The sequence below is a fragment of the Castellaniella denitrificans genome, assembly GCF_042653765.1.
Taxonomy (GTDB): domain Bacteria; phylum Pseudomonadota; class Gammaproteobacteria; order Burkholderiales; family Burkholderiaceae_B; genus Castellaniella; species Castellaniella denitrificans.
Map to the genome: position 1 here is coordinate 256,553 of NZ_JBHSEZ010000004.1, position 56,251 is coordinate 312,803.

The 56,251-nt window shown below is 68.1% G+C and carries 51 protein-coding genes and 1 tRNA gene (2 of these 52 cut by a window edge); 12 read left to right on the plus strand and 40 right to left on the minus strand.

All coding sequences use genetic code 11. The features are described 5' to 3' along the window. Window positions 1–526: the 5' end (the start) of a mechanosensitive ion channel family protein gene (locus tag ACFO27_RS07340; protein WP_376816750.1), read on the minus strand. It extends 647 nt beyond the left edge of the window; only the first 526 of its 1,173 coding nucleotides appear in the window; the start codon lies at window positions 524–526; its stop codon lies beyond the left edge, outside the window. A 187-nt stretch (window positions 527–713) separates the two neighbouring features. Here ACFO27_RS07340 and ACFO27_RS07345 point away from each other — a divergent pair, with 187 nt between their 5' ends. Next, on the plus strand, window positions 714–2,735 hold the full coding sequence (locus ACFO27_RS07345) for a methyl-accepting chemotaxis protein (RefSeq protein ID WP_376816751.1): 2,022 nt from the start codon (window positions 714–716) through the stop codon (window positions 2,733–2,735). Here ACFO27_RS07345 and ACFO27_RS07350 read toward each other — a convergent pair. Next, complete coding sequence (locus ACFO27_RS07350; RefSeq protein ID WP_462936697.1) at window positions 2,732–3,367, minus strand: LysE/ArgO family amino acid transporter; 636 nt, start codon at window positions 3,365–3,367, stop codon at window positions 2,732–2,734. The genes ACFO27_RS07345 and ACFO27_RS07350 overlap by 4 nt on opposite strands. Before the next feature lie 232 nt (window positions 3,368–3,599). Here ACFO27_RS07350 and ACFO27_RS07355 point away from each other — a divergent pair, with 232 nt between their 5' ends. Beyond that, window positions 3,600–4,547 carry a LysR family transcriptional regulator ArgP gene (locus ACFO27_RS07355; protein WP_376816752.1) on the plus strand — a complete coding sequence of 316 codons (948 nt, stop codon included), beginning with the start codon at window positions 3,600–3,602 and terminating at the stop codon, window positions 4,545–4,547. Here the strand turns inward: ACFO27_RS07355 and ACFO27_RS07360 are convergent. The 4 genes from ACFO27_RS07360 to ACFO27_RS07375 are packed head-to-tail and all read right to left on the minus strand — an operon-like array spanning window position 4,504 to window position 9,046. Continuing rightward, a complete protein-coding gene (locus ACFO27_RS07360; RefSeq protein ID WP_376816888.1) occupies window positions 4,504–6,189 on the minus strand; it encodes a thiamine pyrophosphate-binding protein in 1,686 nt (561 codons plus the stop codon). The two genes, ACFO27_RS07355 and ACFO27_RS07360, sit on opposite strands and share 44 nt — an antisense overlap. Window positions 6,190–6,248: 59 nt before the next feature. Then, the gene (locus ACFO27_RS07365) at window positions 6,249–7,172 is read right to left on the minus strand and encodes a delta(1)-pyrroline-2-carboxylate reductase family protein (RefSeq protein ID WP_376816753.1); all 924 of its coding nucleotides are present in this window, start codon (window positions 7,170–7,172) and stop codon (window positions 6,249–6,251) included. Then, a complete protein-coding gene (locus ACFO27_RS07370; RefSeq protein WP_376816754.1) occupies window positions 7,165–7,818 on the minus strand; it encodes a helix-turn-helix domain-containing protein in 654 nt (217 codons plus the stop codon). Before ACFO27_RS07370 ends, ACFO27_RS07365 begins: the two co-directional genes overlap by 8 nt. 46 nt (window positions 7,819–7,864) lie before the next feature. Beyond that, window positions 7,865–9,046 carry an NAD(P)/FAD-dependent oxidoreductase gene (locus ACFO27_RS07375; RefSeq protein WP_376816755.1) on the minus strand — a complete coding sequence of 394 codons (1,182 nt, stop codon included), beginning with the start codon at window positions 9,044–9,046 and terminating at the stop codon, window positions 7,865–7,867. Window positions 9,047–9,235: 189 nt separating this feature from the next. On the opposite strand from ACFO27_RS07375, the gene amaB reads away from it, so the two are divergent. Beyond that, entirely contained in the window at window positions 9,236–10,732 is a 1,497-nt protein-coding gene (amaB, locus tag ACFO27_RS07380; RefSeq protein ID WP_376816889.1) for an L-piperidine-6-carboxylate dehydrogenase, read from the plus strand. 170 nt (window positions 10,733–10,902) lie between these two features. Here amaB and ACFO27_RS07385 read toward each other — a convergent pair whose 3' ends face one another. Next, a complete protein-coding gene (locus tag ACFO27_RS07385; RefSeq protein ID WP_376816756.1) occupies window positions 10,903–11,493 on the minus strand; it encodes a response regulator transcription factor in 591 nt (196 codons plus the stop codon). A 191-nt stretch (window positions 11,494–11,684) separates the two neighbouring features. After that, window positions 11,685–13,691, minus strand: coding sequence for a sensor histidine kinase (locus tag ACFO27_RS07390; RefSeq protein WP_376816757.1), 2,007 nt, complete (start codon window positions 13,689–13,691; stop codon window positions 11,685–11,687). A 216-nt stretch (window positions 13,692–13,907) separates the two neighbouring features. Between ACFO27_RS07390 and ACFO27_RS07395 the strand changes: the two genes are divergently transcribed. The 4 genes from ACFO27_RS07395 (at window position 13,908) to ACFO27_RS07410 (ending at window position 18,102) form a co-directional block, all read left to right on the plus strand. Continuing rightward, window positions 13,908–14,897: a TRAP transporter substrate-binding protein gene (locus ACFO27_RS07395; protein ID WP_376816758.1), complete on the plus strand. Its 990-nt coding sequence runs from the start codon at window positions 13,908–13,910 to the stop codon at window positions 14,895–14,897. A 143-nt stretch (window positions 14,898–15,040) separates the two neighbouring features. Next, a complete protein-coding gene (locus ACFO27_RS07400) occupies window positions 15,041–16,015 on the plus strand; it encodes a tripartite tricarboxylate transporter substrate binding protein BugD (protein ID WP_376816759.1) in 975 nt (324 codons plus the stop codon). Window positions 16,016–16,127: 112 nt separating this feature from the next. Further along, complete coding sequence (locus ACFO27_RS07405; RefSeq protein ID WP_376816760.1) at window positions 16,128–16,589, plus strand: tripartite tricarboxylate transporter TctB family protein; 462 nt, start codon at window positions 16,128–16,130, stop codon at window positions 16,587–16,589. Between the two features lie 13 nt (window positions 16,590–16,602). After that, window positions 16,603–18,102, plus strand: a complete 1,500-nt coding sequence (locus ACFO27_RS07410; protein WP_376816761.1) for a tripartite tricarboxylate transporter permease — start codon at window positions 16,603–16,605, stop codon at window positions 18,100–18,102. A 40-nt stretch (window positions 18,103–18,142) separates the two neighbouring features. On the opposite strand, the gene mgtA is transcribed toward ACFO27_RS07410, so the two are convergent. Next, window positions 18,143–20,908 carry a magnesium-translocating P-type ATPase gene (mgtA, locus tag ACFO27_RS07415; RefSeq protein WP_376816762.1) on the minus strand — a complete coding sequence of 922 codons (2,766 nt, stop codon included), beginning with the start codon at window positions 20,906–20,908 and terminating at the stop codon, window positions 18,143–18,145. Window positions 20,909–21,448: 540 nt separating this feature from the next. On the opposite strand from mgtA, the gene ACFO27_RS07420 reads away from it, so the two are divergent. After that, the gene (locus ACFO27_RS07420) at window positions 21,449–22,075 is read left to right on the plus strand and encodes a trimeric intracellular cation channel family protein (protein WP_323023424.1); all 627 of its coding nucleotides are present in this window, start codon (window positions 21,449–21,451) and stop codon (window positions 22,073–22,075) included. Window positions 22,076–22,223: 148 nt separating this feature from the next. Then, the gene (locus ACFO27_RS07425; protein WP_043684506.1) at window positions 22,224–22,835 is read left to right on the plus strand and encodes a LysE family translocator; all 612 of its coding nucleotides are present in this window, start codon (window positions 22,224–22,226) and stop codon (window positions 22,833–22,835) included. A gap of 38 nt (window positions 22,836–22,873) precedes the next feature. Here the strand turns inward: ACFO27_RS07425 and ACFO27_RS07430 are convergent, their stop codons facing one another. Then, on the minus strand, window positions 22,874–23,503 hold the full coding sequence (locus tag ACFO27_RS07430) for a MiaE family protein (protein ID WP_376816763.1): 630 nt from the start codon (window positions 23,501–23,503) through the stop codon (window positions 22,874–22,876). Window positions 23,504–23,542: 39 nt separating this feature from the next. Beyond that, entirely contained in the window at window positions 23,543–24,772 is a 1,230-nt protein-coding gene (locus ACFO27_RS07435) for an MFS transporter (protein ID WP_376816764.1), read from the minus strand. A 170-nt stretch (window positions 24,773–24,942) separates the two neighbouring features. On the opposite strand from ACFO27_RS07435, the gene ACFO27_RS07440 reads away from it, so the two are divergent. Further along, window positions 24,943–25,566: a glutathione S-transferase family protein gene (locus ACFO27_RS07440; protein WP_376816765.1), complete on the plus strand. Its 624-nt coding sequence runs from the start codon at window positions 24,943–24,945 to the stop codon at window positions 25,564–25,566. A gap of 49 nt (window positions 25,567–25,615) precedes the next feature. Here the strand turns inward: ACFO27_RS07440 and ACFO27_RS07445 are convergent, their stop codons facing one another. From ACFO27_RS07445 to ACFO27_RS07500, 12 genes are all read right to left on the minus strand, one after another. Next, complete coding sequence (locus tag ACFO27_RS07445) at window positions 25,616–27,817, minus strand: DNA/RNA helicase domain-containing protein (RefSeq protein ID WP_376816766.1); 2,202 nt, start codon at window positions 27,815–27,817, stop codon at window positions 25,616–25,618. Further along, window positions 27,814–28,134 (minus strand): nucleotide pyrophosphohydrolase, encoded by a 321-nt coding sequence (locus ACFO27_RS07450; protein ID WP_376816767.1) that lies wholly within the window; start codon window positions 28,132–28,134, stop codon window positions 27,814–27,816. The genes ACFO27_RS07445 and ACFO27_RS07450 overlap by 4 nt, the downstream gene beginning before the upstream one ends. Before the next feature lie 200 nt (window positions 28,135–28,334). Then, window positions 28,335–29,426, minus strand: coding sequence for a redox-regulated ATPase YchF (gene ychF, locus ACFO27_RS07455; RefSeq protein ID WP_376816768.1), 1,092 nt, complete (start codon window positions 29,424–29,426; stop codon window positions 28,335–28,337). 149 nt (window positions 29,427–29,575) lie between these two features. After that, on the minus strand, window positions 29,576–30,112 hold the full coding sequence (locus ACFO27_RS07460; RefSeq protein WP_376816769.1) for a cysteine hydrolase family protein: 537 nt from the start codon (window positions 30,110–30,112) through the stop codon (window positions 29,576–29,578). A 25-nt stretch (window positions 30,113–30,137) separates the two neighbouring features. Next, the gene (locus ACFO27_RS07465; RefSeq protein WP_376816770.1) at window positions 30,138–30,926 is read right to left on the minus strand and encodes a CPBP family glutamic-type intramembrane protease; all 789 of its coding nucleotides are present in this window, start codon (window positions 30,924–30,926) and stop codon (window positions 30,138–30,140) included. Window positions 30,927–30,936: 10 nt separating this feature from the next. Then, window positions 30,937–31,536, minus strand: coding sequence for an aminoacyl-tRNA hydrolase (gene pth / locus ACFO27_RS07470; protein ID WP_376816771.1), 600 nt, complete (start codon window positions 31,534–31,536; stop codon window positions 30,937–30,939). A 97-nt stretch (window positions 31,537–31,633) separates the two neighbouring features. Further along, window positions 31,634–32,239 carry a 50S ribosomal protein L25/general stress protein Ctc gene (locus ACFO27_RS07475; protein ID WP_376816772.1) on the minus strand — a complete coding sequence of 202 codons (606 nt, stop codon included), beginning with the start codon at window positions 32,237–32,239 and terminating at the stop codon, window positions 31,634–31,636. A 112-nt stretch (window positions 32,240–32,351) separates the two neighbouring features. Then, window positions 32,352–33,302, minus strand: a complete 951-nt coding sequence (locus ACFO27_RS07480) for a ribose-phosphate pyrophosphokinase (RefSeq protein WP_323023351.1) — start codon at window positions 33,300–33,302, stop codon at window positions 32,352–32,354. A 102-nt stretch (window positions 33,303–33,404) separates the two neighbouring features. Further along, window positions 33,405–33,481, minus strand: a tRNA-Gln gene (locus ACFO27_RS07485). 5 nt (window positions 33,482–33,486) lie between these two features. After that, window positions 33,487–34,389 carry a 4-(cytidine 5'-diphospho)-2-C-methyl-D-erythritol kinase gene (ispE, locus tag ACFO27_RS07490; RefSeq protein ID WP_376816773.1) on the minus strand — a complete coding sequence of 301 codons (903 nt, stop codon included), beginning with the start codon at window positions 34,387–34,389 and terminating at the stop codon, window positions 33,487–33,489. A 13-nt stretch (window positions 34,390–34,402) separates the two neighbouring features. Further along, a complete protein-coding gene (locus ACFO27_RS07495) occupies window positions 34,403–35,014 on the minus strand; it encodes an outer membrane lipoprotein LolB (RefSeq protein ID WP_376816774.1) in 612 nt (203 codons plus the stop codon). Beyond that, window positions 35,011–36,786 (minus strand): tetratricopeptide repeat protein, encoded by a 1,776-nt coding sequence (locus ACFO27_RS07500; protein ID WP_376816775.1) that lies wholly within the window; start codon window positions 36,784–36,786, stop codon window positions 35,011–35,013. Before ACFO27_RS07500 ends, ACFO27_RS07495 begins: the two co-directional genes overlap by 4 nt. Window positions 36,787–36,871: 85 nt before the next feature. Here ACFO27_RS07500 and mutM point away from each other — a divergent pair, with 85 nt between their 5' ends. Further along, complete coding sequence (gene mutM, locus ACFO27_RS07505; protein ID WP_376816776.1) at window positions 36,872–37,699, plus strand: bifunctional DNA-formamidopyrimidine glycosylase/DNA-(apurinic or apyrimidinic site) lyase; 828 nt, start codon at window positions 36,872–36,874, stop codon at window positions 37,697–37,699. Window positions 37,700–37,812: 113 nt separating this feature from the next. On the opposite strand, the gene ACFO27_RS07510 is transcribed toward mutM, so the two are convergent. Together ACFO27_RS07510 and ACFO27_RS07515 are read right to left on the minus strand one after the other, a co-directional pair. Then, complete coding sequence (locus ACFO27_RS07510; RefSeq protein WP_323023356.1) at window positions 37,813–38,163, minus strand: RidA family protein; 351 nt, start codon at window positions 38,161–38,163, stop codon at window positions 37,813–37,815. 106 nt (window positions 38,164–38,269) lie between these two features. Further along, window positions 38,270–39,688, minus strand: coding sequence for an FAD-binding oxidoreductase (locus ACFO27_RS07515; RefSeq protein ID WP_376816777.1), 1,419 nt, complete (start codon window positions 39,686–39,688; stop codon window positions 38,270–38,272). Between the two features lie 110 nt (window positions 39,689–39,798). Between ACFO27_RS07515 and ACFO27_RS07520 the strand changes: the two genes are divergently transcribed. After that, window positions 39,799–41,184: a phosphomannomutase/phosphoglucomutase gene (locus ACFO27_RS07520; RefSeq protein ID WP_376816778.1), complete on the plus strand. Its 1,386-nt coding sequence runs from the start codon at window positions 39,799–39,801 to the stop codon at window positions 41,182–41,184. A gap of 10 nt (window positions 41,185–41,194) precedes the next feature. Here the strand turns inward: ACFO27_RS07520 and ACFO27_RS07525 are convergent, their stop codons facing one another. The 15 genes from ACFO27_RS07525 to hpaH form a co-directional block, all read right to left on the minus strand. Further along, a complete protein-coding gene (locus ACFO27_RS07525) occupies window positions 41,195–42,055 on the minus strand; it encodes an isocitrate lyase/PEP mutase family protein (RefSeq protein WP_376816779.1) in 861 nt (286 codons plus the stop codon). 9 nt (window positions 42,056–42,064) lie between these two features. Continuing rightward, window positions 42,065–43,474 carry an FAD-dependent oxidoreductase gene (locus ACFO27_RS07530; protein WP_376816780.1) on the minus strand — a complete coding sequence of 470 codons (1,410 nt, stop codon included), beginning with the start codon at window positions 43,472–43,474 and terminating at the stop codon, window positions 42,065–42,067. Beyond that, window positions 43,471–44,079, minus strand: a complete 609-nt coding sequence (locus ACFO27_RS07535; RefSeq protein WP_376816781.1) for a cysteine hydrolase family protein — start codon at window positions 44,077–44,079, stop codon at window positions 43,471–43,473. Before ACFO27_RS07535 ends, ACFO27_RS07530 begins: the two co-directional genes overlap by 4 nt. 10 nt (window positions 44,080–44,089) lie before the next feature. Further along, on the minus strand, window positions 44,090–46,138 hold the full coding sequence (locus tag ACFO27_RS07540; protein WP_376816782.1) for a hydantoinase/oxoprolinase family protein: 2,049 nt from the start codon (window positions 46,136–46,138) through the stop codon (window positions 44,090–44,092). After that, the gene (locus ACFO27_RS07545; RefSeq protein WP_376816783.1) at window positions 46,135–47,805 is read right to left on the minus strand and encodes a hydantoinase B/oxoprolinase family protein; all 1,671 of its coding nucleotides are present in this window, start codon (window positions 47,803–47,805) and stop codon (window positions 46,135–46,137) included. Before ACFO27_RS07545 ends, ACFO27_RS07540 begins: the two co-directional genes overlap by 4 nt. Window positions 47,806–47,814: 9 nt before the next feature. After that, the gene (locus tag ACFO27_RS07550) at window positions 47,815–48,321 is read right to left on the minus strand and encodes a LeuD/DmdB family oxidoreductase small subunit (protein ID WP_376816784.1); all 507 of its coding nucleotides are present in this window, start codon (window positions 48,319–48,321) and stop codon (window positions 47,815–47,817) included. Continuing rightward, entirely contained in the window at window positions 48,318–49,586 is a 1,269-nt protein-coding gene (locus tag ACFO27_RS07555) for a 3-isopropylmalate dehydratase large subunit (RefSeq protein ID WP_376816785.1), read from the minus strand. Before ACFO27_RS07555 ends, ACFO27_RS07550 begins: the two co-directional genes overlap by 4 nt. A gap of 2 nt (window positions 49,587–49,588) precedes the next feature. Then, complete coding sequence (locus ACFO27_RS07560) at window positions 49,589–50,299, minus strand: ABC transporter ATP-binding protein (protein WP_376816786.1); 711 nt, start codon at window positions 50,297–50,299, stop codon at window positions 49,589–49,591. Beyond that, window positions 50,296–51,051, minus strand: coding sequence for an ABC transporter ATP-binding protein (locus tag ACFO27_RS07565; protein ID WP_376816787.1), 756 nt, complete (start codon window positions 51,049–51,051; stop codon window positions 50,296–50,298). Before ACFO27_RS07565 ends, ACFO27_RS07560 begins: the two co-directional genes overlap by 4 nt. Beyond that, entirely contained in the window at window positions 51,044–52,015 is a 972-nt protein-coding gene (locus tag ACFO27_RS07570) for a branched-chain amino acid ABC transporter permease (protein ID WP_376816788.1), read from the minus strand. The genes ACFO27_RS07565 and ACFO27_RS07570 overlap by 8 nt, the downstream gene beginning before the upstream one ends. A gap of 2 nt (window positions 52,016–52,017) precedes the next feature. After that, the gene (locus ACFO27_RS07575; protein WP_376816789.1) at window positions 52,018–52,890 is read right to left on the minus strand and encodes a branched-chain amino acid ABC transporter permease; all 873 of its coding nucleotides are present in this window, start codon (window positions 52,888–52,890) and stop codon (window positions 52,018–52,020) included. Between the two features lie 8 nt (window positions 52,891–52,898). Continuing rightward, on the minus strand, window positions 52,899–54,104 hold the full coding sequence (locus ACFO27_RS07580; RefSeq protein WP_376816790.1) for an ABC transporter substrate-binding protein: 1,206 nt from the start codon (window positions 54,102–54,104) through the stop codon (window positions 52,899–52,901). A gap of 18 nt (window positions 54,105–54,122) precedes the next feature. After that, on the minus strand, window positions 54,123–54,920 hold the full coding sequence (locus tag ACFO27_RS07585) for a GntR family transcriptional regulator (RefSeq protein WP_376816791.1): 798 nt from the start codon (window positions 54,918–54,920) through the stop codon (window positions 54,123–54,125). 152 nt (window positions 54,921–55,072) lie between these two features. Then, window positions 55,073–55,876, minus strand: coding sequence for an HpcH/HpaI aldolase family protein (locus ACFO27_RS07590; protein ID WP_376816792.1), 804 nt, complete (start codon window positions 55,874–55,876; stop codon window positions 55,073–55,075). 32 nt (window positions 55,877–55,908) lie between these two features. Next, window positions 55,909–56,251 carry the 3' end of a 2-oxo-hept-4-ene-1,7-dioate hydratase gene (hpaH, locus tag ACFO27_RS07595; RefSeq protein ID WP_376816793.1) on the minus strand. It continues 515 nt past the right edge of the window, so the window shows 343 of its 858 coding nt (coding positions 516–858); its start codon lies off the right edge, out of view; the stop codon is at window positions 55,909–55,911.

Genomic DNA, 56,251 nt, shown 5'->3' on the forward strand with positions numbered 1-56,251 from the left:
AGGCCAGCAGGCCGGCGATGGAAAAGCCCAGCGCCTGCATCATCATCAGGATGGCCGTGATGACGATGGACGCCTTGGTCAGCTTGCCGATGGCGTCGGCCGCCGTGGGATCGAGTTCACGGCCGCGCTCGCGCGCTCGCAGCAGCAGGTTGTCCTGGATGCGGTTGACCGCGCGCAGCAACAGCCACATCACCACCAGGATCACCCCGACGTCGCGGATCGGCGCCAGGCCGTGCGCCAGCAGCGAATCCCTGGCGAACGCCCGGTCGGACTCGCTCAGCAGGATCTGGCCGGCCAGGGCGATGCCCAGCACCCAGACCAGCATCTGCGCCGGCACGGACGCGCCCGCCAGCAGCCCGTGCCCCCAGGCATGCCGCACGGGATGCAGGCGGCGGGCGAGGCGTTCCAGCACGAACCGCAGGAGGCCGCCGGCCAGGAGGGACCCCAGGACGGCGGCAAATACCAGGATGATGGTCCGCCATTCATGGTAGACCGCCGACGATTGTTCGAGAAAAGAGGAAATCAAGCCACAAAGCTCCATGCCGCAATGATCGATGGTTCCAGTGTATCGGCCCGCCCGACGGTCCTTCAAACCATGTCGGCCATGAATAGTCCTCATTTGTTTCCGGATATCTCCGGATAGGGCGCGATCCGCTAAGGTTATCCTGCAGGAAAACGCCCCCCATCCCGCATCACTCCGCAGGAGACACACCATGTCCGGACGACGCACGGGCCCCGGCGCGGGCCGCTTGGCGCGCGCCACACTCGGCACCCAGCTGTTCATCGCCGCAACCCTGATCACCATTCTGGTGATGGCGGTCCTGGCCTCCATCATCACCTGGCAGAACCGGCAGACGGCCATCGACAACGTCAGCGCCGCCAACCGCTCCGGACTGCAGGGCTACGACCGCACCCTGCAGCTGATCTACGACATCGCCCGCAAGCGCAGCGAATCCCTGTACCCGGTGCTGATCCGCTACATGAACGGCGAGCCCAAGCCCACCGGCCAGGTCGAGAACGGCCTGCCGGTCTTCAAGTCCTCGGGCATGCCCATCAACGGCGACCAGGACCTGATGCGCAGCGTCACCGGCATGTCGGCCGAGCTCTACGCCCGCACCGACAAGGGCTGGACGCGCATCGCCAGCGCCTACCAGGACCGTCCGGACCATGCCCTGGGACAGGTCCTGGACCCCTCCGACCCCATCGCCCAGGCCCTGGACCGGGGCGAAGTCACGCACACGCCCGGCCTGATCGGCGACAAGTGGCACCTGGTCACGGTCAATCCGCTCAAGGACGGCGGCAAGGTCTACGGCGGGATCGTCGACCACCTGGACATCAGCGCCCAGATCGACCCGGTGCTGAAGGACCTGACCGAGACCAAGCTGGCCGAATACGGCCAGCTGTTCGTGCTGCGGCCGACCGCCGACCGCAAGGACTGGATTCGCGTCGCGGGCATGTTCGGCAAGCCCGGCGACCGGTTCAGCGCGGGCAACCCGCCGGACGACTTCGCGGCCATGAACGGCGCCTTCCAGTCGGCTTCGGCCGGGGTGAAGCGCGTCACGGTCAGGGGCCAGGAGATCTTCCTCGCTTGGCGGACGGTACCCAACTGGGGCTGGCTGATGTACGGCTTCGGCGACGTCGACGACTACCTGGCCGAAAGCACCCGCGAGATGTGGATCCAGCTGGGCGTGATGCTGCTGGGCACGCTGATGATTTCCCTGCTGATCCGCTGGCTGGCCCGCCGCACCCTGAGGCCGGTGCGCGACGTGGTGACCGGCATGCAGCGGCTGGGCGCGGGCGACCTGACCCATGAAATCCCGGACAGCCCGGCCGGCAGCCGCAACGAAGTCCATCAGTTGCTGGACAGCCTGCGCGGCACCCAGGACGCCCTGCGGCACATGATCCGCCAAGTGCGCCACAGCGTCGGCGAGATCCACACCGGCGCGCGCGAGATCGCCGTCGGCAACACGGACCTGTCCAGCCGCACGGAGGAACAGGCCGCCTCCCTGCAGGAGACGGCCGCCAGCATGGAAGAGCTGGCCTCGACCGTGCGCCAGAACGCCGACAACGCCCGCCAGGCCGACCAGCTGGCCGCGGGGGCTTCGCAGACCGCCCACCAGGGCGAGCAGGCCGTCCACGGCATGGTGGACACCATGAAACGCATCGCCGACAGCTCGTCCCGCATCACCGACATCATCGGCGTGATCGACAGCATCGCCTTCCAGACCAACATCCTGGCCCTGAACGCCGCGGTCGAGGCCGCGCGCGCCGGCGAGGAAGGCCGCGGCTTCGCCGTGGTGGCCGGCGAGGTCCGCGCCCTGGCCCAGCGGTCCGCCGAGGCCGCGCGCGAGATCAAGGCGCTGATCGAGACGGCGTCCAGGGAAGTCGAGTCCGGCACCCGCCAGGCGGGCGACGCGGGCGCCACCATGCAGGAAGTCCTGGCGGCGGTCGACCGGGTGACGCACATCATGGGGGAAATCGCCTCGGCCTCCAACGAGCAGTCCACCGGCATCGACCAGGTGAACCTGGCGGTCACGCAGATGGACCAGGTGACGCAGCAGAACGCCGCGCTGGTCGAGCAGGCGGCGGCCGCCGCCGATTCCCTGCGGGAGCAGGCCGACCGGCTGGCGGACACCGTGGCGGTGTTCCGCACCGGGGAAACCGAAGCGGCGGACCCGTCCGCGGCGCGGCCCCCCGCCCTCGGCCGCGCGGACGTGCCGCGCCTGCCTGGCTAGAGGGGCAAAAGCCGCCAGGCCAGCAGGAACATGACGGCGGCGATGCCGCCGTCCAGCCAGCGCCAGGCCCTGGGATCCCGGAACAGGGGCGCGCATAGCCGCGACCCCAGGCCCAGCGCCGCCAGCCACAGCACGCTGGCGGTCAGGGCGCCGGCGGCGAAGCCGAAGCGGGCGTCGGCGAAGCCGTGGGCGATCGAGCCCAGCACCATCATGTCCAGCCAGAAATGCGGGTTGAGCAGGGTGAAGCCCACCGCTCCCAGCAGGGCGGCGCGGCGGGAAGACACCGCGGCCTGGTCGGCCCGTGGACCGGCGGCCGGGCGCCAGGCCCGGCGTGCCGACTGGACGCCGTACCATGACAGGAACGCGACCCCGCACCATTGCACGGCGCCCGCCAGCCCGGGCAGCCAGGCCGTCAGCGCCTGCAGGCCCGACACGCTACCGAAGATGAAGCAGGCGTCGATCAGGGCGCACACCAGCAGGATGGCGCTCAGGTGCGCCCGGGCGATGCCCTGGCGCAGGATGAAAGCGCTTTGCGCCCCCACCACGGCGAACATGCCCAGACCCGTCAGCGTCCCGCTGGTCCAGGCGGCGACCAGGGGGGAAACAGTGGGAATGGCGGCGGCGAACATCATGGACTCCTGCGGCGGAAAACAAGGGACGGAGCGGCGCGCGGTCCGGGCCGCCCGCCAGTCCCCGCGCGGCGGCGGGCCGGAACGGACGCCGCGCGGGGGCCAGGACCGCATTGTGCGCAAGACCAGATATAAAATACAGCTAATTTATTTAAATATGGTTTAGAAAAACTTAATATACGGTTCCGATGCCGCCCGGCGCCGGACCTGCCGCCGGACACCGGGACACACGCCCATGCAACTGGATCACGACAACCTGCGCGCCCTCGCGGCCGTGGTGCGCGAAGGCAGCTTCGAGCGGGCCGCCGCCGCCCTGCACGTCACCCCTTCGGCCGTGTCCCAGCGCATCAAGACGCTGGAGTCCCGCATGGGACGGCTGCTGGTCCTGCGCACCATCCCGGCGCAGCCCACGGACGATGGCCGCATCCTGGTGCGCCTGGCCGAACAGGCCGCCCTCCTGGAACACGAGGCCCTGGACCGCCTGGGCATGGGCGACGACCGCCCCGCGCCCAGCCTGCGTGTCGCCGTCAACCACGACAGCCTGGAAACCTGGTTCATCGAGGCGGCCACGCGCTACGCGGAACAGACCCGCACGACGCTGGACCTGGTCTCGGAGGACCAGGACCACACGGCCGCCCTGCTGCGCAACGGCAGCGTGCTGGCGGCCGTCACCACACTGGGCGATCCGGTGCAGGGCTGCCGGGTCCACACGCTGGGCCGCATGCGCTACGTGGCCACCTGCACGCCCGCCTTCCATACGCGGCATTTCGCCCGCGGCGTCACCCCCGAGGCCCTGGCGCGCGCGCCGGTCCTGATCTTCAACCGCAAGGACGCCCTGCAGGCGCAGTTCGCGCGCGGGGTGATGGGCGACACGCCCTGGCAGCCGCCGACCTGGTGGGTGCCCTCGTCCCACGCCTTCGTCTCGGCCACGCTGGCCGGGCTGGGCTGGACCATGAACCCGCTGCCCATGGTCCGCGAGGCGCTGGAGACAGGCCGCCTGGTGCCCCTGCGGGCGCGGGCCTGGCACGACGTGCCGCTGTACTGGCAGCACTGGCGCACCGGCGCGCACACCATGGAACGGCTGACCTCGGCCGTGCTGAAGGCCGCCCGCGCCCTGGTGCGCCCGACCCGAGCGCCGGTCAGTTCCCCTGGCGCAGACGGCTCAGGGTCGTCGTCGGCGTGATGGCCTCCGGATCCAGCAGGCAGTGCAGGATGGCCGGCAGGCCGCTGTCCAGCGCGCGCCGCAGCGCGGGGGCGAAATCCTCCGTCGTCTCGACCCGCTCGCCATGGCCGCCGAAGGCGCGCGCATAGGCCGCGAAATCGGGATTGCGCAGCGCGGTGGCGGATACCCGGCCGGGGTAGCGCCGCTCCTGGTGCATGCGGATGGTGCCGAACATGCCGTTGTCGACCAGGATCACCAGGATCGGCAGATCGTACTGGACCGCCGTGGCGAATTCCTGGCCGTGCATCATGAAGCAGCCGTCGCCCGCCAGGCACACCACCCGGCGGTCCGGATAGAGGCGCTGGGCGGCTACCGCCGCGGGCAGGCCATAGCCCATCGAACCCGAGGTGGGCGCCAGCTGGGTGCCATAGGCGCGGAAGCGGTAGAAGCGGTGCAACCAGGTAGCGTAGTTGCCGGCCCCGTTGGTGAGGATGGCGTCCTCTGGCAGCACGGCGTTCAGGTGCTCCATCACCCGGCCCATCTGCAGGACGCCGGGATGCTCGATGACCGACGGATCGCTCCATTCCTGGCGCCGCGCATGCAGCCGCTCGCAGCGCTGGCGGCGCGCCGCCGTCGCCGTGGGCGCCAGGGGCTCGATGGCGCGCACCCAGGTCCCGGGGGCGCAGGCCATGGCGATGTCCGCCTGGTAGACGCGGTTCAGCTCGCCGACGTCGGGATGCACGTGAACCAGCGTCTGGGACGGGTTCGGCACGTCGAACAACGTGTAGCCCTGACTGGGGATTTCGGACAGCCGCCCGCCCACGGCCAGGATCAGGTCGGATTCGCGGATCGCCTCCAGCAGCCGGGGATCGGCGCCCAGCCCCAGGTCGCCGATGAAGCAGGGATGATCCACGGGACACAGCATCTGGCGGCGGAACTGCACCGCCACCGGCAGGGCGTGGCGCTCGGCGAAGGCGCCGAAGGCCTGCACGGAGCGGGCATCCCAGCGGCTGCCGCCGAGGATGGCCAGCGGCCGCTCCGCGTCCGCCAGGCGGTCGGCCAGGGCCTGGATCTGCGCGGCCGGCGGCAGGGTCTCGGGCACGTGGCAGGGCCGCGCATCGGCCACCGTCACGGTCTCGCCCAGCATGTCCTCCGGCAGGGCCAGCACCACCGGTCCCGGGCGGCCCGACAGCGCCACATGGAAGGCGCGCGACAGGTATTCGGGAATGCGGTCCGCCTGGTCGATTTCGGCCGCCCACTTGACCTGGGAGCCGAACACGGCGCGGTAGTCCATTTCCTGGAAGGCCTCGCGGTCGCGCATCGCCCGGTCGATCTGCCCGACCAGCAGGATCATGGGCGTGGAGTCCTGGGACGCCACATGCACCCCCGCGAAGGCGTTGGCGGCGCCCGGCGCGCGGGTCACCATGCACACGCCGGGCCGGCCGGTCAGCTTGCCATAGGCCTCGGCCATGATGGCGGCCCCGCCTTCCTGGCGGCAGACCGTGACCTGGACATCGGCGTCGACCAGGCCGTCGAGCACCGGCAGGTAGCTTTCCCCCGGCACGCAGAATACGTGGTCCACGCCGTGGAGGCGCAACTGATCCACCAGGACGTGTCCGGCCAGGCGGGGGGCCGCCGGATGGGCGGCGGCCCTCGGCGCCATGCCGGCGTGGCCATGCTCGGCCCCTCCATGGAAGGCGGGGCTGGCGCTGTGACGCGTGGTCATGAAAGATTCCTTTCCGAAGAATGATCGAAACGCAGGGCGCAGCGCGCGGCGGCCAGATCCCAGGCCGCGCAGCCGACAGATTTGAAGACGGCCGCGCCCTCGGGCGGCCCGGCCGCCAGCAGGCAGGCCAGGGACCGCACGCTGGACCAGTCCACACCCGCCTGCAGGTAGTCGCCCGCCTCGTGCCGGGCGCCTTCGGGATCGTCCACGAACAGATGGCTGCCCGCCAGGGCCCGCGCGCCGATCTCGGCCAGGTCGTGGCGATAGGCCCCCACGCCGATCACCAGCCGGCCGGCGCGCGCAGGCTGGTCGTAGACCGGCGTGGCGCTGGTCGTCGCCGTGACCACCAGGTCGGCGTCCGGGTCGGCCTCGCGGGCCGGCCGGACCCGGTCCGTTCCGAAGGTCCGGGCGAACGCCTCGGCCCGTCCCGGCGCATGGCCGATCACGTCCACCCGCGCGTCCGGATGCAGGTCGAGCAGGGCCTCGACATGGCCCGCCGCCTGGGTGCCGGTGCCGAACACGGCCGCGTGGCGGACGCCGCCGGGCAGCAGCCGGCTCACGGCCAGCATCGACACCGCCGCCGTGCGCCGCGCCGTGACGGTCGGCCCGTCCAGCAGCAGGCGCAGCCGGCCGGTTTCGCCGTCGTAGACCGACACCATGCCGTTGATCGTCGGCAAGCCGTGCGCGCGGTTGCCCGGCGCGACATTGACCAGCTTGTGGATGCCGACGTCCGCCGCCGTCGCCGGCATGGACAGCATGACCGCGCCGCCGGGAAACGGCACGGCCTGCCGCGCCGGCGCGCACAGGCGGCCCGCCGCCATGTCGTCCGCGGCCTGGGCGATCTCCCGCATCAGGGCCGGGAACGGCAGCAGGGCGCGGGTCCCGGCCGCGTCGCACAGCGCCTGTCCTGTCTCATTCATCGCCGTTCTCCTCGTCCGCCGCCGCGCCGATGGATCCGGCCCCGGTCCCCGGCGCGGCCATGCCGGACAGCGCCATGCTGAGCCACAGCACCTCGGCGTCCCGCGGGCCGGCGTTGACCAGCCGATGCCGCATGCGGCTGTCGATGTAGAAACAGTCGCCGGCCTCCAGGATCACGGACCGGTAGTATTCCGTATGCAGCTCGACGGCGCCTTCCAGCACGTAGACGAATTCCTCGCCCTCGTGCCGGCTCCAGCCCTCGTCCGCCGCCAGATCCCGCGCCTTGATGGTGCTGCGGAACGGCATCATGCGCTTATGCGAAAGCTGCGAGCACAGCAGCCGGTGCCGGTACATCGGCGTCTCGTGGATCTCGCCCTCGCCGGCCCGCTCGACGCTGCGCCGCCCCGCGCCCATGTGCTCCCGCGCGGGGACGAACAGTTCGGCCACGTCCACGCCCAGGCCGTGGGCCAGGCGCAGCAGCACGTCGTACGTCGGGGACATCAGGCCGTTCTCGATCTTCGACCAGGCGGACGCCGACACCCCGCTGGCGTCCCCCGCCTGCCCCTGGGTCCAGCCGCGCCGCAGGCGCAGCGATTTCAGGCGCTCGGCCAGCGCGGACTGGCGTTCCTTGACTGCGTCGATGCTCAATTTTCCTTCCCTTCCGATGCGGCGCCCGGCCTGGCTCGGCTCCACTCTACACCACGTTTTTCTCGATGATCGGCCGACCTTCCAGGATGCGCCGCCAGCCCAGCCGGCCGAGGTCCAGCGTGCGATACCGGCCATGCGCGATCAGTTCCGCCAGCGCCCGGCCGACGGCCGGCGCCTGCTGCATGCCGTGGCCGCTGAAGCCGTTGGCGAAATACAGGTTGTCCAGGTCGGGATGCGGACCCAGGATCACGTTCTGGTCGACCAGGTTCATGTCGTAGTGCCCCGCCCAGCTGCGCACGCAGCGCAGGGCCTCGAACGCCGGCACGCGCCGCGCCAGCAGGGGCCAGAGCACGTCCTCGAACAGGGCGTGCTGCACGTCGAAATCGAAGCATTCTGGATCCTGGTCCGGCGGCGGGGCGATGCCGGTGATGAATCCCTGCCCCTCGGGACGGAAATACGCCCCGCTGGGATCAATCACCATCGGGCATCCCGGCAGGCGCTCAGGGCACTGCACGTAGAAGACGCTGCGCTTGCGGGCCTGCACCGGCAGCTCGATGCCCGCCAGGCGCGCCAGGGCCGGCGCGCCGACGCCGGCGGCATTGACCAGGGCGCCGCACGCCAGCGCCCGGCCGTCGTCCAGGCGCACCCCCGTCACGCGCGCGCCCGCGCGCTCGATGCCCGCCACCCGGCGCGGCAGGTACGTGGCGCCCTGGGCGATGGCCTTGCGCCGCAGTCCCTGGAGCATGCCATAGGCGTCCAGCCAGCCCTCGCCGCTCAGGCCCAGCGTCCCGGCCGCCAGGTCGTCCACGCGCAGCCAGGGAAACCGCGCCCGCAGGGCGGCGGCGTCCAGCAGGGCGACGTCCGCCCCCTCGCGCCGCTGCAGGGCGTGATTGTCCCGCAGCACGGGCAGGCCGGCAGGCGTGGCCAGGAACAGGTAGCCGCCTTCGTGGAACGCCGGATCGGGCCGGATGCCGTCCACGGCCAGGACGTCACCGAAGGCACGCAGGAATTCCGTACCGAAGAGCGACATGCGGATGTTCTCTTCGGTGGAGAACTGATGGCGGATCGACGCGGCCGACAGGGCGGTGGCGCAGTACTGATAAGAGGGATCGGGCTCGATCACGGCGACCGAGCCCCCGAAGCCGGGGTCCGCCGTCAGGAAATACGCGACGGCGCTGCCGACGGCGGCCCCCCCGGCGATCACGACATCGAACTGCGTCTGCGACATCCTGCGGCGCTCCAGTCTCTCTATCCCTGCCCCTGTCCGGCCCCTATTCTGGAAGCAATCCCGCCCCATTTCCCTAGGCATTTTCCCTAGAGGCAAAAAATTTCCCATCGGAAATATGCGTGATATGCTGGTCCGGATCCCGACCCGAGGCGCCGCTTCGAGCGGCGCGCCCAGCCCGGAGCTTTCATGATGGATACCCAGGATCTTCTACGCTCTTTCGATCTGGACGCCGGCACGCTCCAGGCCGGCGGCCTGCCGGTCCGTTCCCCCATCGACGGCGCCCGCCTGGCGGACCTGCGCCCGCACGACGCGGACGACGCCCGGCGCATGATCGCCCGGGCCCACGAAGCCTTCCTGGCCTGGCGCCAGGTGCCCGCGCCCCGGCGCGGCGAACTCGTGCGCCTGCTGGGCGAGGAACTGCGCGCGCACAAGAGCGCGCTGGGCCGCCTGGTCTCCCTCGAAGCCGGCAAGATCGTCGCCGAGGGCGAGGGCGAGGTCCAGGAAATGATCGACATCTGCGACTTCGCCGTCGGCCTGTCGCGGCAACTGCACGGCCTGACCATCGCGTCCGAGCGTCCCGGCCACCGCATGATGGAGACCTGGCATCCGCTGGGCGTGGTGGGCGTGATTTCCGCCTTCAACTTCCCGGTAGCGGTCTGGTCCTGGAACGCCGCGCTGGCCCTGGTCTGCGGCGATCCGGTCGTCTGGAAACCTTCGGAAAAGACGCCGCTCACGGCGCTCGCCTGCCAGGCCCTGTTCCGGCGCGCGCTGGCGCGCTTCGGCGACGCGCCCGACGGCCTGCTGCACGTGCTGGTGGGCGCCCGCGAGCCGGGCGAAGCGCTGGTCGACGATCCTCGGGTGGCGCTGGTCTCGGCCACCGGGTCCACGCGCATGGGCCGCGAGGTCGGGCCGCGCGTGGCGCGGCGCTTCGGCCGCTGCCTGCTGGAACTGGGCGGCAACAACGCCATCATCGTGGCCCCGTCGGCCGACCTGGACATGGCCGCGCGCGGCATCCTGTTCGGCGCCATCGGCACGGCCGGCCAGCGCTGCACCACCACGCGCCGCCTGATCGTCCACGAATCGGTCGCCGACGCCCTGCTGGCGAGGCTGAAGGCCGCCTACGCCAGCGCCGCGGTGGGCGATCCGCTGGACCCCGGCACCCTGGTCGGACCGCTGATCGACCGGGCCGCCTACGAGACCATGCAGGCGGCGCTAGAACAGGCCCGCGCCCAGGGCGGCGCGGTCACGGGCGGCGAACGCCTGCTGGCCGACCGCCACCCGGACGCCTGGTACGTCCGCCCCGCCCTGGCCGAAATGCCCGGCCAGACCGACGTCGTACGCCACGAGACCTTCGCCCCGATCCTGTACGTCCTGCGCTACCGCGACTTCGACGAAGCCCTGGCGCTGCACAACGACGTCCCGCAGGGCCTGTCCTCGGCGATCTTCACCACGGACCTGCGCGAGGCCGAGACTTTCCTGGGCGCCACGGGATCGGACTGCGGCATCGCCAACGTCAACATCGGCACTTCGGGCGCCGAGATCGGCGGAGCCTTCGGCGGCGAGAAGGAGACCGGCGGCGGGCGCGAGTCCGGGTCCGACGCCTGGAAGGCCTACATGCGCCGTGCCACCAACACCGTCAACTATTCCCGAGAACTGCCGCTGGCACAGGGCATCCGATTTGGATGAGTCAGGACATAGGTCAGTCCCCGCGGACTGACCTATGCCTGACGAATCGGAGCGGCCCGCAGGCCGCGACGTGGAGAGACGCCGCGGCTGAAGATTAACCCGACGCGGACGAATCCGGGCCGCTTGCAAGCGGCGGGATGGACCAGCCCCCGCCCGGGAAAACGCCTGGCCTACCGCAGCAGGCGCGCGAGATCGACCGCCGTCCTGACCCCCATCTTCTCGAGAACGTGCGAGCGGTGCACCTCCACGGTGCGCATGCTGATGCCCAGGATATCCGCGATCACCTTGTTCATCCTGCCTTCCAGGATCAGGTCCAGGACTTCGCGCTCGCGCGCCGACAGCGTGGCCAGCCGCCGATCGACCTGAGCCCGGTCGCCCGCCTCGCGCGAGGCCTGCAGGGCCTCCTGCACACGGTCCATCAGCTTGTTGTCGTTGAAGGGCTTCTCGAAGAAGTCGAAAGCACCGCGCTTCAGGCTGTCGACGGCCATCGGCACGTCGCCATGGCCGGTCAGGAAGATGACCGGCACACGCCGCGTGAAGCCGCGCTCGGAGAGCGTGTCGAACAGCAGCGTACCGCTCATGTCGGGCATACGCACGTCCAGCAGCAGGCAATCGCCGGCCGGATCGAACGGATCGTCCGCTTCCAGCGCGCGCAGGAAGGCGTCGGCGCTGCCGTAGCCCGCCGCGGGAATCGAGCGCGAATACGCCAGCCAGCTCAAGGAGTCTCGGATGACCTCTTCGTCATCGACGATGTGCAGCATGGGTGTCCCTCGGGAAGTCCGCTTGGCGCCGGTTCGACGGGCCGCCTGCGCGGCGTCTTGTCATGGATGGTGGCCGCCGGCCGTCCTGCCGGCCGCCGACGGGTCTATTTTTCACCGAGAACGGGGTTTTCGCCAGCCTTCGTCCGGGCACCCCTCCTGGAACCCGCCGTCGAGGCCCGAGACGCGGCCCGTCACGCGGACGCAGAGGCGCCCCGCACCGGCAGGGAAAAATGAAAGACGGTCCCTCCTCCTGGATTGTCGCGGTAGGCCAGCGTGCCGCCATGGAATTCGATCGTGGTGCGGCAAATCTTCAGACCCATGCCCATCCCGTCGGCCTTCGTCGAGAAGAAGGGCGAGAACAGCCGCTCCCCGACCTCGGGCGCGATGCCGTGCCCCCGGTCGGCGACGCTGACGGCCACGCTGCCGCGGGCCTGCGGATCGACACCCGCGCCGATGCGCAGCAAGCGACGCGCCGGCTCCACGTCCCGCATGGCCTCGATGGCGTTGCGCGTGAGGTTCAGCAGCACCTGTTCGAGCATGGCCGGATCGGCCAGCACCTGGGGCAGGCCGGGCTCGATCTCGGTCTGGATGGTCACGAAGTACTGGTTGGCCTGCAGTTCAACCAGCTGGATCACGTCCGCGATCAGCGCAGCCAGGTCGACCGGCTCCCGCTTCGGCTCGCGCCGCTTGACGAAGGTATGGACGCTGCGGATGATGTGGCCGGCCCGCTGGATCTGCACATTGGCCTTTTCCAGCGCCATCTTGATCGGGCCGATCCCGTCCACGCCGGCCAGCCGCGCATTGCCTTCGAGCAGATTGAGCGCGCCGGTGGTGTAGCTGGAAATCGCCGCGAGGGGCTGGTTCAGTTCGTGCGCCAGGGTCGAGGCGATCTCCCCCATGGTCGCCAGCCGCGCGCTGGCCTGCAGTTTCTCCTGCTGGCGGCGGTTCAGTTCCTCGAAGCGCCTGCGGTCGGAAATATCCAGGATCGACCCCATCCAGCCCGTCTGCCGGCCGCTGTCGTCCAGCAGCGGGGATTCGTAGACGAGCACCGGGATGCGCTCGCCATCGCTGCGCTGGAAGACCGTCTCGAATCCCTGCGAGTTCCCGACCCCGGCCTTGCGCTCCGCCAGCCGCTGCTCGTATTCGTTCATCGCTTCGGGCGCCCAGTACGGCATCGGCGGCAGGCGCCCGACCAGCTCCTCAGCCGGCATCCCGACCATGCGGCAGAACGCCGGGTTCACGTACGTCATGCGGCCCTCCAGGTCGCGCGCGCGCAGGCCCGTGACCAGGGAATCCTCCATCGCCGCGCGGAAGGCCGCCTGCGCCCGCAGCGCATCCTCGGCGGCCATGCGGCGATTGATGTCGCGCCACAGCGCCGCCAGACTCCAGATCAGGCCGAGCGACAGCGCGATCACGGATCCGACCAGCAGGTTGGGCAGCAGATGCGGCGCGCTCTTGACGCTGTTGGTGCGCAGCGTGATGTCGGCATACGGCAGGTGCAGGTCGCGCGAATGCGTATAGACGCCCCGCCCGGGTCCGCCGGCCGCGCGCAGCCCGAGCACGTTCTCATGCCGGTCGATGAGCAGGATCTCGTTGTCCTGGGCGAACCACCAGGGCACCATCTGCTCCAGGATGCCGGCCACCGAATACGTGGCGACGAGGCTGCCCAGGTAGCGGTCCCCCTGGAACAGCGGCACGTAGTAGTCCATCAGGACCGGCCGTTCCCGGCCGGGCGGCGGCGCGGGCTGGCCATACTGCGGCGTGCGCGTCCCGCGCGCGCGTTCCAGGCCGGACGGCGAAGGCGGCGGCAGGGTGTCCGCGCCGTGGCCGGCGGCGCCGCTTGCGGCCACGATGCGCCCGTCGGCGTCCAGCCGGACGATGCGCATCAGTTCGGGGTGGCTGCGCCCGAGAAAATCCATGCGCGCCCGCAGGCGCTCGTCCGACAGGACGCCGGCCGCGATCTCATTGGCCATGAGACGGAGGTTGTCCTCGTTGCGGCCGAGCTGGAAACGGATCGTCTGCTCGAGCCAGAGCGTATCGGCGATCAACTGCTCCTGGCGCTCGTCGGCCTCCATCTGCCGCGCCCGGCCCGGCAGCCAGAGCAGGGACGCCAGGATCAGCAACACGAACATCATGGGAACCAGCCACAGCAGCACGCCGCGGCGGGTGAACGAGAGGCGGGTCGGACGGGCGTTCATGCGGGATGATCGGCGAAGATGTCCTGGTCGGCCGATTCGGACGTCCGGCCTCGGCGCCCGAGGCGGCCGGGACGAACCGGATTCCCAGTGTAGCCGAGGCGGCGGAACGGCCACGCCGCGCAGGCATTGTGGTTATCCACAGTTGAAACCCGCCATGCGGCTGCAGACAATGGCTCGCGCACGGCGGTTGCGCGGACCCCTCTTCCGGATTGCCCCATGAAGCCGTTTTCCCTCCTGCTGGCCTGCGCCCTCGCCTGGGCGCCCCTCGCCGCGCACGCCCAGGAACCGATCCTCATCAAGTTCAGCCACGTGGTCGCGCCGGACACGCCCAAGGGCAAGGCGGCGGAACGGTTCAAGGAACTGGCCGAACGGGCGACGGAGGGACGGGTGCGCGTGCTCGTCCACCCGAACAGCCAGCTCTACCAGGACCGGGAGGAACTCGAGGCGCTGCAGCTGGGCGCCGTGCAGATGCTCGCGCCGTCGCTGTCCAAGTTCAGCCCGCTGGGCGTGCGTGAATTCGAGGTGTTCGACCTGCCCTTCTTCTTTCCGGACAAGGAGGCGCTGCACCGGATCACCGAAGGTCCGATCGGCAGGGACCTGCTGCGCCGCCTGCAGCCCAAGGGCCTGATCGGCCTGGCCTTCTGGGACAACGGCTTCAAGGTCATGTCGGCGAACCGGCCCCTGCGCCTGCCGGCCGATTTCCAGGGCCTGCGCATGCGCATCCAGCCCTCGCGGGTCCTCGACGCGCAGATGCGGGCGCTCGGCGCCAGCCCCATGATCCTGAGGTTCGGCGAGGTCTACCACGCACTGCAATCGGGCGTGGTGGACGGCACCGAGAACCCGCCCTCCAACTTCTACACCCAGAGCATGCAGGACGTGCAATCCCACCTGACGGTTTCCCGGCACGGGTACCTCGGCTATGCCGTTGTGGTCAACCGGAAATTCTGGGAAGGCCTGCCTCCGGGGATCCGCTCGGCGCTCGAGGACGCCATGCGCGAGGCCACGCGCTATGCCAACACGATCGCGCAGCAGGAAAACGACCGGGCGCTGGAGGCCGTGCGCGCATCCGGCAAGACGGAAATCCACATGCTGGACGAAGAGGAGCGCCGGCGGTGGCGGGACGCACTGGCGGCGACGACCGCCGAAATGGAGGCGCGCATCGGCAAGGACCTGGTCGACGAGATCCGGAACGAGATCGCCCCCTGAGCCGGGGCCGATTGCGGATGTCCACAATTGCCCCGCCGGAAGCGGCCTGCGCATAATCGCCCCCGAAGCTCGCCCCGCGCGGCGAGCCGCGATGGGTTCCAACGCAGTTCCCACACCGATCATTCCAGAGAGGAGTCAAGCACATGAAGATCAAGTCCATCGGCCTGCTCGCGGGCCTCGCGCTGGTCGCGAGTTCCGGCGCCTTCGCCCAGAAGTACCCCGAAAAGACGATCACGATGATCGTGCCCTTTTCCGCCGGCGGCCCCACCGACACGGTCGCGCGCCTGATCGCGCAGGCCATGAGCAACGACCTCGGCCAGCAGGTCATCGTCGAGAACGTGGGCGGCGCGGGCGGCACCATCGGCGCCGCGCGCGTCGCCAAGGCCGAGCCCGACGGCTACACCGTGCTGCTGCACCACATCGGCATGTCCACCGCGCCCAGCCTGTACCGCAAGCTGAGCTTCAATCCGCTGACCGACTTCGAACCGGTGGGCCTCGTCACCGACGTGCCGATGACCTTCATCGCGCGCAGCGACTTCCCGGCGCAGAACTTCAACGAACTGGTCTCCTACATCAAGACCAACAAGGACAAGGTCACCTACGCCAACGCCGGACTGGGCGCGGCCTCGCACCTGTGCGGCATGCTGTTCATGAGCGCGCTCGACACCAACATGACCACGGTGCCCTACAAGGGTACCGGCCCGGCCATGAACGACATGCTGGGCCACCAGGTGGACGTGATGTGCGACCAGACCACCAACACCACCAGCCAGATCAAGGCGGGCAAGGTCAAGGTCTACGCGGTGACGACCCCGACCCGCGTACCGTCCCTGCCTGACGTGCCGACCGCCCAGGAAGCCGGCCTGCCGAACTTCCAGGTCGCCGTCTGGCACGGCGTCTACGCGCCCAAGGGCACCCCGAAGGCGGCCGTGGAGCGGCTTTCCAAGTCGCTGCAGGTCGCGCTCGCGGACCAGAACGTCAAGACGCGCTTCGCCGAGCTGGGTACCGAGCCCGTCACCCAGGACCGCGCCACGCCCGAGGCGCTCGGCACCCACCTGAAGGCCGAGATCGACAAGTGGGCCCCCGTCATCAAGGCGGCGGGCACCTTCGCCGACTGACGCAGGCATCCTCGCCCGGGCACGGGCCGCCAGCCGCGCGCCGACGCGGCGGCCCGTGCCCCTTCCGTCCACGGCGGCCCGCGCCGCGCCGGACACGCGCAAGGAGTTCACCGTGTTCCAATTCATACGCCATCCCCAGGATTTCTGGTCCGGGGTCATGTTCATGTTCTTCGGCCTCGCGGCCGTGGTGATCGGGCAGGACTACCCGATGGGCACGGCCGGCCGCATGGGCCCCGCCTATTTCCCGGTCGTCCTGGGCGGGCTGCTGTCCCTGATCGGACTGGCGACCACCCTGCGTTCCCTCTGGACGCGCGGCGAGGCGATCCGCAACTTCTCCCTCCGGGACTCGTCCCTGATCCTGCTCGCGGTCTTCCTGTTCGGCCTGCTCGTGCGCGGCGCGGGCATCGCGGTCGCCGTGGCCGTACTGATCCTGGTCAGCGCCTGCGCGAGCGAAAAATTCAACCTCAAGGCCTCGCTCATCCTCTCGGCCGCGGCCATCCTGTTCTGCGTCCTGGTGTTCGTGAAGGCCCTGGGCCTGCCGCTGCCGGTGTTCGGCCCGTGGCTCGGCCTGTAAGCGGAGGACATCCATGGAACTGCTCGGAAATCTCGCCCTGGGCCTGGACGCCACCCTCACCCTCTCCAACCTGCTCTACTGCCTGGCCGGCGTCTTCCTCGGCACCGCGGTGGGCGTGCTGCCGGGCCTGGGTCCCATCGCCACCATCGCCATGCTGCTGCCGGCGACGTTCTCCCTGCCCCCGGTCACCTCGCTGATCATGCTCGCCGGGATCTACTACGGCGCCTCCTACGGCGGCTCGACCACCGCCATCCTGGTGAACCTGCCGGGAGAATCCTCTTCCGTGGTGACGGCCATCGACGGCTACCAGATGGCACGCAAGGGCCAGGCCGGCAAGGCGCTGGCCATCGCCGCCATCGGCTCGTTCTTCGCCGGCACCGTGGCCACGCTGGTGCTGGCCCTGTTCGCGCCGCCGCTGGCCGACCTGGCCCTGAAGTTCGGCCCCGCCGAATATTTCTCGCTGATGACGCTCGGCCTGGTGGCCGCCGTCGTGCTGGCGCGCGGCTCGCTGCTCAAGGCGATCGGCATGACGGTCCTGGGCCTGCTGCTGGGCCTGATCGGCACCGACGTGAACTCCGGCATGGCGCGCTACACGTTCGACCTGCCGGAACTTGCCGACGGCATCAACTTCGTCATCGTGGCCATGGGCATCTACGGCCTGGGCGAGATCATCCGCAACCTCGAGGACAAGGAGTCCCGCTCGCTGGTGATGAAGAAGGTGACCGGCCTGATGCCCACCCGGGCCGACCTGAAGCGCTCCTGCGCGCCGATCCTGCGCGGCACCGGCATCGGCTGCATCCTCGGCATCCTGCCGGGCGGCGGCACGATGCTGTCCTCCTTCGCCGCCTATTCCATCGAGAAGAAGGTGTCGAAAAACTCGGCCGAATTCGGCCACGGCGCGATCGAAGGGGTGGCGGCGCCCGAGTCGGCCAACAACGCCGGCGCGCAGACCTCGTTCATCCCGATGCTGACGCTGGGCATTCCGTCCAACCCCGTGATGGCGCTGATGATCGGAGCCCTGATCATCCAGGGCATCCAGCCGGGCCCGGCCGTGATGACCGAACAGCCCGCGCTGTTCTGGGGGATCATCGTCTCGATGTGGATCGGCAACCTGTTCCTGATCGTGCTCAACCTGCCGATGATCGGCCTGTGGGCGCGCATGATCATGGTGCCCTACCAGTACCTGTATCCGCTCATCCTGATGTTCTGCGCCATCGGCGTGTTCAGCCTGAACAACAGCGCCTTCGACATCTACCTGATGGCGCTGTTCGGCCTGTTCGGCTACATCTGCCTGAAGCTCGACTGCGAGCCGGCCCCGCTGCTGCTGGGCTACATCCTCGGGCCGATGATGGAGGAATACCTGCGCCGCGCCCTGCTGCTGTCGCACAGCGACCCGATGGTCTTCATCGAGCGCCCGATCAGCGCGGCCATGCTCGGGCTGTCCGCCATCGCCCTGCTCGTGGTCCTGAGCCCGGCGCTGCGCAGGAAGCGCGAGGACGTATTCGTGGAATAGTCCTCCGGACGGGCGCCCCGCGCGGGGCGCCCGCCCCCGCTCACTGCCAGCCCCAGCGGCGGAAATAGAAGCCCTTCATCCACTGCGTCAGGCCCATGTAGCCCAGCAGGATCAGGGGCAGCAGCACGAAATACAGCGGCGGCAGGGCTTCCAGCCGCAGCCCCGGCGCCAGCGGCCCCATCGGCAGGAACAGTCCCACCGCCATGATGGCCCCCGTCATCGCCAGCAGCGGCCAGGCCGCCCGGCTCTGCAGGAAGGGCACCTTGGGCGTGCGGATCATGTGCACGATCAGGGTCTGGGTCAGCAGGCCGACCACGAACCAGCCCGACTGGAACAAGGTCTGGTGCGCCGGCGTGTTCGCGCCGAACACGAACCACATCATGGCGAAGGTGAGGATGTCGAACACCGAGCTGATCGGACCGAAGAACAGCATGAAGCGGCCGATCTCGCCGGGCTGCCAGCGCTGCGGGCGCCGCACTTGCTCCTCGTCCACGCGGTCGAACGGGATGGCGGCCTGCGAGACGTCGTACAGCAGGTTCTGCACCAGCAGGTGGATCGGCAGCATGGGCAGGAAGGGGATGAAGGCGCTGGCGACCAGCACCGAGAAGACGTTGCCGAAGTTCGAGCTGGCCGTCATCTTGATGTACTTCAGCATGTTGGCGAAGGTGCGGCGGCCCTCGATCACGCCCGCCTCCAGGACCATCAGGCTCTTTTCCAGCAGGATGATGTCGGCCGCCTCGCGGGCGATGTCCACGGCCGTGTCCACCGAGATCCCGACGTCGGCGGCGCGCAGCGCGGGCGCGTCGTTGATGCCGTCGCCCAGGAAGCCGACGACGTGGCCGCCGGCCTTCAGCACCCGCACGATGCGCTCCTTGTGCGCGGGCGTCAGGCGGGCGAACACGTCGTGCGATTCCACGGCCCGCGCCAGCGCGGCATCGTCCATGTCCTCCACGTCCCCGCCCAGCAGCACGCCGCGCGGCGCCAGGCCCACGCTGCCGCAGACCTTGGCCGCGACCCGCTCGTTGTCGCCAGTCAGCACCTTGACCGACACGCCGTGCGCGGCCAGGGCCGCCAGGGCCTCGGACGTGGATTCCTTCGGGGGATCCAGGAAGGCGATGGTGCCCGCCAGGACCAGGCCGCGCTCGTCGGCCACGCCATAGGCGCCGCGCGCGGGCTCCGGCACCCGGTACGCCACGGCGACCACCCGCAGGCCCTCGTCGTTCAGCGCCGACGCCACCGCCCGGACGCGCTCCAGCCGCTCGGGCGTCAGCGGCGCTTCCTCGCCGTCATGCAGCACGCGATCGCAGACCCGCAGGACTTCCTCCACCGCGCCCTTGGTGATCAGCAGGTGCCGGCCGTCGGCGCCGGCCACCACCACCGACATGCGGCGACGCTCGAAGTCGAAGGGGATCTCGTCGACCTTGGCATAGGACGCGGCCAAGCCGGGCGGCCCGCCGGCGTCCGCCCGCGCCAGGACGGCCTCGTCCAGCAGGTTCCTCAGCCCGGTCTGGTGCCGGCTGTTCAGCCAGGCCAGCTCCAGCACCCGGTCCGAGGTCTCGCCCCAGGCGTCCGCATGCCGTTCCAGGACGATCCGGTCCTCCGTGAGCGTGCCCGTCTTGTCAGTGCACAGCACATCCATGGCGCCCAGGTTCTGGATCGCGTCCAGGCGCTTGACCACGACCTTGCGGCGCGACAGCGCGACCGCTCCCTTGGCCAGCGTGGAGGTGGCGATCATGGGCAGCATCTCGGGCGTCAGGCCCACCGCGATGGACAGCGCGAACAGTAGGGCCTCGCCCCAGTCGCCCTTGGTGAAGCCGTTGATGAACAGCACCAGCGGGGCCATCACCAGCATGAAGCGGATCAGCAGCCAGCTCACCTGGTTCACGCCCGCCTGGAACGAGGTCGGTCCCCGGTCCACGGCCTGCACCCGGCCAGCCAGGGCGCCGAAATACGTCCGGTCGCCGGTGGCGAGCACCACGGCCGTCGCCGCCCCCGACACCACGTTCGTGCCCATGAACAGGATGTTGTCCAGTTCCAGCGGATTGCGGGTCGACGCATCGGCATGTTCCGCGAACTTTTCCACCGGCAGGGACTCGCCCGTCATCGCCGCCTGCGCCACGAACAGATCCTTGGCCGACAGCACCCGGCAATCGGCCGGGATCATGTCCCCCGCCGCCAGCCGCACGATGTCGCCCGGCACCAGCATCCGCACCGGCACCTCGACGCCGCGCGCCGGCTCCACCGCCAGCCGCACGCCGAAATACGTCTCGGCCTGCGGAGCGGCGTCGGCCGCCGGCGCGCGCCGCACGACGGTCGCGGTGTTGCCCACCAGCGCCTTCAGCGCGTCGGCCGCCCGGCTGGATCGGGCTTCCTGCCAGAAGCGCAGCAGCGTGGAAAGCGCCACCATCGTCCCGATCACGGTCACCGCCTCCAGGTCCCCCGTCCACCAGGAGATCGCGGCCAGCAGGGTCAGCAGCAGGTTGAAGGGATTGCGGTAGCAGTGCCACAGGTGCCGCCACCACGGCAGCGGCTTCTCGTGGCCGACTTCGTTGAAGCCGGCCCGCGCGCGGATCGCCTCGGCCTGCCGTTCCGTGAGACCGTCGGCATGGCTGCCGAGCTGTTCGAGCAGCGCGTCGCGATCGGCCAGGGCCATGTCGGCCAGGGTCCGGGACAGCGCGTCCGGCGCGTCCCGGCCGACGCCCGTGCGGACGACGGAATCCAGCATGGCCCGCCGGCCGAAATGCCGGGTCATGCGGCGGGCGCGCAGAAAGCCCGCGAAGAGGTTGTTCAGGATGGTGATGTGCATTCTTGTTCTCCTTGGCGCCACCATCCCGGAAAAATCAGGACGGTGGCTTGCGAGGCTGAGGGTCGGGGTTCATGGCATTCGTAGGGTTCTGATTTCGGGAAAACACGCGGGACGGACGCACGCCGGCACCGCCCGGACGCGCGGCGTCCAGGCACATTCCACGGAACGCGGCCGCCCGCCTCGGGACGCGCCGAGGCGAACGGAAGCCCTTCCGGGGAAGCGGCGAAACGGATTCAGGGGGATGGACCGGAGGCCTGAAAGGCCGCCGGGCTGCCGCCCTGCCCTGCGGGCAAGGCGGCGAGAAGACTCGCGGTTACCTTGCCTGCGGGAAGTCGATCAGAAATCGACAACTGGGTAAGTCCACAGGAGGAACTCCGGAAAATGAAGACGGCGGGATTTTAATGCGGACCGGACGCGCAGGCAAGAAAAAACGGCCACATGCCGCGCGGCCGGACGGCGGACGCATTGCACGGCGCGGCCGGGAGCGATACGCTTGCCAGGCCGCAACCGCCCCGGGAGCCCATCTTGTCCAGCAGCCCGATCACCAACGAACTCCTGCACGTCCTGTTCCTCGTCGCCATCGCCGCCGAGGCCATGACCGCCGCGCTCGCGGCCGGGCGCCGGGAAATGGACTGGCTGGGCGTGTGCCTGCTGGGCTGCATCACCGCGCTGGGCGGCGGCTCGGTGCGCGACCTGCTGCTGGACCACCATCCCCTGTCCTGGATCGCCCACCCGTCCTACCTGCTGCTCACCGGCGGCGCGGCCCTGGTCACCATCGCGCTGGCCCGGTTCATCCACCCACTGCGGCACCTGTTCCTGTTCCTGGACGCCGTCGGCCTGGTGGTCTTCACCGTGATCGGCTGCGACATCGCCCTGGGCCTGGGCCTGCCCTGGAGCATCGCCATCGTCTCGGGCATGATCACCGGCTGCGTGGGCGGCGTGCTGCGCGACGTGCTGTGCAACGAAGTCCCGCTGCTGTTCCGCGCCGAGCTCTACGCCACGGTGTCCATCGTCGCGGGCGCCCTGTACGTCGCCGGCCTGGCGCTCGAACTGCACCAGGAGACCGTCACGAGCGGTGCGCTGGCGATCGGCCTGGCGCTGCGGCTGCTGGCCCTGCGCTTCGGCTGGAGCATGCCCAAATTCGTCTACACGCGGGACCTGCACTGACGCCGGAGCGCCGCGCACGGAGGCGCAGCCTGCGGCGCGCGGCCCGCATCGCCCCATCCCGCGCCGCCCGGGTCGATGCCCGATGCGCCGGACCCGTGTTTGCGCGACAATCATCCTCTGCCCACCCTGCCCGTCCCTGGGGATCCCCATGTTTCTGCACACCCTGCTGCTCGTCATGACGATCCACGCCGTGGCCCTGGTCTCGCCCGGCCCCGACTTCGCCGTCGTCACCCGCCTGTCCATCGTCTCGGGCCGGCGCGCCGGCCTGTGGGCGGCGGCGGGGGTCGCCAGCGCCATCGGCGTCTACACCCTGGTCAGCCTGCTGGGCCTGACCCTGGTGCTGGCCGCCCTGCCGGGCCTGTCGCGCGCCCTGTCCATCGCCGGCGCGCTCTACCTGATGTGGCTGGGCATCCAGTGCCTGCGCTCCAAGGGCCACATGCCCGAGTCGGGTTCCGCCGCCCTGGGCGGACGGCGCGCCTACGTGACCGGCTTCTTCACCAACCTGCTCAACCCCAAGGCCATGCTGTATTTCGGCTCCATCCTGTCCCAGGCGGTCACGCCGGACCTGGGCGGCGCCCACCTGGCCGTGGTCTGGACGGTGCTGGTGGCCGAATCCCTGCTGTGGTTCGCCCTGGTCGCCACGCTGTTCTCGGCCCCGCGCATGCTGCAATGGCTGCGCACCCGCCTGCGCTGGTTCGACCGCGCCATCGGCGTGGTGCTGCTGGGGCTGGCGGCCAAGGTCGGCAGTTCGGGGATGTAGCCGCGCGGGGCGCCGCGGCCGGACCGGCCCGTGCCGTCTCAGCCCGCCGTCCCGACGGCCGGGCGGCCGCTGTGGAAGCGGAATTCCGCATCCGGCGACTCGATCAATTCCTGTTCCACCTCGCGGATCCGGAGCACCGAACGCTCCATGTCGCGCGCCTCGCCGAAGCGGCGGGCGAACCGCAGATAGCCCTGGTAATGGCGGCTTTCCGATTGCAGCAGCCCGGCGTAGAACGCGGCCAGTTCCTCGTCCAGGTGCGGCACCAGCGCGGCGAAGCGCTCACAGGAACGGGCCTCGATGAAGGCCCCGACGATCAGAGTGTCGACCAGCTTCGCGGGCTCATGGGTGCGCACCGCCGCCCGCAAACCGGACGCATAGCGGCTGGCCGTCAACGGCCGCAACGTGATGCCGCGCCGCTTCAGGATGCGCAGCACCTGCTCGTGGTGCACCAGCTCTTCGCGCGCCAGCTTCGACAGGGCCATCGACAATTCGGCGTCCTGGCCATAGCGCGCGATCAGGCTCATCGCGGTCGCGGCCGCCTTCAGTTCGCAATTGCGGTGGTCGAGCAGCAGCACGTCCTGCTGCGCCAGGGCGGTCCGCACCCAGGCCTCGGGCGTGGGACACGGCAGGAAATCGAGCAAGTCAGCGGGCAATTCGGGCGGGTTCATCGGGTCTTTCAGGATCGGAGGACGGCGGTCAGACGGAAGTCATCGAGCGCGCGGCAGCTCGCCCGACCCGGGCGGCCGCGCGGGTCCGGGCATGAAACGCCAGGCGATCAGCCACCCCAGCATCTGCACGGCGCACAGCGTGGCCACGGTGCCGGGCCAGCCCCCCAGGGTATAGGCGATGCCGCAGCCCCAGGCGCCCGCGAAGCCGCCGCAGTAATACGCCCCGTAGTACAGGCCGCTGGCCAATGAGCGGCCGCTGGTGACCCGGTGGGCGATGAAGCTCATCGTCGCCGACTGCGTCACGAACACCCCGCAGGCCGTCACGGCCAGCGCAACCACGATGGCCCAGACCGGCGCCGCCAGCGAGCCCAGCACGCCCAGCGCCGACACGGCCACCGCCGCCAGCACCGTGCGCCGCGAGCCGATGCGCGTGATCACCTGCCCCGCCAGCGGCGTGATCACCACCCCCAGCAGATAGACGCTGAAGATGTTGGCCAGGTCGCCCGGACTGAAATGGTAGGGCGCCGCCGCCAGGTGCAGGTTGACGAAGGTGAACAGCCCGACCAGCGCGAACAGCACCGTGAAGCCCAGCGCGCACGCCACCTGCAGCGCGGGATTGCGCAGCAGCCGGCCCAGCGACGCCAAGTTGTCGGCGATCCGGACATTGGCCACGAAATGGCGCGAAGGCGGCAGGCCGCGCCACACCAGCCAGGCGCCCACCAGGTTGATCGCCGTCATCGCCCCGAACGCCGTGCGCCAGGCCATGAACTCGGTCAGGTGCCCCATCAGGAAACGCCCCAGGAAACCGCCCAGCACCGAACCGGTGACGTAGCCGGTGATCAGCCGCACCATCGCGGCGCCGCGGAATTCCTCGCCGATGTAGGCGATCGCCACCACCGACACGCCCGGCACGGCCAGCCCCTGCAGGAAGCGCAGCACCAGCAATCCGTGCACGGACTGCACCTGCGTCATCAGCGCCGTGGGCACGGCCAGCGCGAACACGGACACCGTGATCAGCCATTTGCGCCCCAAGGCGTCGGACAGCATGCCGATGAAGGGCGAGATCAGCGCCACCGCCAGCACCGTCATCCCCACGGCGTTGCCGATCTCGACCACCGTGGCGTTCAGGTCCCGCTGCAATTCGGGCAGGATCGACTGCACCGAGTACACCTGGATGAAGGCGAACACGCCCACCAGCGCCACGGTCAGCAGCAAGGGCACGGTCAGCCGGTAGTGGTCGTCGGAGTCGGAGGAAGGAGAGGCGGGCATGAAGAAAGGGCCTGGGAGTGCGGGCGCGGGTTCGTTCGCCCGCAGCCCTTGGACCGTTAGATTAACAGTTGGCGCGGCCCGCTCGCTGACGACACCCTGACGCCCGCGGCTCGGGGTAAGCTCATGCTCGACATCCCGCAACCACCCCGCCCCGCCCGGGCCGACACGCCATGCTGACCATTCTCGGAAAACGCGCCTCCATCAACGTCCGCAAGGTCATGTGGACCTGCGACGAACTCGGCCTGGACTGGCGGCAGGAAGACTGGGGCGCGGGGTTCCGCGATACCCATGTCGATGAATTCAGGGCGCTCAACCCCAACGCGATGGTGCCGGTGCTGCTCGACGGGGATTTCGTGCTCTGGGAATCGAACAGCATCATCCGCTACCTCGCCAACCGCCAGGGCGACGAGGCCCTGTACCCGCGCAAGGCCCGGGAGCGCGCCCGCGTGGACCAGTGGCTGGACTGGCAGGCTTCCGACCTGAACCGGTCCTGGAGCTATGCGTTCATGGCGCTGGTCCGGCGGTCGCCCGACCACACGGACGCTGCCCAAATCCAGGCCTCCCTGCAAGCCTGGAACGGCTTCATGAAAATCCTGGACGGCCGCCTGGCCGAGACTGGAGCCTTCGTGGCCGGCACCGATTTCAGCTTGGCCGACATCGCCATCGGACTGTCCGTGAACCGCTGGTTCGAAACGCCCTTCGACCATCCTTCGCTGCCGGCGGTCGAGGCTTATTACCGGCGGCTGGGGGAGCGGCCCGGATTCAGGGAACATGGGGGGAATGGGGTGGCTTGAGGGGGGGCAATCACCGAAATTCTGCAGATGCTCCCAGCCCTGTTGCCGCTCAATCAATCACGCCCAGAAATTCGCCAACCACACGATAACGATGATCGTCGTCGCCGCTGAGCTCGAGCGTCGTCATCTGGGGATTGTGGGAGCGTGGCTTCAAGAGAATTCTCTGGTGGTGCCATCCGTCTTCAGTATCAATCTTGATGCTTTGGTATTCCTTGACGGTATATCGTGAGCCCGAATCCCCATCCTGGATATCGTCGCACTCGACCAGCACGATCTTTCCGTTCCGGCTGCCGCCGGGGTTCAGGCGGAAAAGGCAGGTAGCGCCGTTCGGAATGATCTTGTTCATCGACTCTCCGACCACCCGGCAGGCGAAAATATTCCTTCCCACCGCCATACCCTGCGGCACAGCGACCCAGTTTTCATGCCTGACATGCTGGAGTTCGCTGAAACCGCCCGCGGCGGCCTGCAAGTCGTAGAGAGGAACCGCATTGACGTAAGGTTCCAGCTTTTCAGGCGGCCTGGCCAAGGCGATGACATTGGATTTATAGGTGGGTATGTGACGCTTCAGGTAGTTGCGCAGGCCTTCATCGCAAGCGTAGACGAAAGTTCCCCTGATGCCACGCAGCATGATGGTTTTGTAGATATTGAGGATGTACCGCTTCAGCTCATCCGGATCGTCTATGGTTTGCTTGCCGTTGCGGTCATGGTAGCTGGCTTGGTCGATGAGTATCTGGTCCCGCTGCGCGTCATAGCGGATTTCATGGCCGAAAATGACGCCCGCGTAGTTCAGGTCATAACCTTGGGTGGTATGAATGCAGCCAACCTCGTGCTCGGCACCCGGCGCGTTGACCCAGTCGATACTGGTGCGGTTCCAACGCAGCTGCACATCCGCAATCTCGATATCGTATGCACTCGGTTTCTTTCTCGACACCCACGGCCAGGCATAGCCGGCAATGAGGCGCGCAAGGCCATAAGCTTGATTCCGCTGACCGATCTCCCTCACCATGTCCGATATGTCGTCGAACACCAGGAACTCGTATTTCTTTGAATGGAATTTCCCGGTGCCGGGCAGGCGCACGTTCAAAAGGTCGTCGAGGAACTCCACATAGTGCCGGCCTCCTTGGACCCGGAACTGGGAAACCAGCGTCATGACCTTCGAGTCGGACGACGATTTGATGACTTGGAAATCGCTGGCATTGGCATCGGACGGCTTGATGGTCTGGTCCGCGTCGTAGAAAAAGACGGCCTTTCTCGACTGTCGGGTGACCCAATCGACCTCGCTGCACGTATTCTTGTCCAGCCCCAAGGTTGCGCAGACCTTGTCGAAGACGCCGTAGTAGGAGCCCAGATTGACCCGTTTGCGCAACCGATGGGATTCATCGACCAGAACGATATCGTAGGTCTGCCGAGTCAGCTCTGAAGGACTGATGACCATGCCTGGATGCAGGCCGACGACGTTCCTGAATGCTTTTTTCAGGGTCTTCCGGAAGGATGCCATCGGCACGACCAGCGCCATGTGCGGCTGAACGTAAAGGCGCTTGAATTGCGCCAGCAAATCTCGAAGCTCGGTTTCCTCTTCAGAGAATCCACGCAAATCCAGCTCAGCATCGTCGGTGTGGATCAGCTTGAACAGAAATATGGCCAGAACGGATTTTCCGGTGCCTGCTCCGCCTTCCACCACCAAGTTCTTCAGTCCTGGATCCAGCAGCGCCCGCATAACCTCAATCAAGCCCTTGCGTTGGTCGAACGACAAGGATTTGTAGGGCGAATACTTGAAGATGTCGGAGTTGTCGATGGCCTCCAGGGAATGCGAGGCAACGCCTTGCCTCCGCAGCTTGTCCCAGGCATCCTGGAAGATCTTCGAATAAAGCTCGTCCTTCTGGAAGTAGTTATGATCGACCAGCCCCAGATTGCCGTTCAGCAGCTTGAAGCAGCCGTCGGCCGCCATGTACCTGATCAGCGAGGATTCGATGTCAAGCGTCGCGGATTTATTGAAGCACTCGCTGCTGATGAGGTGCACCGTGGTCAGCTGTTTCTTGCGCGGATGCTTGAGGTGAGCATTCAGCCGGGTGAGCGTGTCGGTGGTTTCGCCGACATAGGCAGTGCGCTTGGAGGCGTTACGCTCGGCGCCGTCGCTCAGGATGTATACCAACGGCCAATGATCGGCGGCGTATGCATTGGCTTGTATGGCCGCCAAGGCTTCTGCAGAAAACCCGTATCGGTTGACTTCGACAAGGTCTGACTGGCTCATAGCTCGTTGTATTTCTTTGCGCTGCCCCGGGCTTTGTCGACCGGGTATTTTTCCTCGTTTCGTTCGATTTTATCCAGGACGATCTGCTGGACGTCAAAGCCGTAGGCATCCGACAGCAGCAGCGCGTAGGCCAGCACATCAGCCAGTTCCTCCTTGACCTTCTCGGGATCGGCTTCTTCAGGGGCCTTCCAGAGGAAAGCCTCCAGCAGCTCGCTAGCTTCGATGCTCAGGGCCACTGCCAAGTCTTTGGGGTTATGAAACTGCTTCCAGTCGCGATCATCGCGAAACTGGCGCAACCTTTGCAGGATCTGGTCCATTTCCTTAGCCTTTCCCCGGGTCAATGCAACGTCAAGAATGATAGCGCGGCAATTCAGCCTCAGCGTTCACGCCTGCTGCGGAAGATCTCCGGATCAGATAGGGAGAGTAGGGTTCGCTGCTCAACGGTCTTTACGCAGCAGGCCATCAATGGGGCAATTTCTCTGAAAAATACCCCATTGAACCCACCCGGTTCCCCCATTCACACGTTAAACAAGAAATTCATCACGTCCCCGTCCTTCACCACGTACTCCTTCCCTTCGGCCCGCATCTTGCCGGCTTCCTTCGCGCCCTGCTCGCCCTTGCAGGCGATGAAGTCGTCGAAGGCGATGGTCTGGGCGCGGATGAAGCCGCGTTCGAAGTCGGTGTGAATGACGCCGGCCGCCTGGGGGGCGGTGGCGCCGACGGGGATGGTCCAGGCGCGGACTTCCTTGACGCCGGCGGTGAAATAGGTCTGCAGGCCCAGCAACCGGTAGCCGGCGCGGATGACGCGGTCCAGGCCGGGCTCGGTCATGCCCATGTCTTCCAGGAAGACGGTCTTGTCCTCGTCGTCCAGGTCGGCGATTTCGGCCTCGATGGCGGCGCAGACGGCGACCACGGGGGCGTTCTCCGCCGCGGCGTAGTCCTGCACCGCCTTCAGGTGCGGATTGTCCTGGAAGCCGTGATCCTTGACGTTGGCGACGTACATGGCGCGCTTGGCAGTGATGAAGCAGTAGCCCTTGATCAGGGCCTGCTCGTCCTCGTCCAGGCCCAGGCTGCGCACGGACTTGCCCTGGTCCAGGGCGGCCACGATGCGCTCCAGCAGGGCCACCAGACGGATGGCTTCCTTGTCGCCGGAATTGGCCAGCTTGCGGTTCTTCTGCAGGGCCTTGTCGGCGGTGGCCAGGTCGGCCAGGGCGAGCTCGGTGTTGATGACTTCGATGTCGGAGATCGGGTCGATGCGGCCGGCGACGTGGACGACGTTTTCGTCCTCGAAGCAGCGCACGACGTGGACGATGGCGTCGGTCTCGCGGATGTTGGCCAGGAACTGGTTGCCCAGGCCTTCGCCCTTGGACGCGCCCGCCACCAGGCCGGCGATGTCGACGAATTCGACTACGGCGGGCACGATGCGCTCAGGCTTGACGATGGCGGCCAGCTGCGCCAGGCGCGGATCCGGGACCTCGACCACGCCGACATTGGGCTCGATGGTGCAGAACGGGTAGTTCTCCGCCGCGATGCCGGCCTTGGTCAGGGCGTTGAACAGGGTGGATTTGCCGACGTTGGGCAGGCCAACGATGCCGCATTGCAGTGCCATGGGGAACCTGAAAGGAAAAGGGGGATGGAAATCAAGGCGCTATTGTACCCGCAGGACTCGGGGCGGCCCGGCGGGGCATACGCCCCGACCCGCGGACCCGCCCGCTTCGTTCCCAGCCACGGCGAGGTGAAGCCGTACCGCCCGCCAGCCTAGGCGGAAAGCACCGCATCCGTTTCCACGATCCGCGCGAAGTCCGCCCCCAGCAGGGCCATATTCACGTCGAAGATCACACGCGCGGACAGCCGATCGCCCGGCAGGTCGAATCCGATCACCGCATCGCGGACCACCGTCATCCGGAACCCCAAGTCGGCACCGGCGCGCACGGTCGAATCGACGCAGAATCCCGCCACGGCTCCCGTCACGATCAGATCAGTGATTCCCGCCTCGCGCAGATGAGCCTCCAGGCCGGTCGACGCAAAGGCCGAAGACGTCCGCTTGATGAACACGGGCTCGTCATCCACGGCCTCGGCGCACGGCATGGGCGGATAGCCGGACGCGGCGGCGTGAAAGGGCGAAGCGGGATCGCCATCGCTGTGCCGCACATGGATAACCGGCTCGCCCTGCCGGCGAAAAGCCGCCACCAGCGCCGCGATCCTGGCCGGCGCCTGCGGATTGACGTGATCCCGCCCGCTTTCGATGCGATGCTGGACCGCCCACTGCATGTCGATAATAATCAAGGCTCGCATCGAAAGCATCTCCCGAGTCCCCGGCTCACCCCGCCGCCAGCCCCGGCGCAAAATGCAGCACCAGGCCGATCAGCAGCAGCGGTCCGCCGTTGAAGATGGCGTGCAGGGCGATCGAGGCGCCGATGCCCCGGCGCACGCGCACCCAGCCCAGCACCAGGCCGGTGACCCACTGCGGCAGCACCAGCAGCGGCAGCAGCACCAGCGACATGGCGTTGAGGCGGAAATTGAACAGGTGCACGGCGGCGAAGGCCAGCGCGGCGCCGTGGAAGAGCCAGGGGTAGGCGCGCCGCGCCAGGCGCCGGACGCGCCAGGACGCGCGCCAGCCGGCCCGCCAGCGATGGTCGGCCGGATACCAGGCCGGCGCCAGCGCCAGCAGCGCCGCGGCGGCGGCCATCAGGCCCGAGGCGATGCCGGCCCCCTGGACCAGGATGGAAGCCATCAGGGGGACGAACCACCACAGCATGGCCGGACGGCGCAGCGCGTAGCGGAAGGTGAGTTCCTCGACGATCGGCGCCCAGATCAGGGCCGTCATCCAGGGCAGGTTGTGGATGTCCAGCCGGTGCTGCGCCCCGCCCGCGTCCGCCGCCGAGAGGGCCAGCGGAGCGAACACGAAGATATTCACGGTCCACAGCAGCACGGCCCAATGGACCAGGCGCCACCAGGGCGCGTTCAGGCTCAGGTCCACCCGCATGCCGGAACCGGCGCGCCGCCCGCCCAGGCGCGGGCCGGGGCGCGGGCGCACGACGAAGCGCAGGAAGTCGACGATTTCCTGGCCCATGGTGGGCAGGCCGGCGGGACGCTGGAAAAGAGGCATGGACGCCGCGTCAGGAATGGTTGGCCTGGTGCAGGCGTTCGGTGGCGCGGTCGAAGGCGCCGTCCAGCAGCTGCGGCAGGATCACGCGGCAACGGTTGATGACGTCCTCGATGCCGGGCATGTCGTCCTTGCGCGGCGGATGCAGGACGAAGTTGACGACCTGCTGGGCCAGGCCCAGGCTGCGTGGATGGCCGATGCCGATGCGCAGGCGCCAGAAATCGGGGGTGCCCAGCGCGGACTGGATGTCGCGCAGGCCATTGTGGCCGGCATGGCCGCCGCCGAGCTTGAGCTTGACCGCCCCCGGCAGCAGGTCGAGCTCGTCGTGCAGGACCAGGATTTCCTCGGGCCGCAGCTTGTAGAAGCGCGCCAGCGCGCCGACCGCCTGGCCGGACTTGTTCATGAAGGTGGTGGGCTTGGCCAGGATCACCGCCTGCCCCGCGTGGCGCGCGCGCGCAACCCAGGCGAAGAACGGTTTTTCCAGGGTGAAGGCGGCCCGCAGGTCGTCGGCGAAATGATCCGCCAGCCAGAATCCGGCGTTGTGGCGCGTGGCTTCGTATTCGGGGCCGGGGTTGCCCAGCCCCACGATGAGGCGGATGGGCGCTGTCGTCATCGGGAGGGGTGGTCCGAAGAAAAGCACCCATCATACGACAAAACCCCCGCCGGCCTTGCGGCCGGACGGGGGCTTCGTAGGGTCTTGCGGACGGCGCTTATTCGGCGGCCGGCGCGTCGGCGGCGTCTTCGGCCGCCGTGCCCTTGGGCGAAGTGGCCTGGGCCAGCAGCGGGTTGGTGTCCTCGCCGTGGGGGACGAACTTCACGCCCATCGGCAGGGTGACGTCCGACAGGTGCAGGCGGGCGTTGCCCACCAGGCCGCCGAGGTCGACTTCGATGAACTTCGGCAGGTTGGCCGGCAGGCAAGTGATGTCGAGTTCGGTCGGGCCGTGGGTGACGATCTGGCCGGCCAGCTTGACGGCCGGGCTGACGTCGGCGTTCAGGTAGTGCACCGGGACCTTGGTGGTGACGGCCTGGGAGGCGTCCACGCGCTGGAAGTCGACGTGCAGGACCAGGGGCTTGTAGGGGTGCCATTGGGCGGCACGCACCAGGACCGGCTCGGTCTTGCCGTCCAGGACCATGTCCAGGATGGAGGCGTGGAATTCTTCCTTGTTCAGGGCGTGGTAGATCTCGTTGTGGTCGAGCTCGATATTGGCCGGGGCGGACTTGCCGCCGTAGACGATGGCGGGCACCCGACCGGCGCGGCGCAGGCGGCGGCTCGCACTCGAACCCTGGACGCTACGCGAAGTGGCGGTGAATTTCATGGAAAGCTCCAAAACGAGGGCCTTGGAAGGCCCCTGACGACAAAGCAGCCGAAGCTGCGAAACGCCCCGCGCCGCGACCAGCGCGGGGCCATAAAATGAAACGCGTCCGCCCTCAGTCGGCGAACAGCGAGCTGACCGATTCCGCCGTCGAGATGCGCAGGATGGTTTCCCCCAGCAGGGATGCGCAGGACAGCTGGCGGATCTTCGCGCAGGCGCGCGCGGCCTCGTTCAGCGGAATGGTGTCGGTGACGACGAGCTCGTCCAGGGCGGATTCCTGGATGCGCTTAATGGCTTCGCCCGACAGCACGGGGTGCGTGCAATAGGCGTACACGGAACCCGCGCCCCGGTCCTTCAGGGCCTGGGCGGCCTTGCACAGCGTACCGGCGGTGTCGACCATGTCGTCCATGATCAGGCAGGTGCGCCCGTTCACGTCGCCGATGATGTTCATGACCTCGGACACGTTGGCGCGCGGGCGGCGCTTGTCGATGATGGCCAGGTCGGATTCGAGCTGCTTGGCCAGGGCCCGGGCGCGCACCACGCCGCCGATGTCGGGGGACACGACCACCAGGTTCTGGAAATTGCGGCTCCAGATGTCGCCCAGCAGGATCGGCCCGGCGTAGATGTTGTCCACGGGGATGTCGAAGAAGCCCTGGATCTGGTCGGCGTGCAGGTCCATGGTCAGGACCCGGTCCACGCCCACGACCTGCAGCATGTTGGCCACGACCTTGGCCGAGATCGACACGCGGGCCGAACGCGGCCGGCGGTCCTGGCGGGCATAGCCGAAATACGGGATGGCGGCGGTGATGTTGCGCGCGGAGGCGCGGCGCAGGGCATCGACCATCACCATGATTTCCATCAGGTTGTCGTTGGTCGGCGCACAGGTGGGCTGCAGCACGAAGACGTCCTTGCCGCGGACGTTTTCATTGATCTCGACCATGACTTCGCCGTCGGAGAAGCGGCCGACGGTCATCTTGCCCAGGGACATGTCCAGGTGATTCACGACATCGACGGCCAGACGAGGATTGGCCGTGCCGGTGAAAATCATGAATCTGTCTTGTGCCATGGTGTCGAACCAATGTGTCAAATGACAAGGCTGTTGACAGCCTTCCCGCAGGGTGCGGGCCGGTTCAACAGCCTGGTAGCATGCGCTCTGGCGCGGAAAGGATGGCTGGGGAAGAAGGATTCGAACCTTCGCATGCCGGAATCAAAATCCGGTGCCTTAACCAGCTTGGCGATTCCCCAATAATTCAATCAGCGACCCAGCCTCGCAAGGGGTGATCACCCAGGCCCCGGCAGATCCAGGACCCTTCGATCGCCACATCGGGCGGGTTTTCCATTTTACCGATTATTCGGTCCCGATGCACCCCGGCCTGGGTCACGTCGGCGAATTCCGCGAACAGGCATGAACCGGAACCTGTCATGCGGACTTCGACCCCCGCGCCCCGCATCGCCCGCGCAAGCGCGGCGATATCCGGATGCTGTCGAAAGACCACGGCTTCCAGGTCGTTGCGGCCAAATAATGGCCCCGCGCCGTGCCCCGTCTGCCAATCAGTAAAGACCGCAATTTTTACCGATTCGGAATTTCTTGTCAAATCGGGATCGCGAAAAACGTCCGCCGTCGCCACGTGCGCGGGCGGGCGCACGATCCAGTAGGCCCGCCCGGGCAGGTCCACGGCCGTCAGGTCTTCGCCGACGCCCTGGGCGAAGGCGGCGCGGCCGAAGACGAAGACCGGCACGTCCGCCCCCAGCGGCAGGGCCAGGCGCATCAGCTCGGCGCGCGTCAGGCCCGTGCCCCACAGGCGGTTCAGGGCGATCAGGGTCGTGGCCGCGTCGCTGGACCCGCCTCCCAGGCCGCCGCCGGCCGGGATGCGCTTGCGGTAGCGGATGCGCGCGCCCTGCCGCGCGCCGGTGGCCCGCTGCAGGGCGCGCGCGGCGCGCAGCACCAGGTCCTGGTCGGCCGGCAGCCCCGCCAGGCCCTCGCCTTCGCGCGACAGCGCGCCGTCGGCCGTGGATTCGAAATCGAGGGTGTCGCACAGGTCCACGAAGCGGAAGGCCGTCTGCAGCAGGTGATAGCCGTCCGGACGCCGCCCCACCACATGCAGGAACAGGTTGAGCTTGGCCGGGGCCGGCACGTCGTACAAGGCCGCCATGCGCGCTTCCAGCCTAGGGGCGGTCCACGATCAATTGCAGGCGCCACTGCCCCTGGTCGTCCAGGCGCGACAGGCGCACGCGCCCGGGCCCCAGGTCGTCGTAGGCCGAGAGCTGCACGTCCCAGCCATCCTGGCGCATCGACGTCAACCGGTCCCGCCCGTCCCGCTGCGCGTCGACGACGATCCCGGGAGCGGCCTCGCCACGGATCCAGTGGCGCAGTCCGGACACCGGCATGGGATGCCCCCAGACCAGGGCCAGCAGGTCATCGGGCGTGGGCGCCGATTCGCGGCTGCCGTCGGCGCGTTCCAGCTCGGACCGGCCGGGTTCGACCCGGATCCGCGCCAGGACGCTGCCCAGCGGGGAAACCAGGTCCAGGCGCAGGACACGGCCGTCGTCGCGCCAGGAAAATCCGCCCTGGGCCGCGTAGGGCGCGGCGCCCGCCGGCTGCAGGTTGACGGCGAAGCGGCCCTGCCGTTCGAAGGCGGGACCCTGGCCGCCGATGCGCTGGGGGGCGGCGCAGGCGGCCAGCAGGCCGGCCAGGGCCAGCGCCAGCCAGACGTGCCACAGGCGCCCGACATGCCCGGCGAGGCGGCGGGCGCAACCCGCGCTCCGTCGCGCGGTCATGGCAGCTTGACCCCCAGGCGGTCCAGCGTTTCCTTCAAGGCCGCGCTGCCGGGATCGGCCTTGCGGCCTTCGGCCCAGATGCGCCGGGCCTCGTCGTGGCGGCCCAGCGCCCACAGGGTCTCGCCCAGGTGCGCGGCCACGTCGGCGGCGGGCAGCTGGTCGTAGGAGCGGCGCAGGTATTCCAGCGCCCCCTGGTAGTCGCGGATGCGGAACAGGTACCAGCCCACGCTGTCCAGGATGTAGGCGCTGTCGGGATCGAGTTCGAGCGCCCGCTCCAGCAGGTCGCGCGCCTCGTCCAGATTGCGGTTCTGCTCGACGAAGGTGTAGCCCAGCGAGTTGTAGGCGTTGGCGTTGTCGGGATCGAGTTCGATCACGCGGCGCATCAGGGCCTCGAATTCGGCCGTCTTGCCCTGCTGGTGCAGCAGCATGCCCAGGTCGTACTTGATTTCCGGGGTGTCCGGCATTTCCAGGTCGGACGCCTTGAGCAGCTCGACCGCCTGGTCGGTGCGCCCCGCGTCCCGGTAGATGGAGGCCAGGGTCAGGCGCACGACGGCCCGTTCGCGGCGGTCGGCGGGCTTGATGGCGTCCAGGATCGAGCGCGCCTGGCTCAGGTCGCCCAGCTTGCCGTAGAGCACGGCTTCGTGCGTGCGCGCCTGGAAGAGCAGCGACGGTTCGTCGATGTTGCGCAGCTGGCGGATGGCCTCGCGCAGGTCGTTCTGGCGCTCGGCGATCTGCACCAGCAGCAGCCGCGCGTCGGACACGTCGGCCTGGGCGTTGGTGGCGTCGTCGCGGATGGCCTTGCGCCGCTGCTGCTGGATCGTGATGTACTGGCCCAGCAGGGACTTGGCGGCATCGTAGCGGCCGGCCCGGGCGTTGACCTCGGCCTCGGTGTAGAGCAGGTCGAAGTCTTCCGGCGCGCGGCGGCGCATGCGGTCCAGCAGGCCCAGGGCCTCGTCGAACGAGCCCAGCCCGGTCAGGCGGCTGACCAGCAGCAGCTGCAGGCCGCGCCGGTCCGGGTGGCGGTCCAGGTAGGCGTAGGTGTCCTTGATGGCCTGGGTGGGCTCGACCCGCAATCCGTATTCCAGCACCCGCTGGGCGGCGTCCTGGGAGTCCGGGTCCAGCGCCTGGGCGCGGCGGGCTTCGTCCACGGCGCGCACGGGCTCGCCCGCCGCCCAGGCGGCGTCGGCCAGGGCCAGGCGGGCCAGCGCCGAGGTGCCGGAGACGCCCGCCAGCGCCTTGTCCAGCACGTCCAGGGCCAGACGCTTGTCCGTCATCTTGGAGACGATCCCGGCGGCCTGGACGACGGCCTGGTCCTGGTCGTCGGCCGAGGCGATGCGACGCGACAGCGTCCGGGCCAGGCCCTCGGTCTGGCCGCTGGAGGCCGACAGCGCCAGGGAAGCGGCCACCGCCTCGGGGTTGGACGGGTCCAGGTCGGCCCATTCACGGGCCGAGCGCAGCGCCAGGGCCATGTTGCGCCCGGTCATGGACATCTGGAAGGCGCGGCGCGCCAGCCGGGAATCCAGCGTGTCGCGCGCCAGGGACAAGAGTTCCTGGGCGGCGTCGTCGTACTGCCCGCGCTGGGCGGACAGTTCGGCCACCAGCAGGCGGTACAGCAGTTCGGGGGTGAGGTTGACGGCGGGCGGCTCGCCGCTACGCAAATGAATGGTTTCGACCGGATCGGCCGGCACGGCTGCGGGAGGCGCAGCCCACGCCGTCTCGTGTGCGGCGGCCAGCGCCAGCACAACGGGAATCACGGAAGCGGGAAATCTCATTTGCGGTAACCATGGCCGGAACGCAGGAAGAAACCGCGTCTGGTGGCAAAATTGCGTCATCGAAAGTGGATGTTATCACCCTGCCATGCCGGAACTGCCAGAAGTCGAAACAACCCGTCGTGGAATTGCCACGGTCATGCCCGGACGCGTCCTGCGCCGCCTGATCGTGCACGAATCCCGCCTGCGCTGGCCCGTGCCTGGCGATCTCCCCGGCCTGGTCCGCGACGCCGAGGTCCTGGCCTGCGAGCGCAGGGGCAAATACCTGCTGATCCGCTTCCCGCGGGGCACGCAGATCGTGCACCTGGGCATGTCGGGTTCCCTGCGGCGGGTGCCGATGGACGAGCCGCTGCGCAAGCACGACCATGTGGAATGGCTGTTCGACGAAGCCCGCTTCCTGCTGCACGACCCGCGCCGTTTCGGCGCCGTCCTGTGGCACCCGGCCGAGGCCGGCCCGATCGAGGCCCACCCGCTGCTCGCCGGGCTGGGCATCGAACCCTTCGACCCGGCCTTCACCCCCGAAATCCTGCATGCGGGGCTGCTGGGGCGCCGCCAGTCGGTCAAGCAGCTGTTGCTGGGCGGACGGATCGTCGTGGGCGTGGGCAACATCTATGCGTCCGAATCGCTGTTCCTGGCCTGCATCGACCCGCGCCTGCCGGGCGCGCGCCTGTCGCGCCCGCGCAGCGCCCGGCTGCACGCGGCGATCCTGCAAACCCTGAGCCAGGCGCTGGAATCTGGCGGCAGCACGCTGCGCGACTACGTCAATGCCCAGGGGGCCCCGGGGGCGTATTTCACGCTGCACGCGGCCGTCTACGAACGCGACGGCCAGCCCTGCCCGCGCTGCGCCACGCCAATCCGGCGCATCGTCCAGGGACAGCGCGCCACGTATTTCTGCCCGAATTGCCAGAAACGTTAGACTCAGGCACTCAATTCGGATGGATGGGCTTGTCAGGCAAGGCGCAAACCGCAGCGATAGTCAGACTATCGCGAGGATTTGCAACGCCGCATGGCAAGCCCAGGCGCAGGATCTCAATCGTTGAGCGCGGCGACGATGATCACTTCGAACTTCAGTCCTGGCGCGGCCAGGCGCGCCTCGCCCGTGGCGCGGGCCGGCGGGTTGGCCGGGTCGATCCAGGCTTCCCAGACCGGGTTCATGGCCTGGAAGTCGGCCATGTCGGCCAGCCAGATCGTGGCCTGCAGGATGCGGGACTTGTGGCTGCCGGCCTGGGCCAGCAGGCGGTCGACCTCGGCCAGCGCCGTGCGCGCCTGGGTCTGGATGTCGTCGCCCTCGTGGCCCACCTGGCCCGACAGGTAGACGGTGTTGCCGTGGACGACGGCCCCGCTCATGCGGGCGCCGGGTTCGATGCGCTGAATGGTCATGACGACAGCTTCCTAAGTGAGTGGAGGAAGGCGCCATGATAGCCTGGAACCCCGCCCGGGCAGGCGCCCGCGGAGACGGCGGGTGCGCCGGGCCGGCCGCGTGGCGCTACCCCGCCGCCAGCACCTTGCCCGGATTCATGACGCCCCGGGGATCCAGGGCCGACTTGATGCGATGCATCAGCGCCATTTCCACCGGATCCTTGTAGCGCGGCAATACGTCGCGCTTGAGCTGCCCCACACCGTGTTCGGCGCTGATCGAGCCGCCCACCGCGTGCACGCGGTCGTGCACCAGCTCGTAGACCGCGTCCTGGCGCGCCAGCAGCTGGCCTTCGGCCCAGTCCGCCCCGCGCGCGACGTTGTAGTGCAGGTTGCCGTCGCCCAGGTGCCCGAAGATCACGTGCCGGATTCCCGGGAACGCGGCCTGCAGCGCGGCATTGGTGCCAAGGACGAACTCGGCCATGCGCGACACCGGGATCGAGACGTCGTGCTTGATGCTCTTGCCGGATTCCTTTTCCGCCAGGGGGATGCTTTCGCGCAGGTGCCAGAGTGCATGGCTCTGCGCCATGGATTCGGCGATCACCGCGTCCAGGACGACGCCGGCCTCGATGGCTTCGCCCACCACGACCTCGAAACGCTCGCGGGCATGGGCCTCGGATTCGCTGTCCGACAGTTCGAGCAGCGCGTACCAGGGCATGTCCGCCGACGGGCCTTCGAAGGGCAGGCGCTGCTGCGGGAAGCAGCGCACCACGTCCTGGAGGCAGTCGCCGGCCATCAGTTCGAAGCCGGTCAGCGAGGCGCCCAGGCCCGCGCGGGCGCGGCCCAGCATGGCGATGGCCGACTCGATCGAATCCAGGGCCAGCAGCGCGGTGCAGCGCGCCACCGGCAGGGGATGCAGCTTCAGGGTCGCCGCCGTGATGACGCCCAGCGTGCCCTCGCTGCCGATGAACAGGTCGCGCAGATCGTAGCCGGTGTTGTCCTTGCGCAGGCCGCGCAGGCCGTGCCAGACGTCCCCCTGGGCGGTGACGACCTCCAGCCCCAGGGCCAGCTCGCGCATGTTGCCGTAGCGCAGGACCTGCGTGCCGCCCGCGTTGGTGGCCAGGTTGCCGCCGATCGTGCAGCTGCCCTCGGCCGCCAGGCTGAGGGGAAACAGGCGGCCGGCCTCGCGCGCGGCCTGCTGCACGGACTGCAGGACGCAGCCGGCCTCGACTTCCATCGTGTCGTTGTCGGTGTCGATGCCGCGGATCCGGTTCAGGCGCTGCAGCGACAGGATCACCGCCCGGCCGGAATCGTCGGGCGTGGCCCCGCCGCACAGGCCGGTATTGCCCCCCTGGGGGATCACGGGCAGGCCGGCCTGCGCGCACAGGCGCACCACCGCCGCGACCTCGTCGGTCGTGCCGGGCCGCACCACGGCCAGGGAACGGCCGCTATAGCGCTCGCGCCAGTCCGTTTCCCAGGGCAGCGCATCCGCGCCGGTCAGCACCTGCGCGGCGCCGACCGTCGCGCGCAAAGCATCCAGATGATCCATGGTCTTCGTAATCCAGCGGCCCGACGATGAAACAGAGCCTTTCGATGAAAAGAACCTCCGATTGTAATCGGCGATAATGGCGGGAGCCGATTTTCCGCCGGAACGCCTCCATGAACACCCCTCTGCCCCCCGCCGTCTTCAAGGCCTACGACATCCGCGGCACCGTGCCCGGACAGATCAACGAGCCCTTCGCCCACCGCCTGGGGCTGGCCCTGGCCGCCCAGGCCCGGCGCGAAGGCGTGCGCAGCCTGGCGATCGGCTACGACGGGCGCCTGAGCAGCCGCGGGCTGGCCCACGCCGTCAAGACCGGCCTGCACGCGGGCGGGACCAGCACGGTGGACCTGGGCCTGGCGCACACGCCCCTGGTGTACTACGCCGCCCACCGCGACGGCAGCGGCTCGGGGGTCGCCATCACCGGCAGCCACAACCCGCCCGACTACAACGGCTTCAAGATGATGATGGCGGGGCGCACCCTCCACGGCGACGAGATCCAGGCCCTGCGCCAGGCCATGGACGGGATCCAGGCGCCCTTGGGCGCGGTCCCGGGCCTGAGCGTCGCCACGGACCTGGCGGACACCTACATCCGCGAGATCGCCGGCCACGTCCGCCTGGCGCGCCCCATGCGCATCGCCATCGACTGCGGCAACGGCGTGGGCGGCACGATCGCCGCCCGCCTGTTCCGGGCGCTGGGCTGCACGGTCGACGAGCTGTACTGCGAGGTCGACGGCCTGTTCCCCAACCACCATCCCGATCCGGCGGACCCGGCCAATCTCCAGGACCTGATCGCCCACCTGCGCGCCACCGACTGCGAGCTGGGCCTGGCCTTCGACGGCGACGCCGACCGCCTGGGCGTGGTCACCCGCTCCGGCCAGATCATCTGGCCCGACCGCCAGATGATCCTGTTCGCCCGCGACATCCTGCAGCGCCAGCCGGGCGCGTCCGTCATCTTCGACGTCAAGTGCAGCCGCCACCTGGGCCGGGTCGTCCGGGAAGCCGGCGGGACGCCGCTGATGTCGCAGACGGGGCATTCGCTGATCAAGGCGCGCCTGGCGGAAACCGGCGCGCCCCTGGCCGGCGAGATGAGCGGCCACATCTTCTTCAAGGAACGCTGGTACGGCTTCGACGACGGCCTCTATGCCGGCGCGCGCCTGCTGGAAATCCTGTCGCGCAGCGACGATCCGAGCCGGTTGCTGGAATCCCTGCCCCAGGGAATCTCCACCCCCGAGCTGAAGCTGCCCATGGCCGAGGGCGAACCGCACGCCTTCATCCGCCGCCTGCAGTCCGAGGGCCGCTTCCCCGGCGCCACGGACCGCGTCACGATCGACGGCGTCCGCGCCGAATACCCGGACGGCTTCGGCCTGGCGCGGGCGTCCAACACGACGCCCGTGGTGGTGCTGCGCTTCGAGGGCGACACGCCCGAGGCGCTGGCGCGGATCCAGGACGAATTCCGCGCCGCCATCGCCGCACTGCTGCCCGGACGGGAACTGCCGTTCTGACGATACGGCCTCAGCCGCCGTAGCGCCGTCCTCGCTCCAACAGCTCGGGCGTACCGATCACGGCATTCAGGCCGTCGAAGTCCAGCATCCTGTCCTTCCAGGGCAGGGTCGAGCCCTGACGACGCAGGCTGCCGTAATAGTCCTGCAAGGTATGTGCCACCGCCCGCGCCGTTCCGCCAGGGAAAATGACAATGCGAAACCCCATCTCCGCCAGCGCATCGACCCCCTGCACCGGCGTTTTGCCGCCTTCGACCATATTGGCCAGCAGCGGCGCGCGCCGCGCGAAACGCGCACAAGCCGCCCGCATGTGCCCGGGCGTGCGCAAAGCCTCGACAAACAGCGCATCGGCGCCCGCCTCCAGGTAGGACTCCGCGCGGTCCAGCGCGGCCTCCAGGCCCTCCGGCGCCAATGCGTCGGTACGCGCCAGGATCAGCGTCGACGGATCGGTCCGGGCATCGACGGCCGCATGCAGCTTGCCCACCATCTCGGCGGCGGGGATCACGCCCTTTCCATCCAGGTGGCCGCACCGCTTGGGAAAGGTCTGGTCCTCCAGCTGGATCATGGCCGCGCCCGCCCGTTCGAAACCACGCACGGTGCGTTGCGTATTGAGCGCATTGCCGAATCCCGTATCGGCGTCCACGATGACCGGCGCGCGGACCCGATCGGTGATGCGAGCCAGCAGGCTTTCAACCTCGGTGTAGGTGGTCAGCCCGATATCCGAGCGCCCGAGCTGCGTGTAGGCAATCGACGCACCCGAAAGATACAGGGCATCGAAGCCGGCCTGTTCGGCCAGCAGGGCCGACAGGACATCATAGACGCCAGGCGCCAGTACGGTTCCGACGGCCAGGCGGGTTTTCAGAGTCTGCTTCATGTCCGATTCCTAATCCGTGCGTGTATCGAGGTCGCGTCCGAGCTTCGCGGCGGCGGTCGCCGCGACGATATGGCCGCCCGCCACGGCACTGAGCAGGCCGTTGCCGGACAGGTAGCCGGAGACATTGTTGCCCGACACCCCGCGGGCGGCGCCCCCGGCGGCCAACAGGTTCGGGAAAGGATGGCCGGCCTCGTCCAGGACGCGACATTGCGCGTCGATGTCCAGGCCGCCCTGCGTATGGAATAGCGCGCCGGTGACCTTGACGGCGTAATACGGCGCCTGCAAACTACGCTCGAATACGCGGCCATGGGCGTCTACGATCCCCGGACCGACCGCCTCCAGCGTCCGACGCACCGTGTCCGCGTCGCAGCCGATCACGGCCGCCAATTCGTCCGGATCCGCGCAAGTCTTCACCGCATGGTTGGCCTCGGCCTGGACGAAGTCCGGGAAATCGGCCACTAGGTCCCGCGCCCGTCCGTCGAACACGTTCCAGGCGACTGAGCCGGGCTGCGCAAGCACCTGGACGGCCGCTTCGGAATAGCCGTGCGTCTCGTCATGGAAACGCAGGCCGTCGCGGTTGATCTGTACACCGCCACCCATGATCGCGGCCCAGGAAATCAGCACGCCCAGCGGCATCGCCCACGACCCATGCCCCTGATAGGCAGTCAGATCGGCCAGACGCGCGCCAAGCTGCATGCCCCACTCAACGGCACTGCCGTCGTTACCCACGTGGCCGCCGTACACGGCCTCGCGCATGGCCGGCAGGTAGCGGCGCACCATGTCGGAATTGCCGCCAAAGCCATTGCAGGCCAGGATCAGTACGTCGCAGGCGATCGTCTCGGTGGTGCCATCTGGGCGTTCACAGACTACTGCCGAGACCCGGCCCTGCCCGTCCGCCCACAGCTCCACCGCCCGCGCGGACGTCAGCAGATAGGCGCCGGCCCCGGTGGCGACACGCGTCAGGGCGGCGACCAGGGCTTCGCCGGTCCGCTCGGGCAAGGTATGCATGCGGCGGGCGGTATGCCCCGGGTACAAGAACCCATCCAGCACGTCGAACACCAACCCATGCCGCGCCAGCGCATCCATGGCCGGCGCGATGGCGCGTGTATAGGCCGCCACCAGATGCGGCGCGGCGGTACCGCGTGCCTTGGCCTGGATGTCAGCCGCAAAGCGTTGCTCGTCATCGTCTATGCCCGCAGCTCGCTGCACGGCGGTACCCGCGGCGGGAATGAATCCGGAAGACAGCGCGGTCGATCCGCTGGGGGCCTCGTCGCGCTCGATCAGGACGACCTCGATGCCGGCGTCGGCCAGGCGCAGCGCGGCGGTCAGGCCGCAGGCGCCGGCACCGATGATCGCGACCGGGACGTGCATGGCCTGCGGATCGGGCACGGCGCCGCGCCGAACAACCGGCCGGCTCATCGCGTCATCTCCGCCAGCAGATCCGCGCACGACACGATATCGGCCACGGTCTTGAGGTCCGCCAGCGCCGCCTCATGCATGGCCGGCGTGGGCGCGGCGCAACCGTCCGCCAGCACGGCCACATGGTAATCGCGCATATGGGCATCGCGCACGGTACTGGCGACGCCACCATTGGTCACGATGCCGGCGACGATCAGGTTGGAAATGCCGGCGCGACGCAGCACCCAATCCAGTTGCGTATTGAAAAAGGCCGAATAGGCCACCTTCCAGACCGACACGTCGATGAGTCCGTCGAATTCCGCCACATTGGCGTGCCCGGCCGAACCAGCGGCAAAATCACCCCGGACCAGGAACGGCCGCAATTGCTTCAGATGTGGGGAAATCATGGGTTCGCCCTGCGCGTCGGGCCACAGCGTGAACTGGCTGGCGGCCACGAAACCGCCCGCCACCTTGAGCGCACGCGCCACCGGCGCGACTCTGGCGGGCAAGGCGCGCGCCTGCGGGCTGACCGCGCCGCCTCGATCATAGGCGCCGCCCGGCGCCAGGAAATCGTTCTGCAGGTCGATCACGACCAGCGCCGTGGCGCGGATATCAAAAGCATGCATGGCCCGGCTCCTATGTCCCGACGCGCGAGATCAGCAAATTGCCCAGGGTATCGACGCGACCGGAAAAGCCTGGTTCGATCCAGATGGTGGTATCCGCCTGTTCGAGAATGGCGGGACCGTCTACCCGCGCGTCGACGGGCAGGTCGAGACGCGCGTAACGCACGGCGTCGTGCCACTGCCCAGCATGGAACACCGTTTGTGTGCCCAACGCGGCGGGCATTTCGGTGCCCGTGGGCGCCAGCAGCGTCAGGTCGAACTTGGGCCGCCGGCCGATACGGGCATAGCGCAGGTTCAGGATGCGTACTGGAATCCCCGCCAGACTGCGGCCGAAGGCCGCGCGGTAGGCCTGCTCGAAGGCGGCGGCGATCCCCGCTCGGCTTAGTTCAGGACGGCCAACCTCCACGCGCACGGTATGACTCTGACCGACATAGAGCATGTCCAGTTCGATGCTCTCATGCACGACCTCGAAGGCCACGCCGGCGGAATCCAGCCGCTCCTGACAGATCCGGGCCAGATCATCGATACGGGCCCGCAAATCATCCTCGTCCAATCCATCCAGAGCGACATTCAGCGTCTGCACCCCGTCATGGCGCATGTCCGCCATGACGCAGCCCAACGCCGATGTCACTCCCGGGAAACGCGGCACGATGCCGTACTCGGTACCAACTTCATTCATCATCGCGCACACGTGCAGCGCCCCACCGCCGCCGAACGGCATGTAGGCGAACTTGCGCGGGTCATGTCCACGCTCGATGGAGACGAGCCGGATGGCTCCTGCCATCTTCGCATTCGCGACCGTCAGGATGGCCTCGGCTGCGGCATGCACGTCCAGCCCCAGCGGACGGGCCACGTGCGCCTCGATCGCGGCCCGGGCGAGCGCGACATCCATCCGGGCCAGCAGGCCGCCCCCCAGAGGCCGGTCCGCGGCGATGCGGCCCAGGAGCACATTGGCGTCGGTGACCGTCGGACGTGTGTTGCCGCGCCCATAGCAGGCAGGCCCGGGAGTGCTGCCCGCCGATTCGGGGCCGACCTGCAGCAGGCCGCCTGCATCCACGCTGGCGATGGATCCACCACCCGCACCGATGGTCTCGATCTGGATCATCGGCGCGCGCACCACCATGCCGAAGTCGATGGACGTCTGCGCCGAGAGGGAGGCTTCGCCGGCCGCCACCAGCGACACATCGAACGAAGTGCCACCCATGTCTCCGGTGACCACGTCCGGAAAGCCCGCGGCGCGCGCGATTGCGGCGCAAGCGATCACCCCGGCGGCCGGGCCGGACAGGGCCGTGCGCACTGGCAGACCGCACGCCGTCTGGCGCGACATCACGCCGCCATTGCTTTGCACGACCAGCAGCTCGCCCTTGAAGCCATGCTCCTGCAGATCGGACTCGAGCCGGTTCAGATAGCTGCCCACTACCGGCTGCAACGCGGCATTCAGCACCGCCGTCGAACACCGCTCGAACTCCCGGATCTCGGGCAGGACCTCGGAGGCCGCCGTGACGTGTTCATTCGGCCAGATCGTGCGCACGCGCGCCACGGCCTGCGCCTCATTGACCGGGTTGGCGTAGGCATTGACAAAAAAAACACAAACGGCCTCGCACCCCTGTGCCATCAAGGATCGCGCCGCCGCCTCGACCTGCTCCAGGTTCACAGGCGCATGTACCGTGCCATCGGCCAGCACCCGCTCGTCGACCTCCAGGCGCAGATCGCGCGACACAATCGGCTGGTAATCACCACGCAGGCCCCAGGTCCGAGGCCGATCGCGCCGACGCATCTCCAGCACATCGCGAAAGCCCGCGGTCGTGATGATGCCGGTCCGCGCCACCTTGCGCTCCAGCAAGGCATTGGTGCCCACCGTCGTGCCATGCACGATGGTCGAGATCGCTCGCGCGTCTCCAGCGACCTGGGCAATGCCGTTCATGAATCCGCGGGCCTCTTCTCCACGCGTGGACGGCACCTTGACCACTCGCGCCGACCTGCCCGCCTCGTCAAGCACGAAAAGATCCGTAAACGTGCCTCCTACATCCACACCCACCACCAGGCTTTGTCCCGCACTCATGCCGACCGCTCCTTCAACCCATCACTGACATAACCCATCCGGCGATCATGATCGCGCGCCTCCCGGGCGCGATCATCCGGTGGCCCATACCCACCGCCACCCGGCGTTTCCAGGCGTACCCGATCGCCACGCCGCAACTGGATGCCCAGCATCTTCGAGGACATCGGCGGCTCCCGCCAAACGCCATCCCGCAGGTAGCGGAAGACATTCAGCGCCGCCGGCCCGCCGCCGGCGATGCCCTTGGGCGCGCTGCGGCCGCGCTCACCGAACACGAACGCCTCCGCGCTTTCCTCGAGCAGTTCGATTTCATAGATCGCTCCCAGGCCGCCACGATACCGGCCGTCGCCCGCCGAATCGGGCCGCAACGCCCACTGCGTGAACCGCACCGGATAGGCGGCTTCCAGAATCTCCAGAGGCGGAATGGTCGCGGTCGAAATGGGGGCGTTGCCATGGCTCAAGCCATCGCCGTCGGAATGGCCGCCATGTCCGCCGCCAAAGAAGCTGAACATCACCCAGCGCTGACCGGCGCGAGCGGCATCGCTGCGATGACCGGCGATCGACAGCGCATTGATGGTGCCGTAGGCCTGGGCCATCGCACGCTCCGGCGCCGCCTGGGCCATCGCGCAGAAAATGACGTCGATCATCCGCAAAATGGTTTCGGTGTAGCCGCCTACCGGACGCGGACGATCCGCGGAGATCAGCAGCCCGTCCGGCAATTCCACGTCCACCGCATCCAGCACGCCGGCGTTGGCCGGTACGTCGGGAAACAGATGTTTGAGCGCCACGTAGCACGCTGCGATCGCCGTGGCGCGGGAAATATTCACCGGTCCGGCGCACGCCGGCGACGTACCCGAGAAATTCAGCGACAGGCGATCGCCAGCAATCCTCAGCCGCAAAACGATACGCAGCGGTTCGTCCAGCACGCCGTCGTTGTCCAGCATGTCCTCGAATGCGTACTCGCCATCCGGCAACCGGGCGATATGGTCACGCATCAGACGGCGCGCCCGTTCACGCAGCGTACCCAGAGACTCCAGCACGATGGCATCGCCGTATTCGTCCAGCAGGCCATCCAGCCTGCGCGCGCCCAGATCAAGCGCCGCCAGCTGACCATTCAGATCGCCCCAGAGACTGTCCGGCAGGCGCGTATTGGCCTTGAGAATGGCCAGCACGTCGAGGTCCAGATCGCCGGCGCGCACGATGCGCACGGGCGGAATCTGCACCGCCTCCTGCCAGCACTCGGTCGCGGCCGGATTGTAGTTGCCCGGCACCGCGCCGCCGACATCATGCCAGTGCGCCGCCGAGGCCAGGAAGCAAAACAAGCGGCCCTCGCGGAAGACGGGCCGCACCAGTTTGAAATCATTGGCATGCGTCCCGCCTTCATAGGGGTCGTTGAACAACCAGACATCGCCATCGGCCATGCCGCCACGTTCGGCCGCCACGCGCATCGCCGCCTTGACGGCGAACGCCATGGCACCCACGAAAACGGGAAGCCCCGACTTCCCTTGGATCAGGGTCGCGCCGGTCTGCGCGTCATACATCCCATGGCAGGCGTCATGAGCCTCCGCGATGATGGGATTGAACGCGCTGCGGTACAGCGTCGCGTCCATTTCGTCGGCAATCTGTTCCAGGCGGCCTTTCAGGACCGCCAGGGTGACGGGATCGAGCATGGTGTTTTCCTAAGAGATTTGACGCTGTTTCAATATGTTCAGCAGCCCGCCGGCCCGCACCATGTCCAGCAGGAACGGGGGAACGGCCTCGCAGCACAGTACAGAAGGCTCCGAACCGGGATCGGCGCGGCCGATCCGCCCGCCTGCCGGATCCAGGGTGACGCATTCATCCTCGGTCAGGCACTCGGCCTGGGCGCACGTCAACAACAGCAGGCCCACGTTGAACGCATTGCGAAAAAACAGGCCGTTGAAAGACGGAGCGACCACAGCGGCCACGCCAAGCCGGACCAGGGCGAGCGCCGCCTGTTCGCGAGACGAGCCGATGCCGAAATTCGGACCAGCCACCAGAACGTCGCCCGGCCGGACGTCCGCCGCGAACTCCGGGCGGACCCGCTGCAGGCAATGCCGCATGATTTCCTCGATGCCGAACTTCATGTAGGCTCCGGGGGCCAGCGCATCCGTATCGATATCGGCACCGACCCGCCAGACGCGGTGCGTGATGGGCAGATCGCTCATGCAAGAAACTCCCGAGGATCGCTGATGCGGCCGCGCACCGCCGAGGCCGCCGCCGTATAGGGAGACGCGAGGAACACCTGGGCGGTCTCCGAACCCATACGGCCCTTGAAGTTGCGGGCCGTGGTCGCAATAACGTTGGCGCCGTCCGGGATCGACCCCCCATAGCCCGCGCACGCGCCGCAGGCCGTGGGAAACACTTCCCCCCCTGCGTCCCGCAGCGTCTGGATGAGCCCTTCCTTTTCGGCCAGATCCTGATCCTGCCGGCTGGCCGGCGCCACGATCAGCCGCAAGCCATGAGCGACGCGGCGGCCCCTCAGGATGCTGGCCGCGGCCCGCAGGTCTTCGAGCTTGGCGCCCGTGCACGCCCCGATATAAGCGACCTGGACCGGCGTGTCGACGTACTGGTCCACGTCGCGCGCATTGGCGGGGCTGTGCGGCGCGGCGACCTGCGGCGCCAGGGCGTCGGCATCGAACTCATGCCACTCGGCATCCGCTCCGGCATCGCTCTGCCAGCGCTCGATCTCGATCGGCTGCGTGATGCCAGCCTCGCGCAAATAGGCGACGGTGACCTCGTCCGGGGCGATCAGGCCCACCTGGGAGCCGAATTCCGCGCTCATGTTCGACAGCGTCATGCGCTCCTGCATCGTCAACGCCCGCACCGCCTCGCCGCAGAACTCCACGGCCTGATACCGTCCACCATTCATGCCGTAACGGCCGATCATGTGCAACATCATGTCCTTGGCGGTGACGCCGGCCTCCAGGCGGCCGCTCCACCGCATCATCAAGGTCCTGGGAACCTTGACCCAGATCTGTCCCGTGACGGCCACACCCAGCATTTCCGTGCTGCCGATGCCGAACATGTAGGCTCCGAACGCGCCACCCGTGGGGGAATGCGAATCCCCGCCCACGCAAAACATGCCCGGCCGGATATGGCCATGCTGCGGCACGACCACGTGGGAAATGCCGACGGAATCATAGACATTGGGCAGTCGCTGTTCATTCGCCCAATCGCGTGCGATCCGGACGATCCGGCGGGACTCCTCATCCGATTCCGGCACATAGTGATCGATGACCAACACGATCCTGGACCGGTCCCACAACGGGGCGCCCAGTTCTTCCAGCATGGGCCGCAGGCGACGGGGACCGCTGGAATCGTGGAACATCGCCAGGTCCACCGCACAGGTCACGATCTCTCCCTCGGCGACCACCGGCCGCCCGCAGGCCGCGGCGATCAGTTTCTGCGCCAGCGTTTGCGGCTGATTCATCGTCACACTCCCAGATACGCACGACGCACGTCGTCGCTGGTGAGCAGGTCCGGGCAGGCGCCGCTATGGCGCACCGATCCATTTTCCAGGACATAGGCGCGCTGGCCGATTTCCAGAGACTGGCCCACGTTCTGTTCCACCAACAGGATCGACAGGCCATCGTCATGCAAGCGCCGGATCAGGCCGAACAGTTCCTCGACCATCAGCGGCGACAGACCCAGCGAAGGCTCGTCCAGGATCAGCAACCGGGGCTCGGCCATCAGGCCCCGGCCGATGGCCAGCATCTGCTGCTCGCCGCCGGACATGGTGCCCGCCAGCTGCGTCAGCCGTTCCCGCAAGCGCGGAAAGATGCCCAGCACTTTGTCCAGGTTGGCGGCGCGGCGCGCGCGCGCCCGCGCGAACGATCCCAACTCCAGGTTTTCCCGCACGCTCAGGTTCGGGAACACGCGGCGGCCTTCCGGCACCTGGATCAACCCGGCCCTCACCACCTCACGGTAATGACGCCCCGTCAGATCCTGTCCGTCAAAGAGCACCGTTCCGTCCCAGCGTTTGCACAAACCGCACAGGGTGTTGTTCAGAGTGGACTTGCCCGCGCCGTTGCTGCCGAGGAGCACGACGATCTCGCCGACATCCACCGCCAGATCGACGCCGCGCAGCACCTCCACCCGCCCGTATCCAGAGCGCAGGCCCCTGACTTCCAGCAGCGCGCTCATCCCCGCGCTCCCTGAGCGGCCAGCCGCGCCGCAGCGCCATGGCCCAGATAAGCCTCGACAACCATCGGATCCCGGGTCACTTCACCCGGAGAGCCCGAAGCGATCAAGCGCCCCTGCGCAAGCACCCACACCTGTTCAGCCAGACTCATCACGGCCCTCATCACATGCTCGATCATCAGGACGGTGACGCCCTCATCGACCAGTTTCTTCACCACGGGAATCATCTCCTCGATCTCGCTGGGATTGAGCCCCGCCAGCACCTCGTCAAGCAGCAACAGGCGCGGTCGGGTCGCCAGGGCGCGAGCCAACTCCAGGCGCTTGCGTCCCGCCACCGTCAGATCCGCCGCGGGCTTGTCGAGCAAGGCGCCAAGATTGACGCGGGCCGCCACGGACTCCGCCACCGCCAGCGCCTCCCGGCGATCGGCCAGGCGCAGATGTGCGCCCACCGCGATGTTCTGGCGCACCGTCTGCGCGCCGAACGGCCGTACGACCTGAAAAGTCCGGGTCAGGCCCAGCCGCGCGGATTCATGGGGCTCATGCCCCGTGATGTCCCGGCCGGCGAAATGCACGGAACCGGCATCGGGTTTCAGAAATCCGGACAACAGGGCGAACAAAGTGGTCTTGCCCGCGCCATTGGGGCCGACCAGGGCGGTCAGAGAGCCCTGAGGCACGGCCAGACTCACATCCTGCACCGCTTTCAGCCCTCCGAAGGCAATCGACAGATTGCGTGCTTGCAACAGGACATCAGACACGGAAGCGCTCCTTGAAACCGAAGAGCTGGCCCAGGGAACGGCCAACGCCGCCGATACCGCGCGGCAGGAACATCACGATGACGACCAGCACCACCCCGTAGATCACCATGCTGATGCCCGGAAGCTCGCCGAACAGATTGCGGGTCAGTTCGGCCAGCGCATGCAGGGTCAGCGCGCCCAGCAGCGGTCCCCACAAGGTGCCCAGCCCACCCACGATGGCGCCCACCAGGGCCTCGACGGAGATCGACGCACCGAACGCGATGCCGGGATCGATGTACTGGAACACCTGCACGTAGAATGCACCAGCGGCGCTCATGAAAGCGGCGGACAGCGCGATCCCGCCCAGCTTGACGCGCAACGGGTTCACGCCGACGGCACGGGCGGCGTCCTCGTTGTCGCGTACCGCCTGCAAGTAGGCGCCGAATCGGGAATGCCGCAACCAGGCGGTAGCCAGCAGCGCCAGCCCGACGAATCCCAGCAGCAGATGGACATAGCCCCGACGCGAACCGAACTGCATGTTGGACAAACCCTCATGCAAGGGAACCATGAGTCCCATCCCGCCGCCGGTGAAGGACACCGATCCGGCCAGGATCCGGAACACCTCGGCGAAGGCCAGGGTGACCAGCGCGAAATACGACCCCCTGAGCCCGTAGCGGAACGTCAGGCCGCCCACCGCCAGACCGGTCAGCGCGCCCACAGCGATGGCCGGCGGAAGGACCAGCCAGGGATTCAGGCCCAGCGACAATTGTCCCAAAGCCTGGGCATAGGCGCCCACGCCAAAGAACAGAGCGTGTCCAAAGGACAGTTGCCCTCCGTAGCCACCCAGAATGTTCCAGGCCTGAGCCAATAGCCCGGCATAGAGCGCCATCATCACGAAAGTCAGCCACACGCCCGAATCGGTCAGCGCGGTCAGCGCCAACACCGCCACGGTGAAGACCACGATCGCGAAAAAATCCTGTTTCATCGTCAGCCTCTCGACCCGAACAGCCCCTGGGGCCGGAACAGCAACACCGCGATGAAAATCGCGAAGATCCCCATCTGGCCCAGCGAGTCGCCCCAAAACAGGCCACCGATGGACTCCACAACGCCGATCAACAGGCCACCGATCAGCGCACCGACGAAACTGCCCATGCCGCCCAGCACCACGATGGTGAAGGCGATCAGCACGAAACCGCTGCCCACCTGCGGGTTCACGTAATAGGCCGGCAAGAGGAAACAAGCCGCCGCCCCCAGACAGGCCATGCCGATGCCGAAAGACAGCGCATAGACCTTCTCCACATCGATGCCCATCAGCCGCGCACCCTGTTTCTCGTGCGCGACCGCCCGGATCGCGCGGCCCAGATCGGTACCGTGGATGATCCAGAACAGCGCGGCGGCGACCGCCAATGCGCCACAGAACGCGATGATCTTGGGCAGCGCGATCATGGCCGGACCGATCGTCACCGTGGACAGGGCATAGGCCGTATCAATGGTGCGCGTGTCGGATTTGAACCAGACCAGCGCTAGATTTTCCAGGATGATGGCCAGACCGAGCGTCACCAGCAGGATATTCTCATCCTTGCCGTTGCCCGCCCGATTGATGACGAACCACTGCAATCCGTAGCCCAGCGCGAACATGCCGGCCACCACCAGCGGCAGAGCCGCGTAAGGGTCGATGCCCAGGCGATCCTTGAGCAGATACACGGCGTACAGCGCCACCATCAGCGCCGCCCCATGGGCGAAGTTGATGATATGCAGCACGCCGTAGATCAGGGTCAGGCCCAACGCGATCAAGGCATAGACGGCGCCGGTCGTCAGCCCGTTGAGCACCGATGAGAAGAGGATGGTGGAATCCAGCATGCCGTCGCTCAGGCCTTCAAGGGAAAGACAGCATCGGTCTGGCGATAGTCCGCGGGGAAAATCACCTTGATGTCGTTGTCGAGCACCTGCGTCATCAGGGGCTGGGCGCCGGCGTTCTGTCCGTCAACGAAATGGGTGGGGCCATAGGGCATGAAATGGTCGTGGAACGTGCTGGCGGCCAGCGCCTCGATGATCGCGGCCCGGTCGGTGGACTTGGCCCGCTCCAGGGCGTCGGCCAGCAGCAGCACCGAGGTATAGGTCATGAAGACTTCGTAGCTGAAGTAGGCTCCCTTCTCCTCCACCCGGGCCTTCAGCGGCGCCACATGTGCATTCTTCGGATTGAACCAGTGGTTGCAATCGATGATGCCGTTGGCGATATCCGGGAACTCCTTCACGAACTTGTAGCTGGAGGCGGCGCCGCCCAGCACCGAATAGATCGCCTTCGGCTGGACTTTCTGCTGCCTCATGGCACGCAGCAGCAGGGCATATTCGTTGTAATAGTTGGCCGGAATCACGATATCGGGGTCCACCGACTTCATCCGCAGCACGATATTGTTGAAATCCCTGGTGGGGTTCGGGTGTTTGAGCACTTCCGTCACCTCGAACCCATGCTGCGGCAGCGATTTGGACAGCAGCGCCGCCGTGCCGGTGCCGAAGAGCGAATCCTCGTGGACGATCATCACGGTCTTGGCCGGCTTGCCGGCGGCGTCGTTGAGGGCGGCCAGGTCGGTGATTGCGCGTTCGCTGCACATGCGGTAGCCGGGTCCGAAACGGAACGTATTCTTCAGGCCGCGCTCGACGATCTGATCTGCCACGCCGACGTCCACCACATGCGGCAGGTTGTATTTGGCGGCGGTCTGCGTCGTCGCCAGACAGATCGCCGACGCGTACGCGCCCACGATGGCCGACACACCTTCCTGATTCATCTTCTCCACCTCGGCCGAGCCGGCTTCCGGGCGGGACTGGGCATCACCCAGCACGGCCTTCAAGGGTGCTCCATCCAGGGACTTGATCCCCCCTGCCCGATTGACATCATCGATGGCCAGCAGCGCGCCCAGCCGGCATTGCTGCCCGGAATAGGCCAGCGCCCCGGTTACCGGATGCAGCACCCCGACCTTCACAGGCGCGGCGCCTTGAGCGCGGACGACCCAGGGCGAGGACAGCATCGCCGCGGCGGCGGCGGATTGGCATAGAAAGGTACGACGCGAGCTCATGGAAAGCCTCCGAGGGAATCAATGAAATTGGGCCGATAGCTCTTCGCTGACCCAGACCTTGGCGTCAATGCTGCCGACGCGTGACAGCTGCAACTGATACTGATAGCGATCCGGCCGGTACAGGCCCAACAACAACTGCACGGGCCGGTCATTCACGTCATGCACGACGCGCGTCACCGACAGCAGGGCCGAGCCCACCGACACGTCCAGGTGACGAGCGATCTGCGCATCGGCCAGACGCGCGGAAATGGTCTGCGTCGCGCCGCCGAACTCCACGCCGGCGGACTCCAGCAGCATCAGCAGCGGCTCGCGCTCCAGATCTTCGCGGGTGAAATCCGCGACCGTCCGAGGCACATAGGTGGTGATGTAGGAAAGCGGACCGGCTTCGGTGCTGCGCACGCGCAGGCTCTTGTGCACGGGTGCGCCCGGATCTACATGCAGGGCCTCCGCCACGCTGGGCGACGCGCCGACCAGTGTGCTGTCGAGCACCCGCACCGAGGTGCGCAACCCCATGTTGACGATGTTTTCCAGCAGGCCGGTCAGGTGCGCCTTCTGCGACTTGCCGGCCGGCGCAATGCCCTGAGCGCCGGTCCCGCCGCGCACGGGCCAGGTGCCCAGCCCAGGGCGACGCGACACCAGACCATCCGCCACCAGCATTTCCATCGCCTTGCGAATGGTGATGCGAGCCACGTTGAACTGCTCGGCGAGCGCATGCTCGCCAGGCACGCCATCGTGGTCGAAGCGTCCTTCCTGCAGCTGTTCGCGCAGGACGAGGTATATCTGGTGATATTTCGGAAGCGGCAAAGAGGTTCCCATGGGGAGCACTCTATGGATGTCCTAATGTCCCGTCAATGGAACAAATAGCTGTGCAAGTTGTTCCATCGGGAAAACACTGATCCGATGTCAACTACCGCTTCTGTGCAGCCATCGCCGAACCGCTGCCCCGCGCGTCCGGCGGTTGCAGGATCTCAATACCCCGTCCCGGCCGCCTGGTCGGCGCCGGCGCGGAAGGCCTGCGCCAGGCCGGCCGCCGACTGCCGCAGCAGCAGCGTATCCGTACCCAGGGCGATGAACCGGGCGCCCGCGCGGCCATATTCCCGGGCGGCGTCCAGTCGGGGGGCGAACACGCCGGCGGCCTTGCCGCTGCGGGCGATCTTCCCGATGGCGCCGAGCACGGCGGCGCGGACTTCGGGGTGGTCCGGACTGCCCAGGCGCCCCATCGACGCGGCCAGGTCCGAGGGGCCGATGAACACCGCGTCCACGCCGTCCACGGCCAGGATCTCGTCCAGGGCCGCCAGGGCGGCGCGGGATTCGGCCTGGACGATCAGGCAGATCTCGCCGTCGGCCCGCCGCAGGTAGTCCGGCACCCCGTTCCAGCGCGCCGCGCGCGCCATCGCCGTGCCCACCCCGCGGATGCCGGCGGGCGGATAGCGGGTGGCCCTCACCAGGGCGCGGGCCTGCTCGGCCGAATCGACCATCGGCACCAGCAGGGACTGGACGCCGATGTCCAGCATCTGCTTGATGCGCGCCGGATCGTGATCGACGACGCGCACCAGGACGTCGGCCCCGCCGCCCTGGAGCGCCCGCAGTTGCGCGAGGACGGTGCGCAGGTCGTTGGGACCGTGCTCGCCGTCGATCAGCAGCCAGTCGAAGCCGGTGCCGCCGAGCAGTTCGGCCACGCCGGGATCGGCCAGCCCCAGGAACAGGCCGATGCGTGGCGCCGGATCGCCGCCGCGCAGCGCGGCCTTGAACGGATTGTGGAGTGCGGACATGCGGGTTCTCCGGAAAAGGGGCAGGGCGGGATTCAGACGAAGCGGTTGGAGATGCTGCCCAGGGGCCCGTAATCGACGTGGAAAGTATCGCCCGGATGGGCGGCCACCGGCCGCGTGAAGGACCCCGACAGGATCAGTTGCCCCGCCTCCAGGCCGGCGCCGTGCGCGGCCAGCTTGCGCGCCAGCCAGACGATGCCGTTGGCCGGATGGTTCAGCACCCCGGCGGCCACTCCGGTTTCCTCGATCACGCCGTTGCGCATCAGCAGCGCGCCGGTCCAGCGCAGGTCCAGGTCCATGGGACGGATCGCCCGCCCGCCCAGCACCAGCCCGGCGTCGGCGGCGTTGTCCGAGATCGTGTCCATCACCAGGCGCGGC

What these genes read in the sequence shown, in the direction of transcription:
- ACFO27_RS07355 (WP_376816752.1), top strand. Translation starts at nt 3,600, where the DNA reads ATGCAACTGGATCACGACAACCTGCGCGCCCTCGCGGCCGTGGTGCGC.
- ACFO27_RS07450 (WP_376816767.1), bottom strand. Translation starts at nt 28,134, where the DNA reads ATGGACCAGATCCTGCAAAGGTTGCGCCAGTTTCGCGATGATCGCGAC.
- ACFO27_RS07525 (WP_376816779.1), bottom strand. Translation starts at nt 42,055, where the DNA reads ATGAAGCAGACTCTGAAAACCCGCCTGGCCGTCGGAACCGTACTGGCG.
- mgtA (WP_376816762.1), bottom strand. Translation starts at nt 20,908, where the DNA reads ATGCACATCACCATCCTGAACAACCTCTTCGCGGGCTTTCTGCGCGCC.
- ACFO27_RS07410 (WP_376816761.1), top strand. Translation starts at nt 16,603, where the DNA reads ATGGAACTGCTCGGAAATCTCGCCCTGGGCCTGGACGCCACCCTCACC.
- ychF (WP_376816768.1), bottom strand. Translation starts at nt 29,426, where the DNA reads ATGGCACTGCAATGCGGCATCGTTGGCCTGCCCAACGTCGGCAAATCC.
- ACFO27_RS07520 (WP_376816778.1), top strand. Translation starts at nt 39,799, where the DNA reads ATGAACACCCCTCTGCCCCCCGCCGTCTTCAAGGCCTACGACATCCGC.
- ACFO27_RS07590 (WP_376816792.1), bottom strand. Translation starts at nt 55,876, where the DNA reads ATGTCCGCACTCCACAATCCGTTCAAGGCCGCGCTGCGCGGCGGCGAT.
- ACFO27_RS07560 (WP_376816786.1), bottom strand. Translation starts at nt 50,299, where the DNA reads ATGAGCGCGCTGCTGGAAGTCAGGGGCCTGCGCTCTGGATACGGGCGG.
- ACFO27_RS07540 (WP_376816782.1), bottom strand. Translation starts at nt 46,138, where the DNA reads ATGAGTGCGGGACAAAGCCTGGTGGTGGGTGTGGATGTAGGAGGCACG.
- ACFO27_RS07345 (WP_376816751.1), top strand. Translation starts at nt 714, where the DNA reads ATGTCCGGACGACGCACGGGCCCCGGCGCGGGCCGCTTGGCGCGCGCC.
- ACFO27_RS07475 (WP_376816772.1), bottom strand. Translation starts at nt 32,239, where the DNA reads ATGAAATTCACCGCCACTTCGCGTAGCGTCCAGGGTTCGAGTGCGAGC.
- ACFO27_RS07385 (WP_376816756.1), bottom strand. Translation starts at nt 11,493, where the DNA reads ATGCTGCACATCGTCGATGACGAAGAGGTCATCCGAGACTCCTTGAGC.
- ACFO27_RS07495 (WP_376816774.1), bottom strand. Translation starts at nt 35,014, where the DNA reads ATGACCGCGCGACGGAGCGCGGGTTGCGCCCGCCGCCTCGCCGGGCAT.
- ACFO27_RS07435 (WP_376816764.1), bottom strand. Translation starts at nt 24,772, where the DNA reads ATGCCCGCCTCTCCTTCCTCCGACTCCGACGACCACTACCGGCTGACC.
- ACFO27_RS07440 (WP_376816765.1), top strand. Translation starts at nt 24,943, where the DNA reads ATGCTGACCATTCTCGGAAAACGCGCCTCCATCAACGTCCGCAAGGTC.
- ACFO27_RS07480 (WP_323023351.1), bottom strand. Translation starts at nt 33,302, where the DNA reads ATGGCACAAGACAGATTCATGATTTTCACCGGCACGGCCAATCCTCGT.
- ACFO27_RS07390 (WP_376816757.1), bottom strand. Translation starts at nt 13,691, where the DNA reads ATGAACGCCCGTCCGACCCGCCTCTCGTTCACCCGCCGCGGCGTGCTG.
- ACFO27_RS07545 (WP_376816783.1), bottom strand. Translation starts at nt 47,805, where the DNA reads ATGCTCGATCCCGTCACCCTGGCGGTCCTGAAAGGCCGCCTGGAACAG.
- ACFO27_RS07515 (WP_376816777.1), bottom strand. Translation starts at nt 39,688, where the DNA reads ATGGATCATCTGGATGCTTTGCGCGCGACGGTCGGCGCCGCGCAGGTG.
- ACFO27_RS07535 (WP_376816781.1), bottom strand. Translation starts at nt 44,079, where the DNA reads ATGCATGCTTTTGATATCCGCGCCACGGCGCTGGTCGTGATCGACCTG.
- ACFO27_RS07465 (WP_376816770.1), bottom strand. Translation starts at nt 30,926, where the DNA reads ATGCCTCTTTTCCAGCGTCCCGCCGGCCTGCCCACCATGGGCCAGGAA.
- ACFO27_RS07365 (WP_376816753.1), bottom strand. Translation starts at nt 7,172, where the DNA reads ATGAATGAGACAGGACAGGCGCTGTGCGACGCGGCCGGGACCCGCGCC.
- ACFO27_RS07555 (WP_376816785.1), bottom strand. Translation starts at nt 49,586, where the DNA reads ATGAATCAGCCGCAAACGCTGGCGCAGAAACTGATCGCCGCGGCCTGC.
- ACFO27_RS07550 (WP_376816784.1), bottom strand. Translation starts at nt 48,321, where the DNA reads ATGAGCGATCTGCCCATCACGCACCGCGTCTGGCGGGTCGGTGCCGAT.
- ACFO27_RS07360 (WP_376816888.1), bottom strand. Translation starts at nt 6,189, where the DNA reads ATGGCGCCGAGGGCCGCCGCCCATCCGGCGGCCCCCCGCCTGGCCGGA.
- ACFO27_RS07500 (WP_376816775.1), bottom strand. Translation starts at nt 36,786, where the DNA reads ATGAGATTTCCCGCTTCCGTGATTCCCGTTGTGCTGGCGCTGGCCGCC.
- ispE (WP_376816773.1), bottom strand. Translation starts at nt 34,389, where the DNA reads ATGGCGGCCTTGTACGACGTGCCGGCCCCGGCCAAGCTCAACCTGTTC.
- ACFO27_RS07530 (WP_376816780.1), bottom strand. Translation starts at nt 43,474, where the DNA reads ATGAGCCGGCCGGTTGTTCGGCGCGGCGCCGTGCCCGATCCGCAGGCC.
- ACFO27_RS07425 (WP_043684506.1), top strand. Translation starts at nt 22,224, where the DNA reads ATGTTTCTGCACACCCTGCTGCTCGTCATGACGATCCACGCCGTGGCC.
- ACFO27_RS07510 (WP_323023356.1), bottom strand. Translation starts at nt 38,163, where the DNA reads ATGACCATTCAGCGCATCGAACCCGGCGCCCGCATGAGCGGGGCCGTC.
- amaB (WP_376816889.1), top strand. Translation starts at nt 9,236, where the DNA reads ATGGATACCCAGGATCTTCTACGCTCTTTCGATCTGGACGCCGGCACG.
- ACFO27_RS07445 (WP_376816766.1), bottom strand. Translation starts at nt 27,817, where the DNA reads ATGAGCCAGTCAGACCTTGTCGAAGTCAACCGATACGGGTTTTCTGCA.
- ACFO27_RS07580 (WP_376816790.1), bottom strand. Translation starts at nt 54,104, where the DNA reads ATGAGCTCGCGTCGTACCTTTCTATGCCAATCCGCCGCCGCCGCGGCG.
- pth (WP_376816771.1), bottom strand. Translation starts at nt 31,536, where the DNA reads ATGACGACAGCGCCCATCCGCCTCATCGTGGGGCTGGGCAACCCCGGC.
- ACFO27_RS07585 (WP_376816791.1), bottom strand. Translation starts at nt 54,920, where the DNA reads ATGGGAACCTCTTTGCCGCTTCCGAAATATCACCAGATATACCTCGTC.
- mutM (WP_376816776.1), top strand. Translation starts at nt 36,872, where the DNA reads ATGCCGGAACTGCCAGAAGTCGAAACAACCCGTCGTGGAATTGCCACG.
- ACFO27_RS07395 (WP_376816758.1), top strand. Translation starts at nt 13,908, where the DNA reads ATGAAGCCGTTTTCCCTCCTGCTGGCCTGCGCCCTCGCCTGGGCGCCC.
- ACFO27_RS07400 (WP_376816759.1), top strand. Translation starts at nt 15,041, where the DNA reads ATGAAGATCAAGTCCATCGGCCTGCTCGCGGGCCTCGCGCTGGTCGCG.
- ACFO27_RS07430 (WP_376816763.1), bottom strand. Translation starts at nt 23,503, where the DNA reads ATGAACCCGCCCGAATTGCCCGCTGACTTGCTCGATTTCCTGCCGTGT.
- ACFO27_RS07460 (WP_376816769.1), bottom strand. Translation starts at nt 30,112, where the DNA reads ATGCGAGCCTTGATTATTATCGACATGCAGTGGGCGGTCCAGCATCGC.
- ACFO27_RS07570 (WP_376816788.1), bottom strand. Translation starts at nt 52,015, where the DNA reads ATGAAACAGGATTTTTTCGCGATCGTGGTCTTCACCGTGGCGGTGTTG.
- ACFO27_RS07575 (WP_376816789.1), bottom strand. Translation starts at nt 52,890, where the DNA reads ATGCTGGATTCCACCATCCTCTTCTCATCGGTGCTCAACGGGCTGACG.
- ACFO27_RS07350 (WP_462936697.1), bottom strand. Translation starts at nt 3,367, where the DNA reads ATGATGTTCGCCGCCGCCATTCCCACTGTTTCCCCCCTGGTCGCCGCC.
- ACFO27_RS07375 (WP_376816755.1), bottom strand. Translation starts at nt 9,046, where the DNA reads ATGTCGCAGACGCAGTTCGATGTCGTGATCGCCGGGGGGGCCGCCGTC.